Source organism: Planktotalea sp. (assembly GCF_050633725.1).
Classification (GTDB): domain Bacteria; phylum Pseudomonadota; class Alphaproteobacteria; order Rhodobacterales; family Rhodobacteraceae; genus Planktotalea.
Genome location: NZ_JBOEHB010000018.1, coordinates 1 through 55,322 on the forward strand (window position 1 = coordinate 1; position 55,322 = coordinate 55,322).

Below are 55,322 nucleotides of genomic sequence, written 5' to 3' on the forward strand. Positions count from 1 at the left end.
TCGTTCCATGCGATACGCATGCCTTTACCGCCGCCACCAGCGGAGGCTTTGATCATCACAGGATAGCCAATCTCGTTCGAGATTTTGACCGCTTCATCCGCGTCCTCGATCAGGCCCATGTAGCCCGGAACCGTGGAAACCTTGGCATCCTGAGCGATCTTCTTGGAGGTGATCTTGTCCCCCATCTTTTCAATCGCACCAACTGGGGGGCCAACAAAGGCCACGCCAGCGTCTGCCAAAGCCTCAGCGAACTTGGAGTTCTCGGACAAAAAGCCATAGCCCGGGTGAACCGCCTGCGCGCCGCTTTGCTTAATCGCGTCCATGACCTTATCGATGACGATATACGATTGGTTTGCCGGGGGCGGTCCGATGTGGATCGCCTCGTCGGCCATTTCCACATGAAGCGCGTTCTTGTCGGCGTCAGAATAGATAGCAACAGTTGAGATGCCCATCTTCTTTGCCGTCTTAATCACGCGGCACGCGATCTCGCCGCGATTGGCAATCAGGATCTTATTGAACATGTGGAGGTCCTTTTCGTATTACGTAGCAACGCAAAACGCCGCTTTGCCCAATGGGGCAAAACGGCGTTCGCGTAAGTGTGTTATCGCAGCGAAACGCTGCGCGAATTGCTTGTTAGTTGGCTGTCGCAGCCGCGCCAGTGATCGCACCAAGAATAGCGCCAGCGGCGACGTCTGAATTGCTTCCACCAATTGCTTTACCTGCAAGCGCGCCGATAGCTGCACCAGCAGCAACGCCTTGAACTTGAGGGTTTGGTTGGGACACGCAGCCTGCGAGACTCGCGGACAAAACGATCGCTGAAGCAAATTTTGCGAATTTAGACATTCTATCTCTCTTTCGAAGTTATGTTTCGATGCCGCAGAAATGAAAAAAGGCGGCAGCAAATGCAGCGTAGCATCAGACTGCCGCCAAGGGGAAGGGTTACGGAAAGCTACGTTCCAAGATTCACCTGAAACAAGGTGCAACTTCACTGCATGAACGATGCAAAGAAACCGACGAGAGGCAAAGCCTTGTCTCGCGCGCGGCATCAAACAGGCTTGATCCTGCCGAAGTTCCAATACCTTGCGCGAAATCATGCCGACGCGCTCCAGTCCGTTGCATCCGGGAAAGACAGCTCGGCCGCACGCGGATCAAGGATCAACATCGCCTCATAATCCGCAGGGTCAAAGGGATCGCTATAGGGCAGCACTTCGCGCCCGAAGAGCCAATTCAGGCGCCCTGCATCTAAATTGCCACGCTCAAAGGGCTCTGCACCAAAATTTTCCCACAGAGCAGCGATAAAGCCAGCGTCAGCGCGTCGATCAGCGGGCCTGCGATCCGCATTGCGTTCACGGCGCTCAATCGGCGTTGCCCCTTTAGGGTTCGCGCGGCGAAGTGTAAATTGGAAATCTGTTCCGGGAAGACGGCCAGGAAAGCCGCGATGTTTTAGCATATACGCTAGTGCCATGACGCACCCCCGAATTGGTGCGACAGGTCTTGGGTCGAGGCAGGCGCGAACGCCTGCCCCGCAGCTAAGTTACTTGTACTTACCTGTGTATGTCGGCTCAACAGAGATTGGCGCTGGGTCAACAACGACAAACTCTTCAACCGGTGCTTTACGTGCGCAAGCGGACGCTGCGAAGGCAACGCCGAGTACGGCAAGCAATTTGATGCTTTTGGACATGTTAATCTCCTGTCACAATTGCGTTTCAAGTCCACAGGAGAACCCTGCAGCCCTGTCCCTCTCGAGGTATAGGTCCATTGGGTGAACCTGCCGCCCACTCTATGCGAGCGGGTCTCAAAAAGATATGCACAGGCGCGCAAGTCGGCGCGTTGTGACTCAGAAGCCTCAATCACGCCATTGGATGAGCTTCGCTGCGCAACATATTGTGGTTCCATCAAAACATCTCCAACATGCAGGTCTCGTTCTGGACGCTAAATGCTTCAAAAACTTGCTGAACGTCCGTATCCGCCACACCAAATTCAATCGGTTGCGCTGACAATGACACAACGATCTGGTTTGGGCGCGGTGCATCTTTGAGAAGTTCTTTTAGGCCAAACTCGGAGCATAGCGCTTCCAGATCATCTCCAATTGCCTCAAACGACGGGCGTGTTAAGGGGCTGGCCAGATCAGGCGCGACAAAGCGGAGCCGAACGATATTCGCCTCAAGGTCAACGCGCTTTTCAAGGAAGGTCACTGTTTGACCAGACGGCACAGCGACGGACAACTGCGCCAAGGCCAAACCGCTAAAACACAAAGTGCAGGCAAGCACGGAACCGATCGCTTTTGCGGCCCGAGCGAGCAGGTTTTGTATGCAAGCGTTCATGACTGCCCCTTCGCGGCGCAAGCGATCCAACGCCGCCTTAAGCCAGCGTCGTTCAACAATGCGCCAATCCTACCTTCAAGACCTGACGTGACTAAGCCCAGAACACGGCCGCCAGCTGTCACTTTCATAGTGCCTTCTGACTTTTCGACCTGAACAACCGGAGAAAACCCGCGCAGGTTTTGCAAGGCCCGCCACATATCCTGGCGGATCATATGCGCAAGCCGCGCTGCATTCCCATCAGGAAACTCCGCCGAGGCAGAAACATCAAAGCGCACAGGCAAGTGGCGCGCAACAGTCGTGCGCGCGCCCTCACGTAGTGTATGCCAGTTACTCTGGGTCATGCTTTGATGGCCTTACCTTGCAGTTTGCCGATTTACAGCGGAATGTTGTCGTGCTTTTTCCACGGGTTCTTCAACTGCTTGCCACGCAGCGATGCGAAGGCACGGCTCACGCGTTTACGTGTGCTTTGCGGTTGGATCACTTCGTCGATAAAACCACGCTCTGCTGCAACAAACGGGTTCGCAAAGCGATCCTCGTAATCTGCGGTATGCTGCGCAATTTTCTCAGCATCACCGAGATCAGCGCGGTGGATAATCTCTGTCGCACCTTTCGCGCCCATCACAGCGATCTCGGCGGTTGGCCATGCGTAGTTGAAATCACCGCGCAGGTGCTTGGACGCCATAACGTCATAGGCGCCACCGTACGCTTTACGCGTAATCACAGTGACCTTTGGAACCGTCGCTTCACCATAAGCAAAGAGCAGCTTTGCACCGTGCTTGATCACGCCGCCATATTCCTGAGACGTGCCTGGCAGGAAGCCGGGAACATCAACAAGTGTCAGGATTGGAATTTCAAACGCATCGCAGAAACGCACAAAACGCGCCGCTTTGCGCGAGCTGTCGATATCAAGGCAGCCCGCTAGAACCATTGGCTGGTTTGCCACAACGCCGACTGTCTGACCTTCGAGGCGGATAAAGCAGGTGATGATGTTCTTGGCGAAATCCTCTTGGATCTCGTAGTAGTCACCTTCGTCCGCGATCTTGGTGATCAGCTCTTTCATGTCGTAGGGCGCATTTGCGTTGTCTGGGATCAATGTATCCAATGACTGCTCGATACGACCCGGCTCATCAAAGAATGGACGCACAGGCGGCTTTTCACGGTTATTGAGCGGCAGGAAGTCCACGAGCCGGCGCACTTCCGCAAGCGCTTCAACATCATTTTCAAACGCACCATCCGCAACGGATGATTTTTTGGTATGCGTAGATGCACCGCCAAGCTCTTCGGCTGTGACGACTTCGTTTGTAACTGTTTTTACAACGTCAGGGCCAGTCACGAACATATAGGACGTGTCTTTCACCATGAAGATAAAGTCGGTCATCGCAGGCGAGTAAACCGCGCCGCCCGCGCATGGCCCCATGATCACAGAAATCTGCGGGATTACACCGGACGCCATAATGTTGCGCTGGAAAATCTCGGCATATCCTGCGAGCGCGTCGACACCCTCTTGAATACGCGCACCGCCTGAGTCGTTCAGACCAATGATGGGCGCGCCGTTCTGGATTGCCATGTCTTGGATCTTACAAATCTTCATTGCGTGCGTTGCAGAAACAGAGCCGCCAAGAACCGTGAAGTCCTGAGAGAAGACATAGACCATACGACCATTGATCGTACCCCAGCCTGTAATGACACCATCGCCTGCAGGCTTGTTGTCTTCCATGCCAAAGTCGGTGCAGCGGTGGGCGACGAACATATCGAATTCTTCAAAGCTACCTTCATCAAGCAACAGTTCAATCCGCTCGCGCGCGGTCAGCTTGCCGCGTGCGTGCTGACTGTCGATGCGTCGTTGTCCACCACCAAGCCGAGCATCCGCGCGGCGGTCTGAGAGTTCTTGCAGAATATCTTTCATCGCATGTCCCTTCTTGCGCCCTTTTGAGCGCGTACTGATAAGCACGCACACATTGCGCCTGATCTACTTCTTGTCTTAGCTGCCCTGCGATAGCCTGCCGCGATGCAGAAAAAAAGCTATTTGTCGCAAATTTGCAAATCTCGAGTGAAACTCGACCTGCTAATAGCAAATTTGCAAATTCAACATCGAACGCGCAAAGCACCCCAAGCGCCGCAACGTCGTAAAGAAGTCGCTGTTCCCGCGCCACTTCGCAAGGTAGATCAGTATAATGAACAACGGTTATTCTGCGCGGTTCCTCGATCGGTCCACGCCACCCCATATCATTACGCTCATTCTACTCGCCGGCATTGCCGCGTTAGCAATGAATGTATTCCTGCCTTCACTGCCGAATATGGCGGCTTACTTCGAGACCGAATATTGGGTCTTGCAGATGTCTGTCGCAGCCTACTTCGCGGTGAACGCTATTTTGCAGATCATCGTCGGGCCAATTTCCGACAACCTCGGGCGCCGCCCTGTGATCCTTTGGGGACTTGCGCTTTTCACTTTGGCGTCGCTGGGCTGCATTTACGCCCCCAATGCCACCATCTTTCTTGTTTTCCGCATGTGCCAAGCCATCATTGTGACCGCGATGGTATTGAGTCGCGCAATCGTGCGCGATGTGATTCCCGCCGAACAAGCTGCCTCGATGATTGGGTATGTGACAATGGGCATGGCCGTGGTGCCAATGCTCGGTCCGATCGTGGGCGGGGTGTTGGAAGAGGCATTTAATTGGAAAGCATCGTTCTGGTTGATGGTTGCCTCTGGCAGCGGTTTATTCTGGATTTGCTTTTACGACCTTGGTGAAACCAAACGCGCAACCGGCGAGACCCTCAAACAACAATTCGCGCACTACCCCGAGCTATTCGCCTCCCCCCGCTTCTGGGGCTATTCTCTGGCGTCGGGCCTGTCGTCAGGTGCTTTCTTTTCCTATCTCGGCGGTGCCCCCTACATCGGAACAGAAATTTTCAATCTTTCGCCAGCCTCTCTTGGCTTCTACTTTGGAGCCCCTGCTTTGGGATATTTCCTAGGCAACTTCTTCTCTGGTCGCTACTCGGCACGCGTCGGCTTGAATCGCATGGTTTTGATTGGTGCCCTGACGACCAGCATCGCAACGCTCATCCCATTGATTGTCTTTGGCCTTGGATTTGGCAGCGTGACTAGCTTTTTTGGCTTTATGACCTTTGTTGGCATTGGCAATGGGTTAACCATCCCCAATGCTACCTCTGGCATGCTCTCGGTGCGACCCCATCTTGCTGGAACTGCCTCTGGCCTCGGCGGCGCAATCATGATCGGATTAGGTGCGCTACTCTCAGCGCTCGCGGGCCTTGCTGTCGCTGGCGGCACAAGCGCAATGCCTGTTCTTTTCCTAATGGCAGTAACATCAATCGGAGGATTTGCCGCGGCGCTCGTCGTAATTTGGCGCGCCAAGCAGATCGGCGCATAAACCTTGCCGAACAGGCTTTGCAAAGCTATCCTTTTCGAAATGCAAAGCTGCAAAGAGATGCGACATGGCCCTTCAAAAGATCTACGCTGGCTCCAAACTGCGTGAGCTGCGCACGCAGGTTGCGCTGACGCAAAAAGACTTTTCCAGCAAGCTCGGCGTTTCGTTGCCCTACCTAAACCAGATGGAGAACAACAAACGGCCGCTCTCGACGACCGTCGTTCTCGCTCTAGCACAGGAATTCGGGTTCGACGTAACCGAGCTCAGCTCTGGCGATGCCGAGCGCTTGGTCACAGATATGCGCGAAGCCCTTGCCGATCCCGTGCTGGATGCAATTGAACCACCTCTTGCAGATTTGCGCCTGACTGCATCAAACGCCCCTGCCCTTGCGCGCGCGTTTCTAGAACTGCACCGCGCCTATCGCCAAACGCACGAACGCCTTGCCTCTCTTGACGAAGCTTTGGGCCGCGAAGACGGTCAACTACAACCAAGTCCATGGGAAGATGTGCGTGACTTCTTTCATTACTGCGACAATTACATCGACGCCGTAGATCGTGCAGCCGAGAACTTCGCCTCCAAAGGCCCGCGTGATGCGACAATTCGCGAACGCGTCCTCGCCAGCTTCCGCCAACATGGCATCGAGCTGCGCTTTGCCCCTGTGGATGCGCTACGCCGCTATGACCCCGAAGCGCGCAGATTGACCATTTCCTCCTATGCCGCGCCCGCGACCCAAAGCTTCCAAATGCTTATGCAGTTGGCCCTGATCACTCAGGAAAAGCTACTCGAAGCGACGTTAGACCTAGCGCGCTTCCAAACCGTCGAAGCGCGCGCGATCGCCAAGATTGGTCTAGCCAATTACTACGCGGGCGCTGCACTGATGCCCTACAGTCCGTTCTTGGAAGCGGCTCGCGAAACGCGTCACGATCTTGAACGCCTCGCCATCCTTTTTGGCGCATCCGTCGAGCAAGTCGCGCACCGCCTTTCGACGCTGCAACGCCCAGCAGCCAAGGGAATTCCCTTTTTCTTTGTCAGGGTCGATCAAGCCGGTTCCATCACCAAGCGCCATAGCGCGACGCGCCTGCAGTTTGCCCGCTTTGGCGGGGCCTGTCCTTTGTGGAATGTCCACCGCGCCTTTGAAACGCCCGGTCGATTTGTTCGCCAGCTCGCAGAAACACCCGACGGTGTGCGCTACATTTCGCTCGCGCGGGATGTATTGAAACCTGGCGGCTCGTTCGGGGCACCTGTGCGCCGCTTTGCAATTGCATTGGGCTGCGAAGTGACCCATGCCAGCCAGCTCGTCTATGCAGACAGCCTCGATGTATCGAACGCCTCAGCCTACGAACCCATCGGGATTTCATGCCGCATTTGCGAGCGCACCAATTGCCATCAACGCTCTGTCCCGCCGCTTGAGCGACGTTTGCGCGTCGACTGCAACACGCGCGGCGTTTTGCCTTACGAAGTCGGATAGCTTTGCTAGAGCGCGGCCACCCGACTTTGCAAAGGTCATTAGTCGTTCAGCATTGCGGCAATTTCGTCCTTCAGACGCGAACGCGTCTTGCGCAACTCAACTTCGGCCAATTGCTCCATTGGCTCAATATTCGTTTCGGCGCGGTGCACTGCGCGGTTCACGTCATGATAACTCTCAAACAGCTTGGCAAAATGCGCATTTGAAACCTTCAAGGCGCTCATCTTTTCAACATGCTGTGGGAATTCCTCGGCAAGTTCGTGCGGCGTGTTGGACATGGTATTCTTCCTCTGCATTTAGTGTCGCATTCACCATGATCCACTTTTGAAAAGCCAACTTTGATCCGCATCAATTGTTGCTTTTATCTGCGCGCTTTTCTCCACCCCGCAGCGCGCGCTTCATGCTCGGTGCAAAACCAACGTTCATCTTTAGCGAGGTTGATTCCCGTACGCTCATAATCGCGTTGGCCGGGGACATGAAAAATCTTCCCGCTCTTTGTGATATTGCCCTTGATCGCGCAATTCTTATCGATTGGAATTCTACCTTTTGCCCTTGTTTTGCGAAATTGCGCAGGGTCTTGAACGCGCGAGGCGTGCAAGCCTCGATCATTCACGGCGGCGCCTTTTTCATCCAGATCATAGGCCATGGAATATTTGCGATAGGCAAAGGCAAGCCCGCGCGACACCAACTGCTGACCAACATCGCGCCCAGCGATTTCGCACCGCGCAACAATACGGCCATAGCGATCTTGATCAACCTCGCGACAGATCGCGCGTTTCCCATCATACATCACGGCCACGCTGGACGTCACCCAAGCCCCGCAGGCCCAGCGCGTCCCTTGCTCTGTTTCACAGGTTTGGTCGGTTTCTGGCGCATCAATTCCATGAACACGCACCCGAACGCCAGCGACATCAAATGTGTCGCCATCAATAACACGGACTCGCCCCATAACATCAGCAAGGACAGTCGTGCTGCTCAGGCATAAACAAACAAGTAAACAAACTCTTAACATATCCCAGATATGAGAGCAGATCGCGCCACTTTCAATCGGTTTTGTTAACGAAGGTTAACGCGCCCCTTCTTTGGTCCCTAAATATCTCGGGGAGCGCGAGGGGCTGGCCNNCGCGCAAGCATTTCGCCGCCCAAAATATGATCTGCGGCTTTCTCCCCCACCATGATCGACGGGCCGTTCAGATTGCCATTGGTAATCCGTGGGAATATCGAACTGTCAGCAACGCGAAGGCCCTGCACGCCAATTACACGGCAACTCGGATCAACCACCGCCATCGGATCATCCACATGCCCCATTTTGCAGGTTCCGCAAGGATGATACGCGCTCTCTGCATGTTCTGCGATAAACGCATCCAGCTCTGCATCACTTTGTACATCCTTGCCCGGTTGAATTTCGTGCTTCACATATGGCGCGAATGCGTCTTGCGCGAAAACCTCGCGGGTCAAGCGTATGCAGGTGCGAAAGTCTTCCCAATCTTCAGGTTTTTCCATGTAGTTGAACATGATTTTGGGTGCGTCACTCGGATCGGCACTGCTTAAACTGACAGAGCCTCGAGAGCCGCTTCGCATCGGGCCAACATGCGCCTNNACCCCAGCGTGACGCTGCCCCGGCTTTGTGACCGCATCGGGCCGACATGGGCCTGAAACCCATGCCCTTCTGCCGCGGCTTGCCCGTCATAACGCACCGCGATTGGGAGGAAGTGATACTGAATGTCGGGATATTCAACTCCCGCTTTCGATCGAACAAATGCAGCGCTTTCAAACTGATTAGACGCGCCAAGCCCAGTCTTGGAAATCAACCATTGCGCGCCGATGAGTGCCTTTGAGACCAGATTCCAGTATCGATACAGGGTAATCGGTTTCGCCGCCGCCATTTGAATGTAGAGCTCAAGATGGTCTTGCAGGTTTTGCCCCACGCCCGGGCGATCTGCGATCACTTCTATCCCATGCTCGGCCAAATGTTCTGCAGGGCCGATGCCCGATAACATCAATAGTTTGGGCGAATTGATAGAACTGGCGGCAACAATGACTTCGCGTGTTGCGCTGACAACTTTGCCGCCGCTCAATGCAACGCCGACCGCGCGGCCACCTTGGATCACAACCCGCTCCGCCAAAGCGCTCACAACCTTGCAGTTGCCGTTCTTCAAAGCCGGCCGCAAGTAAGCATTGGCAGCCGACCAGCGTCGCCCCCTGTAGACCGTTTGCTCCATCGGGCCAAAGCCCTCTTGCTTTTCTCCGTTGTAGTCGTCCGTTGTCTCATAGCCTGCCTGACGACCCGCCTCTACGAACGCTTTGAACAAGGGATTGCGCCGTGGGCCGCGAGAGACATGCAGTGGCCCTTTGCGCCCGCGCCACGATTTGTCGCCGCCGTGCCCGCCGCTGCGCCAATTCTCCATACGTTTGAAATAGGGCAGCACATCAGCATAGGACCACCCCTCTGCGCCGCTTTCGGCCCAGTGGTCATAATCCTTCGCGTGCCCCCGCACATAGACCATCCCATTGATTGAGGACGAACCACCCAGCACCTTGCCGCGCGGCGTTGCGAGTTTACGATTGTTCAGATGCGGTTCGGGTTCAGATCGAAAGCCCCAATCATAGCGCGACATATTCATCGGATAGCTGAGCGCGGCTGGCATCTGGATGAAGGGACCCACGTCCGTACCGCCGAACTCAATCACGATAACCGAATGCCCCGCTTCGCTAAGTCGGTAGGCCATAGCGCAGCCTGCCGATCCCGCTCCAATTATGACATAGTCAGCCTGCATCAGAACGGTGCATCCACTGCGCCCATGCGCACGTAGACCGATTTCATTTGACTATAATGTTCGATTGCCGCTTTGGAGTTTTCCCGCCCCACGCCTGAGAGTTTAGAGCCGCCAAAGGGTGCTTCGACTGGGGCGTCGTTGTAGGAATTGATGAAGCATGAGCCCGCCTCGATCTGCGCAATAACGCGATGGCCACGCGTAAGATCGCTGGTGAAGACGCCTGCGGAGAGACCAAATTCGGTTTCATTGGCGCGGGTGATTGCCTCTTCCTCAGTATCGAAATCAAAGACAGCCATGACGGGGCCAAAAATCTCTTCACGCGCAATGGTCATCTCGTCTGTGACATCCGCAAAGACTGTCGGCTCAAGGTAGAAACCGTCACGCGGCAAGGCGTTGCCACCACAGACAAGACGCGCGCCTTCGGCTTTGCCTTTCTCGATGTAGCCTTGCACGATCTTCATCTGGTTTTCCGAGACCATCGGCCCAAAATTGGTCGCCTCGTCCAGTGGATCACCAATTTGCGCTTCCTGAAGGCGCTCATGCAGACGCGTTAGGAAAGCTTCTTTTATGCCTTTCTGAACGAAAACCCGAGTGCCGTTTGAGCAGACCTGCCCCGAGCTGTAGAAATTCGCCAAGATCGCGCCACCAACTGCATCCTCTAGTGAGGCATCGTCAAAGATGATCAGCGGGGACTTACCGCCGAGTTCCATCGTGACGTGTTTGATACCCTCCGCAGCAGCGGCATAGACTTTGCGACCCGTTGGCACGGAGCCTGTCAGCGAAACCTTATCAACACGTGGATCAGTAACGAGCGGCGCGCCGACTTTGCCGGTGCCTTGGATCACGTTATATAGACCCGCTGGCAAACCCGCCTCATGCAGGATTTCCGCGACCTTGAGCGCGCAAAGCGGCGTGGTTTCGGAAGGCTTGAACACCATCGCGTTGCCACACGCCAGCGCAGGCGCGCCTTTCCAGCAAGCGATTTGTGTCGGGTAGTTCCACGCGCCGATGCCAACGCAAAGGCCAAGCGCTTCGCGGCGGGTGTAGACCCAGTCCTCGCCCAGTTGGATATGCTCGCCTGTGAGAGAGCCAGCAAGCCCGCCGAAATACTCAAGCGCATCCGCACCAGAGGTCGCGTCCACATAGAGCGTCTCGGACAGCGGTTTGCCTGTATCATAAGTCTCAAGAACCGACAGATCGTGATTGCGCTCGCGGATCATATCCGCCGCGCGGCGCAAAATGCGGCCACGTTCGGTGCCAGATAACGCGGCCCAAGCCTTTTGCGCGGCTTTGGCCGAGGTGATCGCTTGCTCGACAATCGAGGGCGTGGCTTCGTGCACAACGGCGATTTGCTCGCCAGTTGCAGGGTAAATCACAGGGATTTCTGCGCCGCTTGTGTCTTCGACATATTGGCCGTTGATAAAATGACTGGCGGTGGGCTGTGTTGGATAGGGCATGGTGCCTCCGGCGGGAGTTTATTCGGGAAAATGAAGGGGTTATTCGCCTCTTGGGAAGCGTTGACTTTCCTCGAGGATGTTCAGGTCCATGTGATTGCGCATGTAGCGTTCGGACGCTTTTTGCAGAGGCTGGTAGTCCCATGGGAAGTAATCGCCATTGCGCAGCGCCTCATAGACAACCCAGCGGCGCGCTTGGGATTGGCGGACGTCTGCGTCGAAACGGTCAAGATCCCAGCGTTTCTCTGACTTGGCGCGCAGAGTTTGCAAGGTACCTTGGTGTTCGGGCCTGTCTGCAAGGTTGTGCAACTCATGCGGATCAGCGTCCAGATCAAACAGCTGATCGGGATCAAGCGTGCAGCGGGTGTATTTCCATTTGCCATAGCGCAGGCACACAAGCGGCGCATAGCTGGCCTCTGCCGCGTATTCCATCGCGACAGGCGCGGTGCGCGGGGTCCCTTGGCCCATCGGTTTGAGAGACATACCTTCTGTCCACGGCATGACTTCATCCATGCTAACCCCTGCCAGATCGCAAAGCGTGGGGCATACGTCGATATTGCTGACAGGTGTTTCAACGAGGCCCGTCTCCATGTCAGGGGCGCAGATCATCAAAGGCACACGCGCGGAGCCCTCATAGAAGGACATTTTAAACCACAATCCGCGCTCGCCCAGCATATCACCGTGATCTGCAACAAAGAGGATGATCGCCTCTTGGCGGGTGCTCTCCAGCGCTTCCATCACCTCGCCGACTTTGTCATCGAGGTAGGAGATATTGGCGAAATAAGCGCGGCGCGAACGCTGGATATCCTCGTCGGAAATGTTGAAATTGTCGCGATCATTGGCGTCCAAAATGCGTTTGGAATGGGCATCCTGATCCTCATAGGGGATCGGGCCGATCTCTGGCATCAGATGTTCGCAATCTTCATAGAGGTCCCAATATTTGCGCCGCGCAACATAGGGGTCGTGCGGATGGGTAAAGCTCACGGTCATGCACCACGGGCGATCATCTTTGCCGCGCGAATAGTCATAGATTTTGCGCGTCGCGTGATAGGCGACCTCGTCGTCGTATTCCATCTGGTTGGTGATTTCAGCCACGCCAGAACCGGTGACGGAGCCCATGTTGTGATACCACCAATCGATGCGCTCACCCGGTTTGCGGTAATCAGGTGTCCAGCCAAAATCTGGCGGGTAGATGTCTGTAGTCAGACGCTCTTCAAACCCATGTAGTTGATCTGGCCCGACAAAATGCATCTTGCCAGAGAGGCACGTCTGATAGCCCGCGCGGCGCAGGTGATGTGCGTAGGTGGGAATGGAGGAAGGAAATTCGGCAGCGTTATCGTAAACGCCCGTCGTAGAGGGCAATTGCCCCGACATATAAGCAGCACGGCCCGGCGCGCAGAGCGGGCTGGCCGTATAGGCATTCTTGAAACGCGTGGAGCGCGCGGCAAGCTTTTTGATGTTCGGCGCGTGCAGCCAATCGGCAGGACCATCAGGGAAGAAAGTGCCGTTCAGCTGATCCACCATAAAAATTAGAATGTTTGGCTTACTCATCACGCAGCCCTTTCAAGTTCGATCGACAGATAGTCCAATACCTGCCGTGTTGAATTGGATTGGTCTGTAGCCAATTTGACCAAACTCTGTCGCAAATAGACCCCGTCAATCAGCGCTGCGATGCGCGACGCAACTTCTGGGGCGCGCCTGCCTAACAACGGACGCAGCGCATGAACGAGATTCGAGCGCAGCCGCGCTTGATAGATCGCAAGCAGGCGCTTGGCCTCAGGCACGTGCTGGGCCAGCACATAAAAGTTGAGCCATGCTGCGATAACATCAGCGCGAAAGTTCGAGCTAGAAAAAGACGCGCGCACGATTGCTTCCACCCGCTCGTGTGAGGTCGTTGCCTTGCTCAGCGCAGCGCGCACTTCATCGCCATAAACCGTCAAGGTATGCCGCATAGCCGCGATAAAAATTTGCTCTTTACCGCCGAAGTAGTGATGCGCCAAAGCCGACGACATGCCTGCACGTTTGGCGATGGCCCCAACCGTGACATCAAGCGATCCGCGCTCGCCGATCTCATGAATCGTCGCGGTCACCAGCGCTGCGCGGCGGATCGGTTCCATCCCAAGTTTAGGCATCAAATTTCCTCAACGATTAGCGCTGGAAACGATAGCGAGTTTTTGATTGACTCGTCAATCAAGAAAAACCTCCCCAACAATCAGCTCATTTGGCAATGGCCGACGCCTTGGCTTCAACGCCCAAGGCTTGAGACGTGTTAACAACCTGTGAATCTTGAAGTGTGGTCTGAATTGTGCACCCTAAACCGCTAATAACGCGCAAAAATTCGCAAATGTTGAGTGCATGTCTTAACGAATTTCTGATGAAGCAAGCAAATCAGCCCAGCGAACACCCCAGAAAAGAGCGGCGTTTCAAATGCTTATGCGCTGCGGATCACGCGATACTTTTAAAAGTGTTAATTTGCAGTTATCGCGTGCGGGGTGAGCCCAGCGCAGCCCAAAAAAGTCAACCTCACCAGCATCATAACACCTGCAGCTTGGCCAAAACCTGAAGACTGACGATATCGTCAAACCTTTGTTTCGTATGAAACGGGCGTTACCGTCCCACGCTTAAGCACAGCCTCGCGCCACGTAATGAATGTGACGGAGCCAAGGATCACGAATCCACCGAGGATCACCCAAAAATCGACAGCTTCACCAAATGCAAAATACCCCAAAGACACCGCCCATAGAAGTTGAAGAAACGTCACCGGTTGCGTCACCGTCAAAGGCGCGCTGGCAAAGGCCAAGGTCATTGTGAAATGCCCCGCAGTTGCAAAGCAAGCCACAGCAAAGAGCAGAGCCACCTCCCCCCATGTCGGCGGTATCCAAACTGCATAGGCCATAGGAGTCAATCCAATCGCCACTGTGATCGAGAGCATCGCAACGACCATCGATGCTGGCACTGCATCCGCCAGCATTTTGGCGGTCAAATACGAGACGCAAAACACCAAAGCGACGACCATCATTGCTAAATGCCCCATACTAAGTTCACGAAAGCCGGGTCGCAAAATGATCATTGCGCCGAGCAACGCGCAAAGCACGGCAAGGATGCGTCGAAAAGCGAGCGTTTCACCCAAGAAAAGCGCGGCTGCTACGGTGACATAAACGGGCGTTAGATAGTTCATCGCGGTGACTTCTGCGATGGAAATTTGCGTCATGGCGTAGAACCAAAGCGTCACACCAAATGTGTGGAAAAACCCGCGAAGCGCAAAAAGTTTCCAAATCCGCGCTGTAAACCTTGTGCGTTTTAAGGTGCCAAGCATCGGCAGTAAGAACACCAGACCAAGCGCATAGCGCAAAAAGGCAGCTTCAGCTGCGGGAATGCGCGGGCCGTTTAGTTTGACCAATGCCGTAACCGCAACAAAGCAGAGCCCCGTCACGATCATCCAGAATACACCTAAAAGCGGGCGCTGCGCGTTTTGCTCCATAAAACTGACAGATCACTCCCCCGTTTGAAGTGCAAGCTTAGAGCAACAAAGACAAAGCAATAAGCCACATGGTGATCGCGATGAGGGCATCTAACACGCGCCAAGCCGTCGGTTTTGCAAAAACTGGCGCGAGCAAGCGTGCGCCATAGCCGAGGCAGAAAAAGAAGGTAAAGCTGCCAAGCGCCGCGCCGAAACCAAAACCCAAACGAGAGTCATATTGCGCAGAGATCGAGCCGATCAAAACAACGGTATCAAGATAAACATGCGGGTTCAGAAAGGTTATCGCCAGCAACGTAAGCAGTGTCGCTTTCAGCGACGGGCTGCTTTGCGCCTCACTATCAAGCACTTGCCCACCGCGCCATGCAGATATCGCGTTTTGCAAACCATAAATGATCAAGAAAATCGCGCCGCCATAGCGCATCGCAGTTTCAAACCAAGGAACAGCATGTGCAAGCGCACCAAACCCTGCAACACCTGCGATGATTAGCAAAGCATCCGACAATGCGCAGGTAAGGACGATCGGTAAAACATGCTCTCTTCGAAGGCCATGCTTTAACACAAACGCGTTTTGTGCTCCGATTGCTAAAATAAGAGAGATGCTCAAAGCAAAACCAGGTAATATTGATGACATATAGATGGCCTCTCGCGCACAGACTTTCGAACACTCCTGCATTTATTCCTAAAAAGACTCAAGATCATTCGATTGGCTTATGCGTGTGTCGCGTGCGCCTAAGTGCGGTGTTAATCTGGCTCTCGGCTTGCTGCGCTAAATCACTTGGGCTAAGCGAGTTTAAAAGAGCCCCGACCCGCATCGCATGCAAAGGCGCAACATCATGAACACACCATCGACATCCGCAAAAAGAGGCGTCCTCTATATCGCTTGGGGTGCCAAACATGTTGATGTTGCACGGCGCTCAGCGGCAAGTGTTAAAGCCTCGAACCCATCACTTGGCACAGCCATTTGGTGCGCCGCTGATGATGACACATCTGGATTTGATCAGGCATTCAGTATTCCCGAAGGGTTGGCCCGTCCAAAAGTTGATCTGCTGACCGAAACGCCGTTCGAAGAAACGCTCTATCTCGACAACGACACGATCGTTCGTGAAGATTTAGCCAGTTTGTTTGACCTGCTGGGCAAGTTCGAAATTTGCGGAGCGCACGTGCAGCTTTGGCATCGGCCTCGACATAACAAACAGTGGCGCACAGAGGTGCCAAGCGCTTTTCCCGAAATCAATTGCGGCGTGTTGCTGTATCGATCTTGCGAGCGGGTCAATGCCTTTTTCAACGATTGGAGCAAAGCCTTTGTTGAAGCGGGTTTCCCCGTCGATCAAGTCACATTCCGCGAACTTCTCTGGGACTCCGACATCAAGTTTTATGTGTTTCCGAACCAATACAATAAGCGCATTTTTGAGGCATCCGAACTGATCTACTCGGATCAACCGCGAGCAAAAATTTTGCACCTTGAGCTATTGCGCCCACAAAAAAACCCGATCATGCGATGGCTCGCAGATCGGGTTCGGTAGTCTTTGCAGAGACTTGATCGCGCTTTAAGAAAGCTGCTCCATAACCTCATCCGAGGCTTCGAAATTTGCGGTTACGCGCTGAATGTCGTCGTCATCTTCAAGCGCGTCGATCAGTTTCATAAGTTTGGTCATCCCCTCCAGATCCATCTCCGTTGAGATGTTCGGCTGCCAAACAAGTTTTGCGCTCTCGCTTTCACCAAGCGCAGCTTCCAGAGCCGTTGAAACTTCGTTCAGATCACTGTCCTCACAGGTGATCAAGTGGCCCTCTTCAGAGCTTTCACAATCCTCAGCGCCAGCTTCAATCGCAGCTTCCATAACTGTGTCGTCATCGCCAACGCTTGCCGGATAGGTGATCTGGCCCTTGCGATCGAACATAAACCCGACAGAGCCCGTTTCTCCCAGATTTCCGCCATTCTTGGTAAATGTCGAGCGCACAGTCGAGGCCGTGCGATTGCGATTGTCGGTCATCGCTTCGACGATAATCGCGACGCCATTGGGACCATAACCTTCATAGCGAATTTCTTCGTAATCATCGCCTTCGCCGCCAATCGCCTTCTTGATCGCACGATCAATGTTGTCCTTTGGCATCGACTGAGACTTTGCTTCTTTCACCGCAAGGCGCAGGCGCGGGTTTTTATCCGGATCAGGATCACCCATTTTTGCAGCGACCGTGATTTCCTTTGAGAATTTGGAAAACAATTTTGAGCGCAGCTTATCTTGGCGCCCTTTGCGGTGCTGAATATTTGCCCATTTTGAATGGCCTGCCATTGGGGTGCTCTCCGATAGTGATGCATGTTTAAACGCCGTTCTAACGGCCCAAGGAGCGCTTCGCAAGCAGACCTCATCGCCCGCCGGTCGAGACCCTGCGCAAAGGTTTTGTCCGTAATTACTGGCGATTTACTGAAGCAGGCGCTTTTGCACTTCTGGATCGGGCAGCGCGCAAAGATCCGCATGTCCGAACCATTTGTATCGGTTGCGCGCTAAAACCCTGTAGAGCCAATCCTGAGCAAAGCGCGGCAAAATGCGAAACACGATCAACCCGTTGGATAATCCACCCAATTGCGTCCCTGCACTAATCATACCATCCATTGATGTTCTCGCGCGGCCATTTTCGAGATAAAGCCACGACGTCGGATCATCTGCATCTATCTCAAAGTGAAAGAGCAAGGCTTTTCCAAGCGGCGATTGCAGGGGGATAATGCGAAACTGCTCGCCCTTGTCCGCGCGTGCAAGCCAACGCGCAGACTTCGCGCAAATTCCACAATTAGCGTCCATCACTGTCAGATGCCCGGTATCCGCAAACTTTGGCACCGCCACATCAGCGCGCCAAGAATACAGCGGATAATCGGCGAGGTTCACATGTTTCATGTCAAAATCAAAAGCCTGCAACGTTTAAGCTGGAATGAGCAAACCCTACAAAAGCTCCCCTCCCAATGCGGTTGCATCTTTGCAGGAATTGCGATGAAGCTAAACCCAACATGAAAGGCCGCCCATGACCCAAGACCAGATCATCATTTTTTCCTTGTTCGGTGCCGTTTTCGCCATGCTTCTTTGGGGGCGGTTTCGCTACGATTTGGTGGCGTTTTCAGCGCTTATGATTGGGGTGCTCTTGGGCGTCGTAGACACCAAGGACGCATTTAGCGGCTTTGGTCACCCCGCGACATTGGTGGTCGCGTTGGTTTTGGTCGTCTCAGCAGGTCTAGTGCGCTCTGGTGCTGTGTTTTTGATCACGCGAACGCTGGTGGATAGTTCGCGCTCGCTTGGCGGGCATATCGCATTGATGGGCGGCATCGGCGGTGTGCTTTCGGCCTTTATGAACAATGTCGCAGCACTGGCCTTGCTGATGCCTGTTGATATTCAAACAGCGCGAAAAGCAGGACGCTCGCCCGGGCTTTCGCTTATGCCTCTTAGCTTTGCGACCATTCTTGGCGGTATGGTCACGCTGATCGGTACGCCGCCAAACATCATCATCGCGGCAATCCGCGAAGAGCAACTTGGCGCGCCTTTCAAGATGTTTGACTTTGCCCCCGTTGGTGGTGTGGCGGCAATTGCAGGACTGGCGTTTGTTGCCTTGATCGGTTGGCGTTTCATCCCAGCACGCAACGATGAAAGCACGGCAAGCAATGACCTATCTGCCTATATCGCCGAGCTGACAGTGCCCAGTGAAAGCAAATTAATAGGCAAACGCCTATCCGAATTAGAAACCGACGCAGAAAAAGCCGACGTTGGCTTATTGGGCCTCATTCGAGATGGCAAGCGACGCTATGGCGGCGCGCGCAACTCAGTGCTGCAAGGCGGCGACACATTGGTTCTCGAAGCGTCACCCGACGCTTTAGACGAATTTCGCGCCGCGCTGAGCCTCGCCTTTTCTGATGTAAAACGCGAAGAACATCTGAAAGCCGACGGCGACGGTCTGGATGTGATCGAAGTTGTGGTGACCGAAACAGCGCGCATTGCTGGCAAAACAGCACAAGCCCTTGGCCTAGCATGGCGCCAACGCACCGTTTTGATGGGAATTTCTCGGGAAGGGAAATCTATTCGCGATCACGTTCGCCGCACTGAAGTGCGCGCAGGCGACATCCTTTTGCTATTGGTGCCCAAAGATCGCGGCCCGGATGTAACAGAGTGGCTGGGATGCCTACCTTTGGCTGAACGCGGATTGGCGGTCACGCAAGACAGCAAGGTCTGGATGGCAATCGGAATGTTCGCAGCTGCGGTTGCCGCAGCGAGTTTTGGGCTAGTCTACCTTCCCATCGCATTGGGCTGTGTGGTCGTGGCCTATGTCTTGGCCAAAATCGTCCCCCTGTCCGAGCTTTACACCCATATCGAATGGCCCGTCGTTGTATTGCTTGGCTCAATGATCCCGCTAGGCGCGGCATTGCAACAAGCTGGTGGAACTGAATTGATCGCTGGCGCATTGGTTGGACTGACAGAAGGCATGCCGGCTTGGGCAATCCTAACGGTCCTCATGGTCGTAACAATGACGCTTTCGGATGTTTTGAATAACACAGCAACGACGATTGTCGCAGCGCCCGTAGGCATTCAAATGGCCCATTCGCTGAACGTATCGCCAGACCCGTTCCTCATGGCCGTCGCGATTGCAGCCTCTTCCGCGTTCCTCACGCCGATTGGGCACAAGAACAACACTTTGATCCTTGGCCCCGGAGGGTACCAGTTTGGTGATTATTGGAAGATCGGCCTGCCGCTAGAGATCATCGTCGTCGCCGTCTCGATCCCTGCGATTTTGGTGTTCTGGCCGCTCTAATCCCGCTCGATTGCGCTTAGCTTTGGGCGTGCAGCTGAATGAGCGCAGCCGCTTCATGCGCCTTCAGGCTCACACGTGCGCTCTCAAGCTGTTCAATGTTTTCGAGCGCAGGGAACAATTCAAGAAACTCGTCGCGCGCATCCTCATCAAGCGCAGCGATGTTGCGCGGCGATGGATGATAGCTTTCAGACCAGCAACCTGCACCTCGGATAATCTCATGATCATCAAACAGAACATGAATATAAGTGATTTCATCGCAAGGTGCTGGTCGAATTGAAGCATCGTTAATTAGCATTTTGGCCGCTACGAGAACTTCGTTTTCGCCAAAAAGAACCTCGGTTGGCCAACCGACCAGTAGCATTCTATGCTGGGGCGACACCCGCAGATCACACGAATTTCCCAGCGCACCTTCGCGGATCAGGATTGGCGCAAAGCGTCCGCGTCCATCGACGGTTTTACTGCCAATCCAACGCACTTCCTGAAACCCGTTGTCCCGCGTCATCACCAAGTCGCCGATCTGGAGATCTTCGATTGCGACCTCACCTTTCGTTGTCGAAATTTCGGTTCCACTAGCGAAGCAAACGACATTTGTATTGTCGAAGGTCAAATCCGTTGCAGCGATGCCCTCAAATTCGATCCCGCCACCCATTGCGGTATTGTCAGAGAAGTCTCCAACCGACTGATTTAGAACGCCATCGTCCAGAAAATCAGCGCGCATTTCCGAAATGTCCGTGTAGAAATCACTCAGATCGACAAAATCGTTGTTGCTTTGATCACCGTCGGTGATCGCCCCGCTGTTTCCAGCGTTGAAATCGCTGATCGTGTCGTTCCCGTCACCTGCGGCAAAGGTGAACGTGTCATCTCCGGTTCCACCCGTTAGGCTATCTGCGCCTGTGCCGCCGATCAGCGTGTCATCACCGCCATTGCCTTCGATCGTGTCATCCCCAGCGCCGCCGTCAATGCTGTCGTCACCTTCAACACCAAAAGGAACGCCTGTCACCGAGTAATCGGGATCAGGTGGCATACCAATCATCGGCGAGGTTAACAGGTTCTGCGTCGCGCCGCCTGTATCTGGACCGTTCACCGTGGCTGAAAGCGTATCGCCGCCTAGGTTTTCCCAATAACGAATTTGGATGGTATAGATCTCGTTGGGATCAAGAATTGCGTCACCAAAGCGCGAGGTGGTACCTTGGTGAAAGTCGTTGTTCAGATAGTCGAGCGTGCCGCCTGTCTGATTGGCAAACTGAACCGGATTGCCGCTGCTATCAAACAATTGCAGGGTCGAACCGTCATCAGAAGCGGTAGTAAAGCGATAGGTGCCGCCTGCGACAGTGTTCAATGTGCTGGTGTAAATGACCCCGAAATCTTCTGGATTGCCTGATGTCCCGCGAACTGTATTGGTGAGCCCGCCTTCATTGAAATCCGTAACATATCCTGAGCCAGTACGCGTACTTCCCGCAGTCTCGATATCGAAAGCTTGCCCTGCCGAGCTGCCAAAATTGCGATCATAGGTTTCGAAGTGCCATGCCCCCTCAACGGGGCCGTCGCCTGCCAGAACATCATTGCCAGCGCCACCAGAAATCGTATCGTCACCCAAAGCTCCCGTCAGCGTGTCTTCTGTCGCTGTTCCGTTAACCGTTTGATCGTCCTGCGTTCCAGGATTGGTGTTTGTATTCGTGGCCATAACATCAGCACCTCGTTAAACTTCACGTCAGTTTAATCGAAAATTGAGGTTACTTAGAGGCACAACAATGCCAGAGTCGCCGAATACTGCCCAATTCAGCGGGGAAAATATGCGCCTTGCGCTCATTTGCTGGAAACATGCGCATCAGATGTATGGTTGCTGATTTTTGAGGCCTAGAGTGCTTTGTGGAAAGAGAAGCCGATTCTTAGATCTGACCTACCCTACTCCCATTCCATTTCTTCAAAAACACGTTGCGCATTGCGACCTGCAAGCGCGTCGAATTGAGCAAGATGCGCAAATGCAGATTGATCGACTTTTACCGCATCAATGATATCGCCACCCTCTTCGATATGAGCGCCGATCTGTTCGCGAAGACTCACCAAATAGTCGTACGTATCAGCCTTTGCGACGGCAAGCGTTGTTGCTGGTCCATGTCCTGGAACAAGGTACTCGGGTTCAAGCGCGGCCATAGCATCAAAGGCCTCAATCCACTCAGACGAGCTCGAGAAATCCATGATTCCTAGAACGCGGCCAACATAAACGATATCGCCAGTGAAAACGGTTTTACTGGCGGCCAGCCAAACGAAACTATCTCCGGGCGTATGGGCCGCGAAAGGGTTGTGAATGCTAATCACCGTCTCTCCCAATGTCAGCTCGTAGCTGCCATCAAAGGTGATATCGGGCACACTCGGCTCAGTGCCCTTCAACCCGTCGTCGCCAATTAATTGAGAGAGGACCGTCAGTTGCATCGACGCGCGATCCTGGTGATCCGCGTGGGCGTTTTGCGAGGCGATAACCTGCGCCCCCTTTGCCTGCCAATACCCGTTGCCCAGCCAGCGATGATCTTGACCACCCGTGTTGATAACGAATTTTACAGGCTGATCTGTCAGAGTTGAAATCACCGCATCAATCGCCGCCGCTCCGTTATAGCTGCCTCCGGGATCGACCAGAACAGCACCTTGGGTTGTTTCGATTAATCCAAAAGTCGCATTGTTACCCAAGTTCTCAGCGTTGCGATTTTCCGCTGGTCCTTCCAACGCCCAGACATTCGGCGCGATGCTTTGCACTTTGAGCATCTCGGCGCTCAAGCTGCCGACAAGGCCAACAGAGATCGCAAAACTTGTAAGGAAAACTCGAATCATGGCCATTCTTTCATTCAATTTCAGGAATATGACTACCAGCCACCCCGCTAAAAGCAAACGCCGCATGCGACATGATGGGAGCGCACATGGCTTGCGAAGCGCGTGGATCATGGTAAGCCACGCCTATGAGAACACTCTTTTTAGGCGATGTGATGGGCCGCGCGGGGCGCCGTGCTATCACCGAACAGCTTCCTAAGTTGCGCGAAGAATTGCGTGCGGATTTTGTCGTCGTAAACGGCGAAAACGCATCAAACGGCATGGGTTTGAACGCAGAACACGCAAAAGCAATTTTCGCGGCAGGTGCGGATTGTGTGACGCTGGGGGATCACGCGTTTGATCAACGCGACATGCTGCAACACATTGAAAAAGATGCGCGAATCCTGCGACCCCTGAACTTCGCCAAGACTGCGCCCGGGCGCGGCCACAAGCTTTTTACGGCGCAAGGTGGACAAAAAGTACTGGTGCTTCAGGTGCTTGGCCAAGTCTTTATGAAACGCGCGTTTGATGACCCCTTCTCAGCCGTGGACGCGGTTCTACGCGCCCATCCTTTAGGCGGGCTTGCCCAGATGATCCTCGTGGATGTGCATTGCGAAGCAACCTCGGAAAAGATGGGTATGGGCCATTTTTGTGATGGGCGCGCCTCAATTGTGGTTGGCACGCACACCCACGTGCCCACGGCCGATGCGCAAATTCTGCCGGGCGGTACAGCCTTTCAAAGCGATGCAGGCATGTGCGGCGATTACAATTCCGTCATCGGCATGGAAAAAGAAGAACCGATGCGCCGTTTTGTAACTGGTATGACCAAATCGCGCTTCACACCCGCAAACGGCGAAGCGACGCTTTCGGGGCTGTTCGTCGTAACCGATGATCGCACAGGAAAAGCCAAATCCGTCGACATGATCCGACGCGGTGGACGCTTGCAACAAAGCACGCCATGAACGGAATTATCCTTCATTTCAACATATTGATTTTGATGAAATAGACTTTCACACTGCCTTTGCTCAGCCACCGCGATTTGGTCAAGACGAGCATTGATTATATCGGGGCTGTTTTTAGGTCAGCCACGGGGTAAGTTGTCCCCGACTGAAGGAAGAATATGACCCTTATAGAACTCACAGAAACCCAAAGCGCGATTGCTGCGCTTTTGACTGTCTTGGGCATGTTTATCCTGTTCATTCGCGAAAGCTATCCAACCGAAGTGGTTGCCATCGCTGGCGTTGCCTTTTTATTGGTGTTGGGCGTTCTGCCCTATGAAAATGCACTAACCGTTCTGTCCAACCCGGCGCCTTGGACAATTGCTGCGATGTTTATCGTTATGGGTGCGCTTGTCCGCACTGGCGCGTTGGAAGCCTTTACCAAAGTTGCAGACAAACAGGCCAAAACCCGTCCAGCGCTTGCCATTGCGATGTTGCTCGCGTTTGTGATTATCGCCTCTGCTGTTGTTTCAAACACCCCAGTTGTGGTCGTGATGATTCCGGTTTTTGTGCAGCTTAGTCAGACACTTGGAACAAAAGCGTCGAAACTTCTGATCCCGCTTAGCTATGCTGCGATCCTCGGAGGCACGCTCACTCTGATCGGCACATCGACGAACCTGCTTGTAGATGGTGTCGCCCGAGCCAATGGCATGGCGGCGTTTTCAATTTTCGAGGTTACGCCGCTGGGGATCGTGTTGGTGGCTTGGGGCATGCTTTACCTGCGCTTTATCGGGCCTTACTTGCTTCCCGAGCGTGACAGCATGGCCAATCTGTTATCCGACAAAAGCCAAATGAAGTTCTTTACCGAAGCGGTAATTCCCCCGGAAAGCAACTTGATTGGCCGAGAAGTGATGGGCGTTCAACTGTTCAAACGCGAAGGGGTCCGTTTGATCGACGTCGTGCGCGGTGACTTATCCTTGCGACGCAATCTCAAAGAGGTCACCTTGCAAGTGGGTGATCGCGTGGTTCTGCGCAGCCGCATTTCTGAATTGCTAAGCTTGCAAACCAACAAAGAGCTGAAACGGATTGATCAGGTTTCCGCAGTCGAAACCCACACTGTTGAAGTGCTGATCACACCCGGTTGCAAAATGGTAGGGCGCTCGCTTGGCGCGCTTCGTTTGCGCCGTCGCTTTGGCGTCTATCCACTCGCGCTTCATCGCCGCAATCAAAACATCAGCGGCCAGCTTGATGGCGTCGTTGTGCGCGTTGGAGATACGCTTTTGCTCGAAGGCTCACCCGCAGATATTCAGCGGCTTGCTTCCGAAATGGACCTTGTTGATGTCTCTACCCCGTCTGATCGCGCTTATCGGCGCAGCCATGCCCCGATCGCCCTGCTGGCCTTGGTTGGCATCGTCGCTCTGGCCGGCTTTGGCCTTGCGCCGATCTTCTACCTTTCGATCATCGCCGTTGCGATTGTGCTCATTTCGCGTTGCATTGATGCAGATGAAGCCTTTTCCTTTGTTGACGGACGCTTGCTGACGTTGATCTTCGCGATGTTGGCGATAGGCGCGGCGCTCGAAAGTTCAGGCGCAGTAAAGCTCATCGTTGAGGCGCTTGCTCCTTACGTTGCTGCATTGCCGCCGTTCTTGATCGTTTGGGCGATCTATCTGCTGACTTCCGTTCTAACAGAACTTGTGTCGAACAACGCTGTTGCTGTTGTCGTTACACCCATTGCAATTGGTCTTGCCGACGCAATGGGCATTGATGCGCGCCCTTTGGTCGTTGCAGTAATGGTCGCCGCGTCAGCGAGCTTTGCAACGCCGATTGGATATCAAACCAATATGCTGGTTTACGGCCCTGGTGGTTATAAGTTCACCGACTTTATGAAAGTCGGCATTCCTCTCAATCTCAGCATTGGCTTGATTGCATCCGCCTTGATCCCACTGCTTTGGCCTTTGTGAGTCGCTGCGCCTTTCAGGCCTAGCAGCAACAAACGCCCCTACGCCGGTGTAATGATGCCCGTTTCGGTCACGATCATATCAAGAGGTTGATCCGTCGGCTCTAGCGGAAGCGCGTCCGCTTCTTGCGCCGCAAAAGCAAAGCCGATTGCCAAGGTTGCACGGCGCGCGCGCAAGCGCTCTAGGGTTCGATCATAAAAACCACCGCCATATCCCAAACGCCCCCCCTTTCGATCAAACGCAACCAAAGGCACGATCACGATTTCGGGCTCGATCCAGTTACCCGAGGCTGGAATGAACGCACCGAACGTGCCTTCAATCATGTCGCACTCTGGCGTCCAGTCCCGAAAATCCAGCGGCGTTGCTTTTGCCTTTATTACCGGCATCCCAACGGGCCCATGCGCGCTGGCCTCCGCTAAGGCTGGCAAGGGATCAATCTCCGTTCGCATAGGCGCATACCCTGCAATAGGCACGCCTCTGTAACCCGCGAGAACTTCGCTCAGATAGCTGGCTTGCGCCTTGTGTGCATTGGCAAATGCTGCCTCGCGACGCGAGAAAGCCGCCGCTCTGGCGGCCGCTTTTGTTTCGATCAGATCATTCATAATAGCACCATCGCAGCGAGGCCGAGGAAGGCAAAGAAGCCAACAACGTCGGTTACTGTTGTCACAAATGCCCCCGAAGCAAGCGCAGGGTCGATGCCAAATTTCTCGAGGGCAACAGGAATAGCGGTGCCAGCTAATCCCGCGACAACCATATTTATGACCATTGCCACCGCAATCACATATCCCAGCGCCGGAGAGCCGAACCAGACAAGCCCGACAACGCCCATAACAGTTGCAAAGACAACACCGTTGATAAGGCCCACAAGGACTTCGCGGCGAATGACGCGCCACATATTAGAGCCGGTTAAGTCTTTTGTCGCAATCGCCCGCACCGCAACGGTAAGCGATTGCGTCCCCGCATTACCGCCCATCGACGCGACGATTGGCATCAGAACAGCAAGCGCAACGATCTGCGAAATTGCCGCTTCGAATTGCGCGATCACCAAGCTAGCGGCAATCGCCGTCAGCAGGTTCACCGCGAGCCATGGCAGTCGCTGACGGGTGGTATTGATAACACGATCCGAAAGCGAGCCCTCGCCAACACCCGCGAGGCGCAAAATGTCTTCCTCATGCTCTTCATCCAGCACGATCATCGCATCGTCGATGGTGATCACACCCACAAGGCGTTCATCCTCATCCACCACAGGCGCGGAAATGAGGTGGTATTGGTTGAAAGCATAGGCGACCTCGCCCTCATCCTGCATAGCAGGGATGACTTGAAACACGTCCTCGATGATTTCCCAAAGCAACACGTCACGGCGCGATCCCATAAGTTTGCCGAGCGTGACATTGCCGACAGGTTTGTGACGCGGGTCCACCAAAGTCACATGATAGAACTGTTCGGGAAGCTCGTCTTGTGCGCGCAAAAAATCAATCGCTTCTCCGACGGTCCAATGCTCGGGCGCTGTGACCACTTCGCTCTGCATCAAACGGCCAGCAGAATTTTCGGGATAGGTCAGAGATTGCTCAACCGCGACACGGTCGTTGTCTTCCAGAACATCTAGAATGACGTCCTGTTTCTCCTCATCCATGTCCTCGATCAAATCGACGACATCATCGCTTTCAAGCTCGCGCACAGCATCCGCGAGAACCTCAGGTCGCAGCGTCGCGATCACCTCGTCGCGAATGCTTTCATCCAGCTCTGACAGTATCTCGCCGTCAAACTCACGATCATATAAGTGCACCAAACGGCGCCGCTCGCTACTGCTGATCTGCTCAAGAAGATCCGCGATATCCGCCGCATGAAGCGGATCCATGCGCGCCGTTAGCTGCGCCTGATCTCCGCGCTCAACAGCGAGTAGAATTGCCGAAACGTCAGAGCGCTCCAACTCGTAGCTGCCCTCTTCTGCTTCGATGCGCAGGTCGGGATTTTGATCTATTTCGCTCATAGAATCGGCCTTTGTGTTGCGGCTGAGGCGATTTAAGCCGATCTTATTCAAAGCGCTGCACAAGCGACAGAGGCAGAAGCGAAAATCCTGTCCGAAGCACGCGATAGTTTGATAAAGAGGCAGTATGAGCCAGACACATATTCTTTCCGGTGATCTACTGACTTTTGTAGATGATCCATTCAATGCGCCGCCTGAAGAGGCTGTGCAAATTCTAACGGATAGCGCCCTATTGATCGAGGGCGGTGTTATTACAGCACGAGGCCCGCGCGAGGCGTTGGTGAGCCAGCATCCCAATGCAAAGCACCATCCGCATCCCGGCAAGTTGATCTGCCCCGGCTTTATCGACGCCCACGCACATTACCCCCAAACCGCGATGATCGCGTCTTGGGGCAAGCGGCTGATCGACTGGCTCAACACCTATACGTTTCCAGAGGAAATGCGCTTTTCCGACCCCACTTATGCTGCGGACATCGCCGCGCGGTATCTGGACCTCACCGCAGCGCATGGCACAACCACAATGGCGAGTTTTTGCACGATTCACACAGCTTCCGTCGAAGCGCTGTTCTCAGAAGCAAGCGCGCGCGGTCAAAGGATCGTCGCAGGCAAAACCTGCATGGACCGAAACGCCCCAGAAGACCTGCTAGATACAGCACAAACCGCATATGACGACAGCAAAGCAATGCTCGAGAAATGGCATAATCAGGCGCGTCTTTCGTATGCCATCACACCGCGGTTTTCTCCGACGTCAACGCCCGAGCAACTAGAAGCCATGGGCGCGCTCTGGTCCGAGCACCCCGATTGTCTGATGCAAACGCATCTTAGCGAGCAGGTCGATGAACTCGAGTGGGTTAGCGCACTCTTTCCGAGCGCGCGTGATTACTTGGAGACGTATGAAAACTTCGGATTGCTCGGCGAGCGCGGTCTTTACGGGCATGCGATTTACCTCAAGCCACGCGAGATCGACAGGTTAAGCGAGGTTGGCGCAGCGCTGGTGCATTGCCCAACGTCAAACACGTTCATTGGTTCGGGCCTATTTGATATGGCAGATCTCAAAGCGCGTGGCTTATCCGTAGGGCTTGCAACCGACACAGGCGGTGGGTCAAGCTTTTCAATGCTGCGCACCATGGCCGCTGCCTATGAAATCGCTCAGTTGAAAGGCGCGGTCTTACATGCGGCGCAGCTATTGTGGCTCGCAACGCAAGGCTCTGCCAAGGCATTGCACCTAAACGATAAGATCGGATCTCTCGATATCGGGATGGAGGCAGATATTGCTGTGATTGATCTCGCGTCGACCTCGGCAATTTCCCAGCGATATGCCAATGCGCGCAATCAATGGGATCAAGTGTTTCCAACGATCATGATGGGAGACGATCGCGCAATTGCCGAAGTCTGGATCGGCGGCGTTCGCCAATCCATTTCGTAGGGTGCGTGGTTTCACGCACCTTTCCGGGCGCTTAGCAGCCAGGCTTGGCCAGAACCATCACCCACATGTCACCCGATTGCGCCATGCCAAAATGCATTGCGTGGGGACTAAGCATATTCTTGCGATGCCCTTCTGACTGTTGCCAACCGGCCAAAGCCTTCAACGCGCCCTTTTGGCCCTGCGCGATGTTCTCGGCAACAAAACAAAAACCGTACCCAACACGCTTAACACGATCCCCAACGCTCGAGCCGTCTTTGCCCGTATGACTGAAATACCCTTGCGCTACCATGTCATCACCATGAGCCTGCGCGGCGCGGGCAAGGCGAGCATCCGCGACAAGAGGAGCTTTCCCGTTTGCGACGCGAAAGGCATTTAGCTCTGGCGCGATGCTTGCGCTCAAACCGCCCGCGGGCTGGGCAATCGCCGCCGCGCCTCTAGGTGTCACACTCTTGCCAGAGCGGATACAACCCGCGCTGAGCGCTACAACACTTAGGCATAGGATCAATCGCAACATCAGTTCATTCCCGTCATAAATTGCTTCACGCTTCGGACAATACCTGCGCCATTTGGTTTTGTCGCGCAATCGTTTTGGGCAGATCAATCGAAGTGATATGGCCAGACGAAACAACACGTCGCCCCTCAATAAATAAATCGCGCACCTGCGTTGGACCTGCGAGCAGCAGTGCGGCTGGATCCCAATTGCCAGCCGCTTCAATCCTGCTCATGTCCCAGATTGCCAGATCCGCGCGCTTGCCGACGGCAATCTGCCCGCAATCGCTCCGCCCAAGCACCTCTGCGCCGCCGCGCGTGGCGATGCGCAGCCCTTCGCGCGCGCTCATCGCATCTGCCCCAAGGTTCACCCGTTGCAACAACATCGATTGGCGCGCTTCTAGGACCAAGTTGCCTGCGTCGTTTGACGCAGAGCCATCGACACCAAGGCCCACTTTCACACCTGCATCGCGCATTGCGCGTACAGGCGCGATGCCTGATCCAAGGCGGCAATTCGAGCAAGGACAATGCGCCACCCCCGTTCCAGAGCGCGCAAAGAGATCAATCTCTTGCCCGTCAAGTTTGACACAATGCGCATGCCAGACATCGTCACCCGTCCAACCAAGGTCTTCAGCGTATTGCCCGGGCCGGCAGCCGAATTTCTCGAGCGAATAGGCAATATCTTCGTCATTCTCGGCCAAATGGGTATGTAGCATGACCCCTTTGTCACGCGCGAGCAGAGCCGCGTCGCGCATCAAATCACGGCTTACCGAGAAGGGCGAACAGGGCGCAACGCCCACGCGGCACATGGATCCTTCGGCGGCATCGTGATGCGCGTCGATGACGCGAACGCAATCTTCAAGGATCGCACTTTCCTGCTCGACCAAGCTGTCAGGTGGCAACCCCCCGTCACTTTCCCCGATTGACATTGAGCCGCGTGTCGGATGAAAGCGCATGCCAATTTCGGCCGCCGCAGCGATAGTATCATCCAGCCTCGCGCCATTGGGAAAGAGGTAGAGATGATCCGAGGTCAGCGTACATCCCGACAGCATCAACTCTGCCAGACCAATTTGTGCGGAAACAAACATTTCTTCGGGGCCAAAGCGCGACCAAATCGGATAGAGCGTTTGCAGCCAGCCAAAGAGCAGCGCATCCTGCCCCCCCGGCACCGCCCGCGTAAGCGATTGATAAAGATGGTGATGCGTATTCACGAGGCCCGGGGTGATCAGACAGCCCTGCGCGTCAAGCGTTTCATCCGATGTCTCAAGCCCCTGCCCGACTTGCGCAATGACGCCGCCTTTAATTCGGATATCACAATCGGGCAGTTCCGAGCCCACGTCATCCATTGTCAAAATCAGACGCGCATTGCGGATTAGCATTTCTTTTTGTTTGGCCAAAATGGGCCTCCCTCTACGTGCAAACACGCTTTTTTCGGGATCATGGCCAGTGGCCCAACAGCTGCGACAGAAAAAAGCGAAGGACTCGCAGCTTGCTTAGAATAACGTTTAGGACACAGCCCCGCTGCCCCGCAATGAATTTTGTAAAAGTGTCATCGCTTTTGCGTGAAGCTCAGGCGTTGCAGCTGCAAGAGAACGTCCGCCTTCGTGGACTTTTCCGCCTTCCCAGTTGGTCACGATGCCCCCTGCCGCCTCGATCACGCCGATTGGCGCTGCGATGTCATAAGCATTCAGACCCGCTTCGATCACAAGGTCAATTTGGCCTGCGGCGAGCAATCCATAAGCATAGCAATCACAGCCAAACCGCGTGAGTTTCACCTCGTTCATCACCGCTTCAAACGCCGCGCGATCCTGAGCCGTTCCAACCTCTGGAAACGTACTAAACAACACCGCCTCGCCCAGATCGCAGGTTCCGCGAACAGCCAAAGGCGCACTGCCTTGCGGGCCAATCACTTCTGCGCGGCCGAATCCACCGCAAAACCGCTCTTTGATATAGGGCTGATCAATGACACCCAGACGGGGGCCACTTACGTCGTTCAAAGAGATCAAAACGCCCCAAGTCGGCGTGCCGCTGATAAAGCCGCGTGTTCCATCTATGGGATCAAGAACCCACGTCAGCCCGCTATCACCTTGGGAAGAGCCAAATTCCTCACCAAGTATCCCATCGAGTGGACGGCGCGCAGCCAAAACGTCGCGCATTGCCTGCTCTGCCGCTTTATCGGCAATGGTCACAGGGTCAAAACCGCTTTGATCTTTATTTTCTGCACTTAGGCCGCTTGCGCGAAAGTGCGGTAGGATCACAGCGCGCGCGGCGTCTGCCATTTCCTCAGCAACAGACCAGATTTCGGCCTGAAACGCGGGGTCATCTATGTTGTTCATGGGATCCTACGTGGTTGGCGACGTGCGAAATAACACGTAGCGCCAACCTATTGTAGAGTACAGTTGCGTTCAAGCAACGTCGCTTAGGACGCGCGCCAAATCAAATAGTCGGCGGCGTTGTTCTTCTGGAATCGAGTAGTAAGAACGCACAAGATCAAGTGCTTCTTTGTCATTCAGAATATCAGATGGAACAGCCTTTTGCTGCTCCTGCATCGGAGCTTCGTCGCCTTGCTCCATTCCAGCAAAGAAGAAACTCACATCGGCTTCCAAAGCCTCTGCGATATCCCAGAGCCGCGACGCGCTTACTCGGTTTGCACCGGTTTCGTATTTTTGGATCTGTTGAAACTTGATCCCGACCTGCTCGGCCAATTGTTGTTGTGTTACGCCAACAAGCCAACGACGATGTCGAATCCGCTTACCAACGTGCACGTCCACTGGATGTGCCATGACGTTCCTTCCTAGGATTGATGCGACTTGCTCTGAGTGGCAGAACAACTAAATCAACATCCCTCGTTACCTACCAAAATTGACGCGACAACGAAGTGCGGCAACTTTTACGAAAATGCCAATTCAGAGCAAGTATGGATTTACCTACCACACTAAAGTCCCACGAACGGGACACGCAGAATAGGAGAGCAATCGACATAAATTCCCCCTAAAGTTGATGCGGCATATTTCGGGGTGGAACTTTAGCGTAATATTCTGCAAAATCAGATAAATACGGGAAAACGAGGAACTTTCATGCGAGCTTTTCAAGTCAGCGAAATCGGAACACCAGCCGCTCTGGTTGAACTTGACGCAACGGAACCCGCAGAGGGAGAGGTTCGAATCAAGATTTCAACCTGTGGGCTGAATTTCGCCGATCTTCTTATGCAGAAGGGGCAATACCAAGATACGCCCCCCGCTCCTTTTACGCTCGGCATGGAAGTGGCTGGCACAATTGACGCTCTGGGAGCCAATGTTGAGGGGCCCGAAATTGGCACGCGCGTTGCAGTTTTCGGAGGCCAAGGTGGGCTTGCCGAGTTTGGCTGTTACGATGCACGTATCGCGCTCCCGATCCCGAGCAATATGAGTATGGAAGAGGCGGCGGCGTTCCAAATCGCTTATGGGACCAGTCATTTAGCTTTGGACTACCGCGCCCAGCTGAAGCCAGGGGAGACACTGTTGGTCTTGGGCGCTGCGGGCGGTGTGGGCTTGACGGCGGTCGAGATCGGAAAATTGATGGGCGCAACCGTGATTGCCGTAGCGCGCGGCGAGGACAAGTTGGAGATCGCCCGCCAAGCAGGGGCGGATCATTTGATCGAAGCAGGTGTCGAAGATCTACGCGCCGAACTCTTAGCACTTGGCGGCGTGGATGTTGTGTATGACCCGGTTGGGGGTGATCTGTTTAAAGCCGCTTTTCGCGCATGCAAACCCGAAGCACGTATTTTGGCCATTGGTTTTGCCAGCGGGGAAGTTCCGAAAATTCAAGCGAACCACATGCTGGTGAAAAATGTCTCGCTCATTGGCTTTTACTGGGGCGGCTATCTGAAATTCAAACCCGAGGCTATCGCCGAGTCTATGCAGCATTTGTTTGCTTGGTTTGAACAGGGCAAACTACATCCGCACATCAGCGAAGTGTTTCCGTTGGAGCGCGCGGCAGAAGGGATTGAATTGTTGAGAGCGCGTAAATCAACGGGCAAAGTCGTAATCAAAATCGCTGACGAATAGCCGTTGGTGTTGGCTCTGGCCCCTTCGGGAGCCAAAGCCACGTATTCTAACAGCTTTGGCAGCCCATTTTGCGCGTCGGCTTGACTGGACGATACCCTTCTTTCACCACGCGGATCATCCCTCCTTGGACATCCACAACAGGGAAATCTACCAGCGCAGCGATTTTCCGGCTCGCTCGCGATGTGCGATTGCCAGAACGGCAAATCAAAGCAAGGCGCTGACCCTCCTCAAGCTTCGGAGCAACAGCTTTCAAAAAACTCTCGGCCGAGGTGAAGGTTTGCAAAACCGCGCCCTCTACAACGCCCGAGTCTTTCCATTCTTGGGGCTGTCGAATATCGACCAAAAGAATCCCCGCATCAGAGGCGAGATCAGCTCCGGACAGCGTTTCAAGCGTGAGGTTCTTCGCGTCCGCGCGTCCTGTAAAGCCCATTGCACCTGCGCCAGCAGCTAGAATTGCTGCACCAGCGGCCAAAAAGAGACGTTTTTGCATTAACCCGCCTCCTGCACTTTACGCCATGCGTTTAGTCCGCCTGCTATGAATTTTGCATTGGCATAGCCCATGCCTTTCAAACTCGCGGCAGACAAAGCGCCGCGATTGTTCGCATTGCAATAGCACAAAATCAGTGTGTCCAGCGCGGGAACGATGCCTTCGATATTCATCTCCAGCTTACCCCGGCTCAAATTTACAGATCCAGGAATATGCCCCTTTGCGTGCTCGTCCGGATCGCGAATATCCAGCGCAATAGCGCCGTTTGCCATTAACTCCGCTACATCCTTGGGAGAGGCTTCTTGCACTTTCGCACGCGCTTGGTCGGCGAGTTCTTGGAATTTACTCGTATAGTCCATTTAAGGCTCCAATTTTTGTTGCCCTCGACATATTCAATAAACTAAATATGTAAACCCAGTTGAATGCAAAACATCGGCGAATTCTCGTAATGACCCAGTGTCGCTGCGTCACACGTCTATGAACATCTGCAAATAGTCCGAAACTCTCTGCTAAGAACCGTGCGCCAAGACGTTTAGCAGCTTTCCGGCAGGATCACGAAGATAGAAGCGCCGCACGCCCCAAGGCTCATCGCAAATGCCATATTCAATGGCATATCCCAATTCTTGCGCACGCCTGTGAACCGCATCCACATCATCAACCTCAATCGAAAGATCAGGAACCAATGTCCCTGATCCGCCTTCACTCGCGATACTGATTTGAACTGGCGCGTCAAAGCCGCTCGCCAATGTCGAAATCCAGCCAAAATCCATCACCACGTCCAGATCAAAAAGCGCGGTATAAAACGCTCTCACCTTTTCAACGTCTTGCGCGCCGATATTGGCCACGATCCGCTTGATCGCCACTTAACCAACCTCACGCAATTGAACTGGCGCGCCAATACGGCTTCCCGATTGCAAATCGCTATAGCCCTGTCGCAACAACTCCGCCAATGCAGACACGATCTGCGATTGGGCCTGCTCAGCGCCGTACATATTGATCAAGGACTCAGGCAATTCTGGCAACGTATTGCCATGCTGAATTGGCACCATATGCGGAGGTTCGGTTCCCTCGATTACAACGCAAACCGCCAGATCAGCGCCGATCGTGGCTTCAATTGTACGATCCGAATCTGTCTCGGTTGCCATCTCCCAAGCAATGCCTTCACGATCGAGTACCTTTTGAACAACAGGTCGGAACATACAGTGACGGCTGAAACCCAACTTCAATGGTCGTTGCCGCCAAACTGTACCGTTCTCTGCACCTGTCCAACTTAGGCGAGCGCGACTAAGGGTTTCGCCCTGTGGCATCAAACCTTCTTCAGTGGTGAGGATCAGATCGTATTCACCGCGCGCCAGCCCTTCTTGCAATTGCCGCGAAAACGAAGCGCGTAAGTTCACCTGCACCCGCGGGAATTGCGCGCGAAATTGCTGTAAAACTTTGGAGACCACTGGATAAACAATATCATGCGGCACCCCGAGCGAGACCTCGCCCTCAAAGCCCTTATCCGTCAGCTTGACCATAATCTCATCATTAAGCGCCACCATCTTTCGCGCGTAAGTCAGCAGTTGCTCCCCCTCGGGGCTGAGAACAACTTGTCGTCCTGAGCGCTCCAGCAGCTTGAGATCAAGGCTTTCCTCAAGCCGCTTGATCTGCATCGAAACCGCAGATTGCGTGAGGTTTAACAGGCCCGCCGCGCGTGTAACGCCGCCAGTTTCGGCAATGGCCGTGAAGGAACGCAGGGCGGTAAGATCAAGATTTCTCATATATCATTATCCGTGATGTGTGGCTTCAAAACTATTCGTTTTTAATATGAAGCACGGAATGGCACATACATCAACAGAAAGAATGCGAAACGACAAACCCATCACCAAATGAAAGGTTAAGACAATGACACAGTCTATTGCACAAGTCTCTTCCCACGCAGTTTGCGCCGCACCTAGCCGCCCTGGCATTGCCGCACAGATGTTCCACTTTTTCAGTGTTGCGCGCTCACGCCGCGCCCTTGCCCAACTCAGCACAGAACAGCTTTGCGACATCGGTCTAAGTGAAACAGACGCACAGCGCGAAGCATCACGTTCATTCTGGGACGCCCCGACAACATGGACAAAGTAAGCAAATTCGAATTCGGAGCGAGTTTAACAAAAACAATAAGGTTTTCTTGAACTTCGCTCCGAAAACACTTGAATTTGTGCGACGGCCTCACGATATTCCCATCAAGACCGCCAAAAAGGTGGATCACGAAACAATGGAGAGTATTCATGGCTGAATATGGTACAATTCGCAGCGGCGTAGGAACGGCGGCCGCGAATATCGACGCGGGCCTTCGCGCCCATATGAACAAAGTCTACGGCACAATGTCCGTAGGTATGTTCATCACATTTCTTGCAGCTTGGGCGATCGCGGGCCTTGCGGTTACAACGGACCCATCCGCAGCAGTCGCGCAAATTGGCGCTGACAAGTACCTGACATCGCTCGGCTCCGCGCTTTATCTCTCCCCGCTTAAGTGGGTTGTGATGTTTGCGCCCCTCGCCTTTGTCTTTGGCATGAGCGCGGGCATGAACCGCATGTCTGCTGCAACAGCGCAAACTGTGTTCTACATTTTCGCAGCCGTCATGGGCGTGTCGATCTCTTCGATCTTCTTGGTCTTCACAGGCTATTCGATCATGCAGATCTTCCTGATCACATCTATTGCCTTCGCGGGCCTATCCCTCTGGGGTTACACAACGCAGAAAGACATCTCCGGCTGGGGTAGCTTCCTGATCATGGGTGTTATTGGCCTTGTTGTTGCGTCTATCGTCAACATTTTCCTCGGCTCCCCTGCGATCATGTTTGCGATTTCTGCGATTGGTGTTCTGATCTTTGCTGGTCTTACAGCTTATGACACTCAGCGCATCAAGACAGAGTATGTAGCCCACGCACACCACGGTGACAGCGAATGGCTAGGTAAGTCCGCTATCATGGGCGCGCTGAGCCTGTATCTGAACTTCATCAACATGTTCATGATGCTGCTTCAGCTCTTCGGCTCCCGCGAGTAAATGAGCGACAACATAGCTAAGTGTTAATGAACCGGCCCTATTGGGGCCGGTTTTGTTTTGGTTAGAGGGAAGCCGCGTATAAGATTCCCCCTCGATGCGCCTTATAGTTTTACGCGGCGGACCCTATTTCTGTCATAGTGTAGTCTAATTAAAGTTTTAGTGTGATTTATGGCAGTTTTAGTTGGAAGCGGATTTCATCTTACGACAGCGTTGGGCGTTGCTGGTGCAGCAGCCCAAGGCACGGTGCTATCCGGGAGCGACCTTGGCCAACCAATAGACATTCAAACGGATGGCGCACTTGCAGGCGGCGTGAACGCCATGCACGCCGGTGACAGCTTTATAGTCGATACCGACGAAGACGGTGATTTCACCGACGAAGCCGCCACAACGCAAACTGATAACGATCGTTACACAGGGTCGACCGTCACCTATGCAGACGGGTCAACATCAACTGTCACATTAGAACTCATCACTTTATCCGACGGCACGCAGGCCATTTTGGTTAACGGCGGCGGTGCAAATTCTATCAATGCGGCATCGGATCAAATCCAATCCATCACGCTTGGCACTTTTAGCACGACGTTCAACAACCGCTATAATCAGTCGAATTTCAACAATACAATTACAAATTCCGTCGTTTGTTTTTGCGCAAAAACAATGGTTCAAACACCAAACGGAGAACGCCCGATCGGCTCTCTCAAAGCGGGGGATGAAGTTGTGACCGCCAATGCCGGTTCACAAAAAGTGCTTTGGGTCGGCAAGCGAAAACTATCTACAGCGCAGCTTGTTGCCGCCCCACATTTGAAACCGGTTCGCATTCGCGCGGGCGCGTTGGGTGAAAACCTGCCAAAGTCTGATCTCCTTGTCTCGCCGCAACATCGCATTCTAATTGCCTCCAAGATTGCCGAGCGCATGTTCGGGCAAAAGGAGATATTTGTACCAGCGATCAAACTCCTGGACGCTGAAGGGATAGAGCAGTTCGCATCGCTTGCCCCGATAACCTATGTTCATGTCCTTTTTGATAAACATCAGGTCATCTTTGCAAATGGCACCCCCGCTGAGAGCCTCCACACTGGCCCTCAAGCGTTACGCTCTTTGTTGCCAAACGCTCGCAAAGAACTCTTCGAAATATTCCCCGAGCTAAGCGCAGGCTCGCATTTTCCGACACTTGCGCGCCCTGCGGTTCAAAAACAAGCTCAGGTAACTAAGCTACTGGCAAGGCATCACAAAAACCGCAAACACTTGGTCCTATTGGACAGTTGATATTTGGCTACAGGCTTTGCGCCCCAGTCCTTACACCCAAGTCGAATTATTAAGCAACGTGCCCTCACGCTCGCTGGTGTGACGCGTGGGAACAAGCATCAAAGTTGCTCGAATCTTCAAACCGTCACATGCTGGTTTCATTCTTCGACTGTGCTGCGGTCGTAACTGCTCGACCCATTTCAAATTAGTAAGGACGTTCCCATGACTCTTTCAATGAACCGCCGTCACTTTCTTGCAGGCACGGCTGGTTTCGTCGCCATGCATCCGTTTTCGCTGTCGGCCGCCAACAACCAAGCCCATTTACGCCTGATGGAAACCACCGACCTACACGTGCATGTCTTCCCCTACGATTATTACGCCGACAAACCGCGTGACACGGTTGGCCTGTCGCGCACAGCCTCGATCATTCAAGGCGTGCGCGCGGAATCGACGAACTCGCTGCTGCTCGACAATGGCGACTTTCTGCAAGGCAACCCAATGGGCGATTACATTGCCTATGAGCGCGGCATGAAAGAGGGTGACAGCCACCCCGTGATCAACGCGATGAATGCGCTGGGCTTTGATGCCTCGACGCTGGGCAATCACGAATTCAATTACGGTGTTTCCTTCCTGATGAAGTCCCTCGCGGGCGCGGACTTCCCTGTCGTCTCAGCCAATGTCGTAAAAGAGATGGGCGTTGCGCCGACGGCAGATCAGACGCTGGTGAAACCCTATGTCATCCTTGAGCGCGAGATCACCGATGGCGGCGGCGCAAAGCATCCGATCAAGATCGGTCTCATCGGATTTGTGCCTCCTCAGATTATGAACTGGGATCGCAAGCATCTGGAAGGCAACGTGCAAACCCGCGATATCGTGGAAACAGCGCAAGACTACGTGCCGCAAATGAAAGAGGAAGGCGCAGACATTATCATTGCGCTTTGCCATTCTGGGATCGGTTCTGCCAATCACGAGGACGGGATGGAAAACGCTGCTGTCCCGCTGGCGCGCATCGATGGCATTGATGCGATTCTAACGGGTCACAGCCACCTCGTCTTCCCTTCCTCCAAATACGCTGACTTCGCGGGCGTAGACACTGCCGCTGGTACCATCGGCGGCAAGCCAGGTGTTATGGGCGGTTTCTGGGGCAGCCATATGGGGCTGATTGACCTTCTGATCGAACGAGACGGAAATGGCTGGCGCGTTCTTTCACACACCTCCGAGGCGCGCCCGATTTCCAAACGCAATGAGGATCGCAGCTATACCGCGCTTGCCGAGGACTATACCCCTGTTCTGGACGCCGCGCGCGCTGAACATGAGGCAACGCTAAAGTATGTGCGCACGGCCGTAGGCAAGACCGACGCGCCGCTGCACAGCTATTTCGCGCTCGTTGCAGATGATCCATCCGTGCAGATCGTGTCCAACGCGCAGATGTGGTACATCAAGGAACAGATGGTCGGCACCTCATATGAAGGCCTGCCCGTCCTCTCTGCCGCCGCGCCATTCAAGGCTGGCGGTCGCGGTGGCCCTGAGTATTACACCGACGTGCCAGCGGGCGATGTGGCGATCAAGAACGTCTCGGACCTCTACCTCTACCCCAACACAGTGCGCGCGGTGAAGGTGACGGGACAGCAAGTCAAAGATTGGCTGGAACGCTCGGCGGGCATGTTCAATCAAGTTGAAGCAGGCGCGCAGGATGCTCCGCTGCTGAACCCTAGTTTCCCAAGCTACAATTTTGATGTCATGGACGGGGTCACCTATCAGATTGACCTCTCTCAGCCGTCCAAGTTCGACAAAGACGGCGCTGAGGTGAACCCAGACGCGAGCCGCATCACCAACCTAATGTTCAACGGCGCGCCGCTTGATATGGCAGCGGAATTCATTGTCGCGACGAACAACTACCGCGCCTCTGGCGGTGGTAGCTTCCCAGGTGCAAAGGGGGACACAGTGGTCTTTGAAGGCCCCGACACCAACCGCGATGTCATCGTGCGCTACTTGGTGGATCAAGGCACAGTGAACCCGAAAGCCGACGCCAACTGGTCCTTCGCGCCTTTGGCCGATACCACAGTGATCTTCGAAACCGGCCCCGCGGGCGCGGGTTATGCCGACAGCGTGGAGGGCGTAGACATCGCGCCAGATGGCATGTCCGAGACCGGCTTCGCGACGTTCCGTATCAAACTGTAAGTTCCTATGTTGCCAACCGTCCCCTTCGGGTCGGTTGGCTAAACCTCACAACTGCGCTTTGCGGGACAAAGCCGACATTGGTTCCGAGTACGTAAATGACTGCTCAAATCAACGTGCGCGGGCCGGCCCCTCAGGCATGCGGTTCACTAGCGCCTCGATGTGCAACATCACATCCTTTGACAAAGGTCCAAATGATACAGCACCGGCGTTTTCGATTGCTTGCTCTTCCGTTCGCGCGCCGGGAACAGGAATGTTCCATTCTGACTTTGCCAATAGCCAGCACAACGCGCCTTGCGCCAATGAACGGCCATCCGTTTGTAGCAGTTCGCGGATCGCCGCAAGGTTGCGCAAATGCGCCTCGGCTGGTTTCGCGTCCTGAAAATAATCGCGCTTAGCATTGTTGACCGAACGCACATCTGTTTCGGGCATAACTGTTGAACTATCGTATTTCCCCGTGAGCAAACCCATTGCTAAGGGCGAGCGCAACAAGGCAATCATCTTGTTCTCGGCGACCGTCTTTTGAATGCTCGGGACGTCCAAGAAGATGTTCATCGCATGTTCAATACCAATGAACCCGTCGAGATCTGCCATCGCCGCTGCACTTTCTGGGAAGTCAGTGCTCCACCCATAGGAACACAGCTTGCCTGCTTGCCGCGCAACTTCCATCTGTTCAAAGATCGGACGCGCTTTCGCAATGGGCAAAGCATTTAGGTGCAGCAACATCACATCCACATGATCACGGTTCAATCGCCGCAAACTACGTTCTATCGCGGGAATGACCTCATGCGCTTCGGTTTCATCATGAAGAACCTGACGTGCATCCTCATCAATCGCAGTGCCCAGCTTGGATACGATGATGGCATCGGGATGATCGTGCAATGTCTCGCCCAACAGCCGTTCTGAATGGCCCGCGCCATAGACTGCTGCCGTGTCAAAAATCCGCAGACCCGCATCAAGCGTCGCACGAATGGCCCGCTTGGACTCAGCATCATCTACATTTGGAAACCCGTGGGGCGTTGATCCAGCATAAAACTGTCCGCCGATGGCCCAACACCCCATTCCCATCGGGATTACATCTTGTCCAAGTAGTTTCATCGTTCAAGTTCCTTTTGTTCCCTCCCAGGATTAAACAAACAATCTTTCTTTTCTACGCAAAGAAACGCAAAGTACTTTTCATGAGTGAAATGAAGGCTGATTGGAATGACTTGAAATTCTTTCTGTCTGTCGCACGGCACAATGGTCTGTCAGGTGCTGCGCGACAAACAGGGATGAGCCCCGCCACGTTGGGACGGCGTATGCAGGCGCTTGAGCGCGCCACTGGCATTGAGATTTTTTACAGGCATGCGCGCGGCTATGATTTGACCGAGCAGGGAGAAGCGCTGTTCGCACGCGTGTCCGCGCTGGACGCCGAAGTCAGGCCTTTGTTTTCTGATAACGTCGGCGGCCGGAAAACTTTGGTTAAACTCTCGGGCGGGCATTGGACGTTGCACGCCTTGGCCGCGCATGTGCCAAACATCAGCAAAGCAGCGCCAGATGCGATCCTGCGCCTCATTTCGGCGACGGACCAGATGAAAATCAATCACCGCGAAGCCGTTATCGGCATCAGGAACCAGAGACCCGAAAAAATTGGGCTGGCCTGTCGACGGGTCGGGACGGTTTCTTTCGCCGGCTATGCAACCAACGCTGAAATCAAAGGGTGGATCAGGCTTGCGTCCAAGGCCCCTTCCGCACAGTGGCTTGCCGCTAAAGACGACGCGAAAATCGTAATCGAAGTAAACGCACCAAGATTGGCGCTGGACTTAGCGCTGCAGGGTATCGGACGCATTGTGTTGCCGTGTTTTATTGGTGATCTGATGCCGAAACTTGTGAAGGTACATCCCAAAATCATGGAACTAAATCACGAACAATGGTTGGTCAGCCATGATGAAGATCGGTTCATTCCAGCGGTTCGCCAGGTTCTTGATCAGACGTACAGCGCTCTGAGTTCGATACTCGAAGCGTCGACATGAAAATCTGCAAGGGTTGAAATCTTCGTAGGATACACTCTTGGTACCAGTCATTTGAAACAAGTGCAGCATCACGCAAAATGGGCTCTAAGCCGCCGTCCACCCGCTCAAACCGCAAAACAAAAAGCCGCCCCAAATGGAGCGGCTTTTTCAATCTCGCAAAAGCGAAAATCAAGCTTACTTGATTTTGCCTTCTTTGTACTCAACGTGCTTGCGTACAACTGGGTCGTACTTACGGATGACCATTTTCTCGGTCATTGTGCGCGCGTTTTTCTTTGTGACGTAGAAGTGGCCTGTACCCGCAGTGGAGTTCAGGCGGATCTTGATGGTGGTTGGCTTCGCCATTGGTCATCTCCTGCGGCTGGGCAGTGCATATCGCATGCAGGCCCCGTGAATTCTTGTGAGACTGCGTTTTACGGATCGCCTGCCCCGAGTCAACCGCAAAAAGACTCTATCCAAGGGAATAGCCCACCGATAAACGGCACTAAGAGCTTAAAACAAGGTAAACCCGTAATATGCCCCGCAATGCCGCCATTTTCGCTGTGCTTCTCGCTGCAATTTTGTGGGGCACAACAGGGACATTCCAAAGCTATCTGCCAGCGAGTCGCGAGCCTTTGGTTGTCGGCGCCGTGCGGCTTTGGATTGGCGCGCTCTCCTTGCTCGCGCTTGCGATGTTGAACCCTGTAGCGCGACGTGCGTTTAAAGATGTGATGGGCCTTCCTCTGCTTCTCGCGGGCGGGTTCATTGGCCTTTACAACCTGCTTTTCTTCGCGGCCGTTTTGAAGACAGGCGTTGGCATCGGCACGGCGATCACAATCGGATCCGCCCCGATTTGGGTTGCGATCTATGACACGGCCTATCTTCGCATCCGCCCCAGCGGGCGAAAGCTGGTGGGCCAAGCGATGTCGATCTTCGGAGCCTGTTTGCTGGTGGTCTCCGGTCAATCAGAAGGCGTCGAAGTGACGGGCATTCTGCTCGCCCTTGGTGCAGGTCTCTCTTATGCGATCTACTCGCTTGCCAGCTCTGCCATGAGCGGCAAAGCCCCCTCGGCAACCATCGCAGCAAGTACCTTTTCGTTGGCCGCGCTGATCACGACACCTGTGTTCTTCTTTGTGCCTTGGACCTGGGCGCTGAAGGGCACCGCACCTGCGACGCTGCTGCTCTTGGGCCTGCTCTCAACGGGCGTCGCCTATGCGCTTTATACATGGGGACTGCGTGTCGTTGCGGCCTCTACCGCGGTCACGCTCGCGCTTGCAGAGCCGCTAACCGCATGGGTGCTCGCCACATTCATCGTGGGCGAGCCTGTGACCGCCCTCAAGATCGCAGGCGCTGTGCTGCTGCTCATCGGTCTCTATGTGGTCTCGACTGAAAAGCGTGCGGAAAGCCTATAAGCCGGATTTTGTCCAATGCACCGCTCTCGTGGTGCAAATAGATGACCATTCATCTCAGCGCTAGATTACCCCAGCGCCTCTAGCTGCCAACCCGGATGCCTCAGGCTAAAGCGTCCCTGCGAGGATATCGGTTACCCGATCACGCCCACGCGGCATCCCTATTTGGCATTGCTCCCGGTGGGGCTTGCCTTGCCGGTTCGGTTACCCGTCCCGCGGTGCGCTCTTACCGCACCGTTTCACCCTTACCCGCGTCGAAACGAAGGCGGTTTCTTCTCTGTGGCGCTATCCCTCAGGTTACCCTGGCCGGGCGTTACCCGGCACCGTTGCTTCATGGAGTCCGGACTTTCCTCTCAGACAAGCTACGATAAGTAGCGAAGTCGAACGTGCAACAAACAAGCTGCCAAAGGCAGCGCCGTTGAGTGCACGCGCAAAATTGTCCAAGCAGCCATCCAGCCTTCCGCACGCAGGAGTGCCACTAGCTGGCAGTCCCCCATGGGTCAACCGCGAATCGCGCGGCGAGCGATGCTGCCTCTGTGCGATCCTCAAATGTTTCAAGCCCTGTGCGCATTGGCGCAAAGCGTTGACGAAAGGCGTCCAAACACGCCTCTAGCCCGAAATGTTCAACCCCATAGCCCAGCGCGCTTAGACTTTCGCGCAAAGGCGCATCCGCTGCGCCCTGTTCAGGCCAGATCGCAAAACCACCTAGCGCCAAACGACGCCAGTCAAAGCGCCGCCCCGGGTCGGATTTCCTAAGCGGCGCGAGATCGGAATGCGCAATGACGTGGTGCAGCGGTATGTCCCAACGGGTCTGAATTGCAGACAGAAGTTTCTCTAGCGCATCCATCAAAGGCGCGGAGAAGGGCGAAAACCCGTCATTATCCAGCTCAATCCCGATCGAGCGCGAATTGATATCCTCGCAGCCAGCCCAGCGCCCTGCCCCTGCGTGCCAAGCGCGTTCGCTTTCCTCAACCATCTGCGTCACAGTGCCATCGCGGGCGATCAAATAGTGAGCGGAGACTTCGTTTTCGGGATTGCAAAGCGTGCAAATCGCATCTTCTGCGCTTTGCATAGCGGTGTAGTGGATTACCACCATATCGGGAGCAGCAATGCCGCTGCGACGCGGCCCACAATTAGGTGACGGGCGCTGCTCGATTTGCGCGCCCATCAGGTTATCAGCCATTCACAGCATTGCGGAACGGCGCAGGATCCCATGCACAGGCGAAACCATCGCCATCAGGGTCCATGCCTTTGCGATCATTCACAGGGCCGCCCCCAGCCAGAAACGCCTGTTGCGCCTGATCTTGAGAAGCAAAACCAGCGCAATTCTTCTGATACTTCTTCGCCGCGTTAAAGCCACTGCGCTTGTAGACCCGCTGCCCCTTTGCATTCTTCGCAGATAAGGCAAAGGCAACGATATTCGGGCCAGCATTGCCTTGACGCGTTGGCAAAGCGGTTGGCTGAATGACCTGATACTGCTGTTGGTTCTGCGCGCGTTTGGCGGCGTCTCCTTCGATAGAACGCTGGCCAGAGACCGCGGTAAAATCGTTCTCGGCGCTGATACCACCTGCGCGCAAGACTGGCGCTGCGTTCGCTGGGCTGGCCTGCACGGCGCCGCTCGCAGCGCTCGCAGTTGCATTGGCTTGCGCAATGCCAGACGCCGCTGCTGGCGCGAGCGTTTCCGAACTTACGGCTTGTGGCGCAGGCAAAGTGCCACCTTGCAGCGCCGCATCACGCGCGGCCTGCTGCTGTTGGTACTCATTGTAATCGCCAAAGCCGACCCCAGCCCCGCTATCGGGGATTTCAGGGCTACAAGCCGCCATTGCGCCCAGCGCCGTTACCGCCAAAATAATGCGTTTCATCTTAGAACTGCCTCGTTATCTTTTGGCCGCTTTACCACCATTTGGACGGTTTTGCTACAAAACCGGCCGCTTGCTCCAGTGCATAGGCGGTATTTAGCAAATCGCCCTCTTCCCAAGGCTTGCCAATCAGTTGCAGACCAAGGGGCAAACCCTTGCTGTCCACGCCCGCAGGAACCGCGATGCCGGGAAGGCCTGCAAGGTTCACAGTCACAGTGAAAACGTCATTCAGATACATCTGAACTGGATCAGCCTCTGTCATTTCGCCAAGGCCAAAGGCCGAGCTTGGCGTTGCAGGCGTCAGGATCGCATCCACGCCAGCGGCGAAGACATCCTCAAAATCTTTCTTGATCAACGCACGAACGCGGCGGGCGCGGTTGTAGTAGGCGTCATAGAACCCGGCGCTCAGCACGTATGTGCCGATCATGACACGGCGCTGAACCTCATGGCCAAAGCCCTGCGCGCGGGTCTTTTCATACATCTCTGTGATACCGTCACCCGCCTCTAGCGTGGCGCGCTGGCCATAGCGCACACCATCATAGCGCGCGAGGTTTGAAGACGCTTCCGCTGGCGCAATCACATAATAAGCAGGCAGCGCGTATTTCGTGTGCGGCAGCGAGATATCAACAATCTTCGCGCCTGCATCTTTCAGCATCGCTGTGCCGTCTGCCCAAAGCGTTTCGATCTCGGTGGGAATACCCTCCATGTGATATTCCTTTGGAATACCAATGGTTTTGCCCTTGATGTCGCCGGTCAGCATCGCCTCAAAATTTGGCACTGGCAGGTTGGCACTGGTGCTGTCTTTGGCGTCAAAGGAACACATGGTTTCCAGCATGATCGCCGCATCGCGCACGTCTTTGGTCATCGGACCCGCTTGATCGAGCGAGGAGGCAAAGGCCACAACACCCCACCGCGAGCAACGCCCGTATGTCGGCTTGATCCCCGTGATACCCGTAAAGGCCGCAGGCTGGCGGATCGAGCCGCCTGTGTCCGTGCCCGTCGCCGCGAGGCAAAGATCAGCCGCAACCGCAGAAGCGGAACCACCGGAGGAACCGCCTGGCGTCAGCGCCGTATCATCATTGCCGCGACGCCATGGGTTTACTGCGTTGCCATAAACGGAGGTCTCGTTGGACGAGCCCATGGCGAATTCGTCCATGTTGAGCTTGCCCAGCATCACCGCGCCTGCATCAAACAGGTTTTGGCTGACCGTGCTTTCATACTCAGGCTTGAACCCGTTCAAAATGGCAGAGGCCGCTTGGGACGGAACACCCTTGGTGCAGAAGAGATCCTTAATGCCAATCGGCAAACCGCACATGTCAGGCGCATCACCCGCGCCAATGCGTGCATCAGCGGCTTTCGCCTGCTCCAGCGCCAGCTCTGGCGTGTGATGCACAAATGCGTTCAATGCGCCTGCGCCTTCGATTTCCTTGAGGAAGGTCTCGGTCAACTCGACGGAGGTTGTTTCACCCTTGCGCAGCGCATCGCGCGCGCCTGCCAGCGTCATTTTTGTAAGATCAGACATTATTCAACCACCTTCGGAACCGCAAAAAAGCCTTCACGCGCATCGGGCGCATTGGCGAGCACTTTTTCCTGCTGATCGCCGTCGGTGACTGCATCTTCGCGACGATAAAGCTTTTGCGGCGTCACAGATGTCATCGGCTCAACGCCGTCCACATCGACTTCGTTCAGCTGCTCGATAAAACCAAGGATATTGCTGAATTCTTCTGCCAAAGCAGGCAGTGCTTCAGGCTCAACCTTAATGCGGGCCAATTTGGCAACGCGCGCGGCGGTTTCTACATCAATGGACATCGGGCAAGTCTCCGGCTTTAGCTGTTGGATCAGCGTTTAGCGCCCACGCGCGCGGCTCGCAAGGGTGCTCTGGTTTTCTGCTTGTTTGACCTCATCGTGCAATCGCCTTTTGCCATTTTTTCAATCGCAGCTAGGGTGGTCACACGCACAACACATGGGAGCACGCACATGAAAATTATTCCCCTCGGACATTCTGGCTTTCGCATCGAGATCGAAGATCAGGTTCTCCTGATCGACCCTTGGCTCACGGACTGCCCTGCCTTCCCCGAAGAGCGGCGCGCCGAAGCCATTGCTGGCGCGACCCACGTGTTGATCTCGCACGGTCATTTCGATCACTGCGCCGATGGGTTTGACGTCGCCAAAGAACTCGATATCCCTGCTGTCGGCATCTACGATCACATGGGCTTTATGGAAGGTAAGATGGGCATCAAGACCGTCGGCTTTAACAAAGGCGGCACTGTTATGCTGGGCAAAGTTGCCGTCACCATGGTTACAGCCTCCCACTCCAGCACCTACAACACAGAAGACGGGCCAATGTATGCAGGCACCGAGAGCGGCTTTATGATCACGGGCGAAGGCAAGACCATCTACTTCAGCGGCGATACGGATGTCATGATGGACATGGAGCTCTTTGAAGACCTGCATCACCCCGACATCGGCATCCTCTGCGCAGGCGGACACTTTACCATGGACATGAAGCGCGCGGCTTATGCGGCCAAGCGGTTCTTCAATTTCGATACGGTCATCCCTTGCCACTATAATACATTTGATTTCTTGCGGCAGGACGTTGCGCCAATGGTTAAAGCGATCCCCGAAGCAACCGTGATAGAGCCAGAGGTGCTTGTCCCGATTGAAATCTAATCAGGGGAATGATGCGCTAGCCTAGCATCTTGCCACACCAAAGCACGGCGAAACGCAATCTTGCTCGATCCTTTAGCGGGTATCTCTGCGCTTGAAATCGCCGTGTTTCTTCGTTTTCCGCTTTTCCCTTGGCATCGCGCAAAAGCTGATATCAAATCATTTTCAGAAAAGCTCTGAATTACTGACGAACTCGAGGCATCAATCCAATGACGCTGAACAGACGCTCCTTTCTGGCAACAAGTGCCGCAGCCAGCGCCACGCTTTCGATGCCAGCTATCCTCAAGGCCCAGCCACGCGAGTTTGTGCTGGGCGCGTCGCTGCCAATGACGGGCCCACAGCGCCCGCTCGGCCAAGCGGTCGTGCCAGCATTCAAGATCGCCCAGACCCTGTTTAATGAAGAAGGCGGAATTACAGGGACGCCGATCCGCTTCGCTCTGGAAGATTCTCGCTCGATCCCGCAGATCACACGCGCCAATTTTCTCAATGCTTTAGCAAACGAAGGACGTGCTTTACTCGGGTTTTTCGCCGATTCAACCAGCGCAATGAAACTTATCACCCCTGAGCTAACAGGCGAACGTGCGCGCATCATGGGCTCGCTTTCCTTCTCATCTGCCTTGGCAGACCCCCAAAACGCCCCTTATCAATTCGTGGCTGGACCGACCTACGACGATCAGATCGAAACGTTGCTCAAGCAGATCAAATCCAGAGGCGGAACGCAGATTGCAATCCTTTACGCGCAAACCGAATGTGGTCGCGATCCCCTTGCTTTTAGCCGCGCAAGCGCTGCGCAGCACGGTTTGCAGATCGCTTTGGAAGCCGCCTGTCTACCGCGCGGTGGGAACCTCGCAGCGCAAATATCTCAACTAAAGAAAGCAGGGGTAGAGCACTGCATCTTGCACGGGTTTGCCGCAGATGGCTTGCGCCAGCTTGCAGATGCGCAGGGCGAAATTGATCCGTCGATGCAGTTCTACAGCACCTTCTCGGGCATGCAGCCAAGCGGCGCAGTTCACGCTATTGCGCAAGCAGCCACGTTTCAAGGCACCATGCCTTACCGACATTTTGAAGACGCCCCCCGCAACTCGCGCTTTCAGCGATATGCGGCGCACACGGCTGATCTTCCCATTTCGGCGTTACAAGCACTGTGCAGCCTAGAACTTATGATCGAGGCGATGCGCCGAACGGCAAACGCGGGACTGGAGCTTAGGGCAGACACAATCGCACAAACCCTTGCCGGCATTACCAACTGGGACAGCAGTGGCTTTTTCGACCAGCCAGTATCTGTAAAAAACAACAGGATCGCCACGGGTCGCATCTACGCGTTTTCAGCAGAACAAAACCGTTTTGTGCCAAGCACGGACTGGATCAGCACTTAAGCCGCAAGCGCCAACTTTCAAAAAAAGCGTCCGCCTGCCCTGTAGAAATACGAAACCCCCGCCGTCACTCACTTCGGCAGGGGTTTCCAGGAACCGCTGGGGAGATCAGCGGAGGGGTAAATTATTCTGCAGCAGTCGCAGAGGGATTGTTGGGATGTGTGGTCCAATTGGCATATTCACTCTCGACCACTCGGTCTGTGCGCGGATCTATTGATCCCGCCGCCATCGGTTCCATCGTAATACAGCCTTCGATCGGGCAAACATTAACACATAGGTTACAAGCCACGCATTCGTCGTCAATCACGCTGAACACGCGGTCCTCGGACATCGCAATCGCCTGATGCGATGTATCTTCACAGGCCGCAAAACAACGCCCGCAAGAGATGCACAGATCCTCATCAATCTTCGCTTTCGCAATGTAGTTGAGGTTCAGGTATTGCCAGTCCGTTGTGTTTGGCACGGCCATTCCGACAAACTCGGATGTGTCTTTGTAGCCTTTTTCATCCATCCATTGGCTGAGACCCGAAATCATCTCTTGCACGACCTTGAAACCGTAGGTCATCGCAGCGGTGCAAACCTGCACATTCCCACATCCGAGAGCCATGAACTCGGCCGCATCCCGCCACGTTGTGACACCGCCGATGCCCGAAATCGGCAAACCCTTGGTTGCGTCTGCGCGCGCAATTTCGCTGACCATGCTCATCGCAATCGGTTTGACCGCGGGGCCGCAATAACCCCCATGCGTACCCTTCCCATCAATCGAAGGTTCGGGGCTCATTGTGTCCAGATTGACCGACGTGATCGAATTGATCGTGTTGATCAACGACACCGCATCGGCCCCTCCCGCTTTTGCTGCCGCCGCAGGTTTACGCACATCTGTGATGTTCGGGGTCAGTTTTACGATGACGGGTTTTGAATAGTACTGTTTGCACCAACGCGTCACCATTTCGATGTATTCAGGCACTTGCCCTACCGCAGCGCCCATGCCGCGCTCTGACATGCCATGAGGGCAACCGAAGTTCAGCTCGATCCCGTCTGCGCCTGTGTCTTCGACAAGCGGCAGAATTGCCTTCCACGCCTCTTCTTCGCAAGGCACCATGAGCGAGACGATGACCGCGCGATCTGGGTAATCTGCTTTGACGCGTTTGATCTCTTCAAGGTTGGTATACAGGTCGCGATCTGTAATCAGCTCAATGTTATTGAGCCCCAAGAGCCTACGATCTGCGCCATAAATCGCACCATATCGCGGGCCGTTCACATTAACGACAGGCGGCCCTTCAGAACCAAGGGTCTTCCAGACAACCCCGCCCCAGCCCGCCTCAAACGCGCGGCGTACGTTGTATTCTTTGTCCGTTGGCGGCGCAGAAGCGAGCCAGAAAGGATTGGGACTCGTGATGCCTAGAAAATTCGTTGTGAGATCAGCCATTAGCTTGCTCCTCCCATCAGCGTTGCATGAATGTCCATTGCCGCGTCGCGCCCTTCGGCCACCGCAGTCACCGTCAGATCATCCCCACCTGAGGCGCAATCGCCGCCAGCCCAAATGCCCGCAACAGAGGTTTGGCCCGCGCCTGTTACTTTGATCTTGCCGCGTTCTACATCGGGTAGGTCGTCGCCCACCAAGGTCTGACCGATTGCACTAAATACTTGATCAGCTGCCAGGCGCACTGTTTGCCCCGTCGGCTTAAGGTCATCGTCAGTATATTCGAACTCAATCTCTTGCACCGCGCCATTACCATGCAGCGCAATGGGCGAGGCATTGGTGATAATCCGCACGCCTTTCGAAGCGGCCAAATCTTGCTCAAACACGCTCGCATTCATTCGCTCTCGCGAACGTCGATAAACCAGCGTCACGTTCAGCGCGCCCAGCAACTTCGCTTGAACAGCGGCATCCACCGCCGTCATGCCGCCGCCAATCACCACAACGTCACGGCCTATCGGGATACTGCCCAAATCAGACGCTTGTCGCAGATCAGCAATAAAGCCAACCGCATCATCCACACCCTCTTTGTCGCTTCCCTCAAGCCCGAGCCCGTTCACACCGCCAAGCCCCATGCCAAGGAACGTCGCATCGTAATCGCTGCTTAGCCCCGCCAGTGTTACATCGCGGCCAAGCTGCACGCCGTGCTTGATTTCGATGCCTCCGATCTGGAGCAGCCACTCGACCTCGCGCGCAGCGAAATCTTCGGTACTTTTGTAGGCGGCGATGCCAAATTCATTCAAACCACCAGATTTCGAACGCGCATCGAAAACAGTTACTGCATGACCCAGCATTGCTGCACGGTGCGCACAGGCCAAGCCAGCTGGCCCCGCGCCAACTACTGCAATGCGTTTTCCTGTGTCGGGCGCGCGCTCAAACGGATGAACACCTTTCTCCATGACGGTATCCGTCGCATAGCGCTGCAATTGACCGATGAGAACTGGTTTGCCCTCTGCCGCCTCGCGCACGCAAGCCTCTTCGCAAAGCGTTTCCGTCGGGCAAACCCGCGCGCACATACCGCCAAGGATGTTTTGCTCGAAAATGGTTTGCGCAGCCGCTTCTGGCGTTCCTGTTGCGATCTGACGAATGAACAAGGGAATATCAATATCCGTCGGGCAAGCGATCGTACAAGGCGCATCATAACAGAAATAACACCTGTCTGCAGCGACAAGGGCCTCATGCGCGTCAAGCGGCGCGTGTAGATCGGCGAAGTTTTCGCTGTAAGCATCCGCACTCAACCGTGCGGTCTTTATTCCAGTCGCTAGCGTATCAGCTGGCATGGATCTCTCCTGTCAAACAGTGATCTTTCGATCAGGTTTGCAGGGATTTAAAATTTTATCAACTGGTAAAATTTGATTTGCTTACAATTTGCGCACTTCCTTTGACTTGCTGCGACGCGCTTAGGCGTTTAACCAGAAGAAAAGGCCCAAACATGAAGAAACAAGATATGAACCGCGATTGGATCGCCACCGCGCAGACCTTGTCGTCTGCGCTTCCGTATTTGCAGCGCTATGATGATGCGACCGTTGTGATCAAACTTGGCGGTCATGCGATGGGCAGCGACGAAGGCATGGAAAGCTTTGCGCGCGACGTGGTGTTGATGCAGCAAGTCGGTGTCAATCCGGTGATTGTGCACGGCGGCGGGCCGATGATTAACGCGATGCTGGAGCGGCTCGACATCAAGTCCGAATTCGTAAACGGCAAACGCGTAACAGACGCGGCAACAGTCGAAGTTGTCGAGATGGTGCTTTCGGGCCGCGTTAACAAACGCATCGTGCAAGCCATCAACGCAATGGGCGGCAAGGCGGTTGGCCTCTCCGGCAAAGACGCGAATCTGATGGTTTGCGATCAGACCGATCCTGATCTGGGCTTTGTGGGAACACCCGTTGAAATGAACCCCAATTTCTTGCGTGCGCTTGCGCGTGAAAATATCATCCCAGTGATTGCCCCGCTAGGAACAGGGCGCAATGGCGAAACCTTCAACGTGAACGGAGACACGGCTGCAGGCGCAATTGCGGCCAGCCTCGATGCTGATCGCTTGCTTCTTCTAACGGATGTCGCAGGCGTTAAGGATGGCACTGGCGAAGTGGTGACCGAACTCACCGCTGCGCAAATCCGCGAGATGACGAAAGATGGCACAATCGCTGGCGGTATGATTCCGAAAACGGAAACGGCGCTAGATGCGATCGACGGCGGCGTGCGCGCGGTAGTGATTTTGGACGGACGTGCGCCAAATGCATGCCTTCTCGAGCTCTACACAGAACATGGTGCCGGCTCACTGATCCGCAATTGACCAAGGCAACTCTCTTGATCGAACACGCATAGCGTGTAACCTGATAGGACAAATTTTCTAACAGGAGCGTATCCATGTCTGAAGATGAGACCAATTCAGCAAAAACTGTTTCCCAACTCGTTATGAGTTTTATTAGCGTTCTGAGACGACCCTTTGAAATCGGCATGACAGGCGCAGCTCTTGTCGGAGTTTTGTACCTAGCTGACAGAAACGAAATTCTGCCTCAAACCTTTAAAGGCGGTGGAGTTGAGGTAAATTTCCAAGCCAAAGTTGTTCAAACCGCAGCAGAGAGCGAGCAAGGCCTGATCGCATTACGCGCAAATGTTGAAGCATTAGAAAGCGAACTGTCAGAACTCAAACTTGCCCTCAGCAATTCAAACGATCAGCAAATTGCGACAGCTCTCGAATCCTCAGAGCCCATAAAAACCACGCTGAAAAGCGATCCCGACGGCGCAAGCAAAGATAGCCTTCTTGTCGAAAAGAACCAACTCATTCAAACAAAAGGGTATATGTGGCTCGGCACCTACGACCCAAGTGTTGAGGGGTGGATCGACGCATCGGTCAGAACACTGGACGGCAATCTTCTGAAACCACCGACAGAGCTCTCGAATGAACTCCTTGAGGTGTCGACAACAGTAAATGTTCGCGACGAATTTCCACCTGATAACAAGATATACTTTCGAGCCGTGCGCGCTTTAGGCGTTGCTGAAACTGGGACACGCGTTACCTTGCTTGCAGCGCCGCGCGTATATTCGCGCGGTGATGTTCAGCAAATCTGGGCACGCGTGGATATAGAGATAAGCCCCTATATTGGCATTGCCTCAGCGGATTAAAGGATCTTCATTTGCTTGATCAAATTAGGCTGGCAGCACATGCCGCGCATCTAGAGATCTTCGGCGTTTTACATGAAGGCGAAGGCACCATTGTCCTACTTGGGCCTCATGAACCGGGATTTTGGGCAACTGTTAAAGGCGCTCCTGAATTCCTTGATGAAGCAGCGGACCCGCTGGATCGTTGGTCCAAACGCGTGATTACTGCGATAGCATCGAAATTTGAACTCGAATGTAGCTTTCCATCCGACGGCCCGCCCTATCCTGCGTTCATCTCATGGGCGCTTGCAAGCAAGCGCGCATGGGTCTCGCCTGTGGGCATGCTGGTGCACGAAAACGCGGGGCTTTTCGTTTCCTATCGCGGCGCGCTTCACTTGCCTTTTCGAGCAGATCTACCGCCGCCCACACCCCTAACGCCTTGCCAAACATGCTCTGCCCCGTGTCAATCCGCATGCCCAGTCAACGCCCTGAGCGAAACCCATTACGATGTCGCCGCATGCAAAGAGCACATAAGGGGTAAAGATTCCCAATCCTGTCAAACGCTTGGCTGCGCGGCGCGCCGCGCTTGCCCTGTTTCACTGGGATATAACCGCGCACCCGAACAATCTGCTTTTCACATGCGCGCGTTTTTGCGAGACTAAAGTATGAGAAAGACTCTAATAGTCATGCGCCACGCCAAATCCAGCTGGGACATTCCCGGTTCTGATATCGAGCGCCCTCTCAACGCGCGCGGCCATAGCTCGGCCAAAGCTCTTGGCGATTGGTTGCGGTCAAAATCGCTGGCACCGGACGAAGTGTTTTGCTCAGCCGCCACCCGCGCGCAAGAAACAGGGGCTGGGCTGAAACTGAGCATTCCCTTAAGCTCAATCCGCACGCTTTACATGGCGCCGTCCGACAATCTGCTTTCTCAAATGCAAGGGGCGAGCGGTGATACCGTCCTCGTCATCGCCCATAACCCGGGCATCGGTGACTTTGCGCAAAGGCTTGCAAAAACAGCGCCCGATCACCCAAGGTTTTCCGATTATCCCACGGGGGCCACGACGGTCTTTCGATGCGAAATCGAGAATTGGGCAGAGCTCAAATTCGGCGCAGCGATCGTCAGCGATTTTGTCATCCCGCGCGAGCTTTAACACTTCTTTGGTCTCAAAATATCTCGGGGG

Annotated in this window: 55 protein-coding genes, 1 other RNA gene and 3 pseudogenes; 20 read left to right on the forward strand and 39 right to left on the reverse strand. The window is 54.5% G+C overall.

The genetic code is table 11. The features are described 5' to 3' along the window. From ACRBCU_RS14220 to ACRBCU_RS14250, 7 genes are all read right to left on the reverse strand, one after another. Positions 1-521 (reverse strand): biotin carboxylase N-terminal domain-containing protein (locus tag ACRBCU_RS14220; RefSeq protein WP_431366057.1); only part of this gene is annotated, 521 nt, incomplete at its 3' end. A gap of 112 nt (positions 522-633) precedes the next feature. Next, positions 634-843 carry a hypothetical protein gene (locus ACRBCU_RS14225; protein ID WP_431366058.1) on the reverse strand — a complete coding sequence of 70 codons (210 nt, stop codon included), beginning with the start codon at positions 841-843 and terminating at the stop codon, positions 634-636. A 247-nt stretch (positions 844-1,090) separates the two neighbouring features. Continuing rightward, a complete protein-coding gene (locus tag ACRBCU_RS14230) occupies positions 1,091-1,450 on the reverse strand; it encodes a hypothetical protein (RefSeq protein WP_431366158.1) in 360 nt (119 codons plus the stop codon). Between the two features lie 84 nt (positions 1,451-1,534). Further along, positions 1,535-1,681 (reverse strand): hypothetical protein, encoded by a 147-nt coding sequence (locus ACRBCU_RS14235; protein ID WP_431366059.1) that lies wholly within the window; start codon positions 1,679-1,681, stop codon positions 1,535-1,537. A gap of 214 nt (positions 1,682-1,895) precedes the next feature. Next, entirely contained in the window at positions 1,896-2,324 is a 429-nt protein-coding gene (locus ACRBCU_RS14240) for a DUF6497 family protein (RefSeq protein ID WP_431366060.1), read from the reverse strand. Then, complete coding sequence (locus tag ACRBCU_RS14245) at positions 2,321-2,665, reverse strand: hypothetical protein (protein ID WP_431366061.1); 345 nt, start codon at positions 2,663-2,665, stop codon at positions 2,321-2,323. The genes ACRBCU_RS14240 and ACRBCU_RS14245 overlap by 4 nt, the downstream gene beginning before the upstream one ends. Positions 2,666-2,697: 32 nt before the next feature. After that, positions 2,698-4,230 (reverse strand): acyl-CoA carboxylase subunit beta, encoded by a 1,533-nt coding sequence (locus tag ACRBCU_RS14250; RefSeq protein ID WP_431366062.1) that lies wholly within the window; start codon positions 4,228-4,230, stop codon positions 2,698-2,700. Between the two features lie 268 nt (positions 4,231-4,498). Between ACRBCU_RS14250 and ACRBCU_RS14255 the strand changes: the two genes are divergently transcribed. Beyond that, positions 4,499-5,713: a multidrug effflux MFS transporter gene (locus ACRBCU_RS14255; protein WP_431366063.1), complete on the forward strand. Its 1,215-nt coding sequence runs from the start codon at positions 4,499-4,501 to the stop codon at positions 5,711-5,713. Between the two features lie 64 nt (positions 5,714-5,777). Continuing rightward, on the forward strand, positions 5,778-7,178 hold the full coding sequence (locus ACRBCU_RS14260) for a helix-turn-helix domain-containing protein (RefSeq protein ID WP_431366064.1): 1,401 nt from the start codon (positions 5,778-5,780) through the stop codon (positions 7,176-7,178). 38 nt (positions 7,179-7,216) lie between these two features. Here the strand turns inward: ACRBCU_RS14260 and ACRBCU_RS14265 are convergent, their stop codons facing one another. The 9 genes and pseudogenes from ACRBCU_RS14265 to ACRBCU_RS14305 form a co-directional block, all read right to left on the reverse strand. Continuing rightward, complete coding sequence (locus ACRBCU_RS14265) at positions 7,217-7,453, reverse strand: YdcH family protein (RefSeq protein ID WP_431366065.1); 237 nt, start codon at positions 7,451-7,453, stop codon at positions 7,217-7,219. Between the two features lie 83 nt (positions 7,454-7,536). Next, positions 7,537-8,124, reverse strand: a complete 588-nt coding sequence (locus tag ACRBCU_RS14270) for a thermonuclease family protein (protein WP_431366066.1) — start codon at positions 8,122-8,124, stop codon at positions 7,537-7,539. Between the two features lie 174 nt (positions 8,125-8,298). After that, positions 8,299-8,773: pseudogene (locus ACRBCU_RS14275) on the reverse strand (GMC oxidoreductase); the annotation flags it as partial. A gap of 2 nt (positions 8,774-8,775) precedes the next feature. Next, positions 8,776-9,952, reverse strand: a pseudogene (locus ACRBCU_RS14280) (choline dehydrogenase); the annotation flags it as partial. Continuing rightward, positions 9,952-11,409 (reverse strand): betaine-aldehyde dehydrogenase, encoded by a 1,458-nt coding sequence (gene betB / locus ACRBCU_RS14285; protein WP_431366067.1) that lies wholly within the window; start codon positions 11,407-11,409, stop codon positions 9,952-9,954. The gene betB and the pseudogene ACRBCU_RS14280, both read right to left, overlap by 1 nt. Before the next feature lie 39 nt (positions 11,410-11,448). Next, positions 11,449-12,957 carry a choline-sulfatase gene (gene betC / locus ACRBCU_RS14290; protein ID WP_431366068.1) on the reverse strand — a complete coding sequence of 503 codons (1,509 nt, stop codon included), beginning with the start codon at positions 12,955-12,957 and terminating at the stop codon, positions 11,449-11,451. Continuing rightward, complete coding sequence (betI, locus tag ACRBCU_RS14295; protein ID WP_431366069.1) at positions 12,957-13,538, reverse strand: choline-binding transcriptional repressor BetI; 582 nt, start codon at positions 13,536-13,538, stop codon at positions 12,957-12,959. Before betI ends, betC begins: the two co-directional genes overlap by 1 nt. A gap of 446 nt (positions 13,539-13,984) precedes the next feature. Further along, a complete protein-coding gene (locus ACRBCU_RS14300; protein WP_431366070.1) occupies positions 13,985-14,887 on the reverse strand; it encodes a DMT family transporter in 903 nt (300 codons plus the stop codon). Positions 14,888-14,924: 37 nt separating this feature from the next. Continuing rightward, positions 14,925-15,518 (reverse strand): LysE/ArgO family amino acid transporter, encoded by a 594-nt coding sequence (locus tag ACRBCU_RS14305; protein ID WP_431366071.1) that lies wholly within the window; start codon positions 15,516-15,518, stop codon positions 14,925-14,927. A 202-nt stretch (positions 15,519-15,720) separates the two neighbouring features. Here ACRBCU_RS14305 and ACRBCU_RS14310 point away from each other — a divergent pair, with 202 nt between their 5' ends. Then, positions 15,721-16,410 (forward strand): hypothetical protein, encoded by a 690-nt coding sequence (locus tag ACRBCU_RS14310; RefSeq protein ID WP_431366072.1) that lies wholly within the window; start codon positions 15,721-15,723, stop codon positions 16,408-16,410. A gap of 24 nt (positions 16,411-16,434) precedes the next feature. Here ACRBCU_RS14310 and ACRBCU_RS14315 read toward each other — a convergent pair whose 3' ends face one another. Next, complete coding sequence (locus tag ACRBCU_RS14315) at positions 16,435-17,178, reverse strand: YebC/PmpR family DNA-binding transcriptional regulator (RefSeq protein WP_431366073.1); 744 nt, start codon at positions 17,176-17,178, stop codon at positions 16,435-16,437. 129 nt (positions 17,179-17,307) lie between these two features. Beyond that, positions 17,308-17,778, reverse strand: a complete 471-nt coding sequence (locus tag ACRBCU_RS14320) for a thiol-disulfide oxidoreductase DCC family protein (protein ID WP_431366074.1) — start codon at positions 17,776-17,778, stop codon at positions 17,308-17,310. 124 nt (positions 17,779-17,902) lie between these two features. Between ACRBCU_RS14320 and ACRBCU_RS14325 the strand changes: the two genes are divergently transcribed. Next, complete coding sequence (locus tag ACRBCU_RS14325; RefSeq protein ID WP_431366075.1) at positions 17,903-19,675, forward strand: SLC13 family permease; 1,773 nt, start codon at positions 17,903-17,905, stop codon at positions 19,673-19,675. A gap of 16 nt (positions 19,676-19,691) precedes the next feature. Here the strand turns inward: ACRBCU_RS14325 and ACRBCU_RS14330 are convergent, their stop codons facing one another. Both ACRBCU_RS14330 and ACRBCU_RS14335 read right to left on the reverse strand, forming a co-directional pair. Beyond that, entirely contained in the window at positions 19,692-21,359 is a 1,668-nt protein-coding gene (locus ACRBCU_RS14330) for a Hint domain-containing protein (RefSeq protein ID WP_431366076.1), read from the reverse strand. 221 nt (positions 21,360-21,580) lie between these two features. Continuing rightward, entirely contained in the window at positions 21,581-22,501 is a 921-nt protein-coding gene (locus ACRBCU_RS14335) for an MBL fold metallo-hydrolase (protein WP_431366077.1), read from the reverse strand. 125 nt (positions 22,502-22,626) lie between these two features. Between ACRBCU_RS14335 and ACRBCU_RS14340 the strand changes: the two genes are divergently transcribed. Both ACRBCU_RS14340 and ACRBCU_RS14345 read left to right on the forward strand, forming a co-directional pair. After that, entirely contained in the window at positions 22,627-23,439 is an 813-nt protein-coding gene (locus ACRBCU_RS14340; RefSeq protein ID WP_431366078.1) for a TIGR00282 family metallophosphoesterase, read from the forward strand. Positions 23,440-23,597: 158 nt separating this feature from the next. Next, a complete protein-coding gene (locus tag ACRBCU_RS14345) occupies positions 23,598-25,376 on the forward strand; it encodes an SLC13 family permease (protein ID WP_431366079.1) in 1,779 nt (592 codons plus the stop codon). Positions 25,377-25,414: 38 nt separating this feature from the next. On the opposite strand, the gene ACRBCU_RS14350 is transcribed toward ACRBCU_RS14345, so the two are convergent. Together ACRBCU_RS14350 and mgtE are read right to left on the reverse strand one after the other, a co-directional pair. Beyond that, positions 25,415-25,975, reverse strand: a complete 561-nt coding sequence (locus tag ACRBCU_RS14350) for a 5-formyltetrahydrofolate cyclo-ligase (protein WP_431366080.1) — start codon at positions 25,973-25,975, stop codon at positions 25,415-25,417. Then, on the reverse strand, positions 25,972-27,363 hold the full coding sequence (mgtE, locus tag ACRBCU_RS14355; protein WP_431366081.1) for a magnesium transporter: 1,392 nt from the start codon (positions 27,361-27,363) through the stop codon (positions 25,972-25,974). The genes ACRBCU_RS14350 and mgtE overlap by 4 nt, the downstream gene beginning before the upstream one ends. Positions 27,364-27,487: 124 nt before the next feature. Between mgtE and guaD the strand changes: the two genes are divergently transcribed. Further along, positions 27,488-28,786, forward strand: coding sequence for a guanine deaminase (guaD, locus tag ACRBCU_RS14360; RefSeq protein ID WP_431366082.1), 1,299 nt, complete (start codon positions 27,488-27,490; stop codon positions 28,784-28,786). A gap of 31 nt (positions 28,787-28,817) precedes the next feature. On the opposite strand, the gene ACRBCU_RS14365 is transcribed toward guaD, so the two are convergent. The 4 genes from ACRBCU_RS14365 to ACRBCU_RS14380 form a co-directional block, all read right to left on the reverse strand. Next, positions 28,818-29,300, reverse strand: coding sequence for a CAP domain-containing protein (locus tag ACRBCU_RS14365; protein WP_431366083.1), 483 nt, complete (start codon positions 29,298-29,300; stop codon positions 28,818-28,820). Between the two features lie 25 nt (positions 29,301-29,325). Further along, positions 29,326-30,654: an 8-oxoguanine deaminase gene (locus ACRBCU_RS14370; protein ID WP_431366159.1), complete on the reverse strand. Its 1,329-nt coding sequence runs from the start codon at positions 30,652-30,654 to the stop codon at positions 29,326-29,328. A gap of 126 nt (positions 30,655-30,780) precedes the next feature. Further along, positions 30,781-31,611 (reverse strand): histidinol-phosphatase, encoded by an 831-nt coding sequence (gene hisN / locus ACRBCU_RS14375; RefSeq protein ID WP_431366084.1) that lies wholly within the window; start codon positions 31,609-31,611, stop codon positions 30,781-30,783. A gap of 69 nt (positions 31,612-31,680) precedes the next feature. Next, positions 31,681-32,058, reverse strand: a complete 378-nt coding sequence (locus ACRBCU_RS14380) for a helix-turn-helix domain-containing protein (RefSeq protein ID WP_431366085.1) — start codon at positions 32,056-32,058, stop codon at positions 31,681-31,683. Between the two features lie 294 nt (positions 32,059-32,352). Between ACRBCU_RS14380 and ACRBCU_RS14385 the strand changes: the two genes are divergently transcribed. Then, positions 32,353-33,321, forward strand: coding sequence for an NADPH:quinone oxidoreductase family protein (locus tag ACRBCU_RS14385; protein WP_431366086.1), 969 nt, complete (start codon positions 32,353-32,355; stop codon positions 33,319-33,321). Positions 33,322-33,367: 46 nt separating this feature from the next. On the opposite strand, the gene ACRBCU_RS14390 is transcribed toward ACRBCU_RS14385, so the two are convergent. The 4 genes from ACRBCU_RS14390 to ACRBCU_RS14405 form a co-directional block, all read right to left on the reverse strand. Further along, the gene (locus ACRBCU_RS14390; protein ID WP_431366087.1) at positions 33,368-33,811 is read right to left on the reverse strand and encodes a rhodanese-like domain-containing protein; all 444 of its coding nucleotides are present in this window, start codon (positions 33,809-33,811) and stop codon (positions 33,368-33,370) included. Further along, positions 33,811-34,167 carry a rhodanese-like domain-containing protein gene (locus ACRBCU_RS14395; protein ID WP_431366088.1) on the reverse strand — a complete coding sequence of 119 codons (357 nt, stop codon included), beginning with the start codon at positions 34,165-34,167 and terminating at the stop codon, positions 33,811-33,813. Before ACRBCU_RS14395 ends, ACRBCU_RS14390 begins: the two co-directional genes overlap by 1 nt. 150 nt (positions 34,168-34,317) lie before the next feature. Further along, positions 34,318-34,671 carry a VOC family protein gene (locus tag ACRBCU_RS14400; RefSeq protein WP_431366089.1) on the reverse strand — a complete coding sequence of 118 codons (354 nt, stop codon included), beginning with the start codon at positions 34,669-34,671 and terminating at the stop codon, positions 34,318-34,320. Then, a complete protein-coding gene (locus ACRBCU_RS14405) occupies positions 34,672-35,571 on the reverse strand; it encodes a LysR family transcriptional regulator (protein WP_431366090.1) in 900 nt (299 codons plus the stop codon). A gap of 124 nt (positions 35,572-35,695) precedes the next feature. On the opposite strand from ACRBCU_RS14405, the gene ACRBCU_RS14410 reads away from it, so the two are divergent. From ACRBCU_RS14410 to ACRBCU_RS14425, 4 genes are all read left to right on the forward strand, one after another. Then, on the forward strand, positions 35,696-35,920 hold the full coding sequence (locus tag ACRBCU_RS14410; protein WP_431366091.1) for a DUF1127 domain-containing protein: 225 nt from the start codon (positions 35,696-35,698) through the stop codon (positions 35,918-35,920). A 146-nt stretch (positions 35,921-36,066) separates the two neighbouring features. Continuing rightward, positions 36,067-36,843, forward strand: a complete 777-nt coding sequence (locus tag ACRBCU_RS14415; RefSeq protein WP_431366092.1) for a Bax inhibitor-1/YccA family protein — start codon at positions 36,067-36,069, stop codon at positions 36,841-36,843. Between the two features lie 168 nt (positions 36,844-37,011). Then, positions 37,012-38,106, forward strand: coding sequence for a Hint domain-containing protein (locus ACRBCU_RS14420; RefSeq protein ID WP_431366093.1), 1,095 nt, complete (start codon positions 37,012-37,014; stop codon positions 38,104-38,106). 201 nt (positions 38,107-38,307) lie between these two features. Further along, positions 38,308-40,266, forward strand: coding sequence for a bifunctional 2',3'-cyclic-nucleotide 2'-phosphodiesterase/3'-nucleotidase (locus ACRBCU_RS14425; RefSeq protein WP_431366094.1), 1,959 nt, complete (start codon positions 38,308-38,310; stop codon positions 40,264-40,266). Between the two features lie 108 nt (positions 40,267-40,374). Here ACRBCU_RS14425 and ACRBCU_RS14430 read toward each other — a convergent pair whose 3' ends face one another. Beyond that, entirely contained in the window at positions 40,375-41,361 is a 987-nt protein-coding gene (locus ACRBCU_RS14430; RefSeq protein WP_431366095.1) for an aldo/keto reductase, read from the reverse strand. Between the two features lie 80 nt (positions 41,362-41,441). On the opposite strand from ACRBCU_RS14430, the gene ACRBCU_RS14435 reads away from it, so the two are divergent. Further along, on the forward strand, positions 41,442-42,275 hold the full coding sequence (locus ACRBCU_RS14435; RefSeq protein WP_431366096.1) for a LysR family transcriptional regulator: 834 nt from the start codon (positions 41,442-41,444) through the stop codon (positions 42,273-42,275). Between the two features lie 174 nt (positions 42,276-42,449). Here ACRBCU_RS14435 and rpmG read toward each other — a convergent pair whose 3' ends face one another. Then, complete coding sequence (rpmG, locus tag ACRBCU_RS14440; protein WP_008206879.1) at positions 42,450-42,617, reverse strand: 50S ribosomal protein L33; 168 nt, start codon at positions 42,615-42,617, stop codon at positions 42,450-42,452. 170 nt (positions 42,618-42,787) lie between these two features. Between rpmG and ACRBCU_RS14445 the strand changes: the two are divergent. Then, positions 42,788-43,579, forward strand: a pseudogene (locus ACRBCU_RS14445) (DMT family transporter); the annotation flags it as partial. Positions 43,580-43,644: 65 nt separating this feature from the next. On the opposite strand, the gene rnpB reads toward ACRBCU_RS14445, so the two are convergent. The 5 genes from rnpB to gatC all read right to left on the reverse strand — a co-directional run bounded on the left by rnpB (position 43,645) and on the right by gatC (position 47,328). Then, an RNA gene (rnpB, locus tag ACRBCU_RS14450) (RNase P RNA component class A) lies at positions 43,645-44,068 on the reverse strand. 70 nt (positions 44,069-44,138) lie between these two features. Then, on the reverse strand, positions 44,139-44,756 hold the full coding sequence (locus ACRBCU_RS14455; RefSeq protein WP_431366160.1) for an N-acetylmuramoyl-L-alanine amidase: 618 nt from the start codon (positions 44,754-44,756) through the stop codon (positions 44,139-44,141). Between the two features lie 79 nt (positions 44,757-44,835). Beyond that, positions 44,836-45,522: a hypothetical protein gene (locus ACRBCU_RS14460; protein WP_431366097.1), complete on the reverse strand. Its 687-nt coding sequence runs from the start codon at positions 45,520-45,522 to the stop codon at positions 44,836-44,838. A 31-nt stretch (positions 45,523-45,553) separates the two neighbouring features. Then, complete coding sequence (gene gatA / locus ACRBCU_RS14465) at positions 45,554-47,041, reverse strand: Asp-tRNA(Asn)/Glu-tRNA(Gln) amidotransferase subunit GatA (protein ID WP_431366098.1); 1,488 nt, start codon at positions 47,039-47,041, stop codon at positions 45,554-45,556. Continuing rightward, on the reverse strand, positions 47,041-47,328 hold the full coding sequence (gatC, locus tag ACRBCU_RS14470; RefSeq protein ID WP_431366099.1) for an Asp-tRNA(Asn)/Glu-tRNA(Gln) amidotransferase subunit GatC: 288 nt from the start codon (positions 47,326-47,328) through the stop codon (positions 47,041-47,043). The genes gatA and gatC overlap by 1 nt, the downstream gene beginning before the upstream one ends. Positions 47,329-47,496: 168 nt before the next feature. Between gatC and ACRBCU_RS14475 the strand changes: the two genes are divergently transcribed. Both ACRBCU_RS14475 and ACRBCU_RS14480 read left to right on the forward strand, forming a co-directional pair. Further along, positions 47,497-48,189: a metal-dependent hydrolase gene (locus ACRBCU_RS14475; protein WP_431366100.1), complete on the forward strand. Its 693-nt coding sequence runs from the start codon at positions 47,497-47,499 to the stop codon at positions 48,187-48,189. Between the two features lie 206 nt (positions 48,190-48,395). Further along, positions 48,396-49,562 carry an ABC transporter substrate-binding protein gene (locus ACRBCU_RS14480; protein ID WP_431366101.1) on the forward strand — a complete coding sequence of 389 codons (1,167 nt, stop codon included), beginning with the start codon at positions 48,396-48,398 and terminating at the stop codon, positions 49,560-49,562. Between the two features lie 121 nt (positions 49,563-49,683). Here the strand turns inward: ACRBCU_RS14480 and preA are convergent, their stop codons facing one another. Further along, entirely contained in the window at positions 49,684-50,988 is a 1,305-nt protein-coding gene (gene preA, locus ACRBCU_RS14485) for an NAD-dependent dihydropyrimidine dehydrogenase subunit PreA (protein ID WP_431366102.1), read from the reverse strand. After that, a complete protein-coding gene (locus ACRBCU_RS14490) occupies positions 50,988-52,319 on the reverse strand; it encodes an NAD(P)-dependent oxidoreductase (protein ID WP_431366103.1) in 1,332 nt (443 codons plus the stop codon). Before ACRBCU_RS14490 ends, preA begins: the two co-directional genes overlap by 1 nt. A 152-nt stretch (positions 52,320-52,471) precedes the next feature. Here ACRBCU_RS14490 and argB point away from each other — a divergent pair, with 152 nt between their 5' ends. The 4 genes from argB to ACRBCU_RS14510 all read left to right on the forward strand — a co-directional run bounded on the left by argB (position 52,472) and on the right by ACRBCU_RS14510 (position 55,292). Next, positions 52,472-53,332, forward strand: coding sequence for an acetylglutamate kinase (argB, locus tag ACRBCU_RS14495; RefSeq protein WP_431366104.1), 861 nt, complete (start codon positions 52,472-52,474; stop codon positions 53,330-53,332). Between the two features lie 74 nt (positions 53,333-53,406). Continuing rightward, the gene (locus ACRBCU_RS14500) at positions 53,407-54,165 is read left to right on the forward strand and encodes a hypothetical protein (protein ID WP_431366105.1); all 759 of its coding nucleotides are present in this window, start codon (positions 53,407-53,409) and stop codon (positions 54,163-54,165) included. An 11-nt stretch (positions 54,166-54,176) separates the two neighbouring features. Then, entirely contained in the window at positions 54,177-54,803 is a 627-nt protein-coding gene (locus ACRBCU_RS14505; protein WP_431366106.1) for a ferredoxin, read from the forward strand. A 3-nt stretch (positions 54,804-54,806) separates the two neighbouring features. Further along, positions 54,807-55,292 (forward strand): SixA phosphatase family protein, encoded by a 486-nt coding sequence (locus tag ACRBCU_RS14510; RefSeq protein ID WP_431366107.1) that lies wholly within the window; start codon positions 54,807-54,809, stop codon positions 55,290-55,292. Positions 55,293-55,322: the final 30 nt, after the last annotated feature.

What these genes read in the sequence shown, in the direction of transcription:
- ACRBCU_RS14225 (WP_431366058.1), bottom strand. Translation starts at nt 843, where the DNA reads ATGTCTAAATTCGCAAAATTTGCTTCAGCGATCGTTTTGTCCGCGAGT.
- ACRBCU_RS14230 (WP_431366158.1), bottom strand. Translation starts at nt 1,450, where the DNA reads ATGCTAAAACATCGCGGCTTTCCTGGCCGTCTTCCCGGAACAGATTTC.
- ACRBCU_RS14235 (WP_431366059.1), bottom strand. Translation starts at nt 1,681, where the DNA reads ATGTCCAAAAGCATCAAATTGCTTGCCGTACTCGGCGTTGCCTTCGCA.
- ACRBCU_RS14240 (WP_431366060.1), bottom strand. Translation starts at nt 2,324, where the DNA reads ATGAACGCTTGCATACAAAACCTGCTCGCTCGGGCCGCAAAAGCGATC.
- ACRBCU_RS14245 (WP_431366061.1), bottom strand. Translation starts at nt 2,665, where the DNA reads ATGACCCAGAGTAACTGGCATACACTACGTGAGGGCGCGCGCACGACT.
- ACRBCU_RS14250 (WP_431366062.1), bottom strand. Translation starts at nt 4,230, where the DNA reads ATGAAAGATATTCTGCAAGAACTCTCAGACCGCCGCGCGGATGCTCGG.
- ACRBCU_RS14255 (WP_431366063.1), top strand. Translation starts at nt 4,499, where the DNA reads ATGAACAACGGTTATTCTGCGCGGTTCCTCGATCGGTCCACGCCACCC.
- ACRBCU_RS14260 (WP_431366064.1), top strand. Translation starts at nt 5,778, where the DNA reads ATGGCCCTTCAAAAGATCTACGCTGGCTCCAAACTGCGTGAGCTGCGC.
- ACRBCU_RS14265 (WP_431366065.1), bottom strand. Translation starts at nt 7,453, where the DNA reads ATGTCCAACACGCCGCACGAACTTGCCGAGGAATTCCCACAGCATGTT.
- ACRBCU_RS14270 (WP_431366066.1), bottom strand. Translation starts at nt 8,124, where the DNA reads ATGGGGCGAGTCCGTGTTATTGATGGCGACACATTTGATGTCGCTGGC.
- betB (WP_431366067.1), bottom strand. Translation starts at nt 11,409, where the DNA reads ATGCCCTATCCAACACAGCCCACCGCCAGTCATTTTATCAACGGCCAA.
- betC (WP_431366068.1), bottom strand. Translation starts at nt 12,957, where the DNA reads ATGAGTAAGCCAAACATTCTAATTTTTATGGTGGATCAGCTGAACGGC.
- betI (WP_431366069.1), bottom strand. Translation starts at nt 13,538, where the DNA reads ATGCCTAAACTTGGGATGGAACCGATCCGCCGCGCAGCGCTGGTGACC.
- ACRBCU_RS14300 (WP_431366070.1), bottom strand. Translation starts at nt 14,887, where the DNA reads ATGGAGCAAAACGCGCAGCGCCCGCTTTTAGGTGTATTCTGGATGATC.
- ACRBCU_RS14305 (WP_431366071.1), bottom strand. Translation starts at nt 15,518, where the DNA reads ATGTCATCAATATTACCTGGTTTTGCTTTGAGCATCTCTCTTATTTTA.
- ACRBCU_RS14310 (WP_431366072.1), top strand. Translation starts at nt 15,721, where the DNA reads ATGAACACACCATCGACATCCGCAAAAAGAGGCGTCCTCTATATCGCT.
- ACRBCU_RS14315 (WP_431366073.1), bottom strand. Translation starts at nt 17,178, where the DNA reads ATGGCAGGCCATTCAAAATGGGCAAATATTCAGCACCGCAAAGGGCGC.
- ACRBCU_RS14320 (WP_431366074.1), bottom strand. Translation starts at nt 17,778, where the DNA reads ATGAAACATGTGAACCTCGCCGATTATCCGCTGTATTCTTGGCGCGCT.
- ACRBCU_RS14325 (WP_431366075.1), top strand. Translation starts at nt 17,903, where the DNA reads ATGACCCAAGACCAGATCATCATTTTTTCCTTGTTCGGTGCCGTTTTC.
- ACRBCU_RS14330 (WP_431366076.1), bottom strand. Translation starts at nt 21,359, where the DNA reads ATGGCCACGAATACAAACACCAATCCTGGAACGCAGGACGATCAAACG.
- ACRBCU_RS14335 (WP_431366077.1), bottom strand. Translation starts at nt 22,501, where the DNA reads ATGATTCGAGTTTTCCTTACAAGTTTTGCGATCTCTGTTGGCCTTGTC.
- ACRBCU_RS14340 (WP_431366078.1), top strand. Translation starts at nt 22,627, where the DNA reads ATGAGAACACTCTTTTTAGGCGATGTGATGGGCCGCGCGGGGCGCCGT.
- ACRBCU_RS14345 (WP_431366079.1), top strand. Translation starts at nt 23,598, where the DNA reads ATGACCCTTATAGAACTCACAGAAACCCAAAGCGCGATTGCTGCGCTT.
- ACRBCU_RS14350 (WP_431366080.1), bottom strand. Translation starts at nt 25,975, where the DNA reads ATGAATGATCTGATCGAAACAAAAGCGGCCGCCAGAGCGGCGGCTTTC.
- mgtE (WP_431366081.1), bottom strand. Translation starts at nt 27,363, where the DNA reads ATGAGCGAAATAGATCAAAATCCCGACCTGCGCATCGAAGCAGAAGAG.
- guaD (WP_431366082.1), top strand. Translation starts at nt 27,488, where the DNA reads ATGAGCCAGACACATATTCTTTCCGGTGATCTACTGACTTTTGTAGAT.
- ACRBCU_RS14365 (WP_431366083.1), bottom strand. Translation starts at nt 29,300, where the DNA reads ATGTTGCGATTGATCCTATGCCTAAGTGTTGTAGCGCTCAGCGCGGGT.
- ACRBCU_RS14370 (WP_431366159.1), bottom strand. Translation starts at nt 30,654, where the DNA reads ATGCTAATCCGCAATGCGCGTCTGATTTTGACAATGGATGACGTGGGC.
- hisN (WP_431366084.1), bottom strand. Translation starts at nt 31,611, where the DNA reads ATGAACAACATAGATGACCCCGCGTTTCAGGCCGAAATCTGGTCTGTT.
- ACRBCU_RS14380 (WP_431366085.1), bottom strand. Translation starts at nt 32,058, where the DNA reads ATGGCACATCCAGTGGACGTGCACGTTGGTAAGCGGATTCGACATCGT.
- ACRBCU_RS14385 (WP_431366086.1), top strand. Translation starts at nt 32,353, where the DNA reads ATGCGAGCTTTTCAAGTCAGCGAAATCGGAACACCAGCCGCTCTGGTT.
- ACRBCU_RS14390 (WP_431366087.1), bottom strand. Translation starts at nt 33,811, where the DNA reads ATGCAAAAACGTCTCTTTTTGGCCGCTGGTGCAGCAATTCTAGCTGCT.
- ACRBCU_RS14395 (WP_431366088.1), bottom strand. Translation starts at nt 34,167, where the DNA reads ATGGACTATACGAGTAAATTCCAAGAACTCGCCGACCAAGCGCGTGCG.
- ACRBCU_RS14405 (WP_431366090.1), bottom strand. Translation starts at nt 35,571, where the DNA reads ATGAGAAATCTTGATCTTACCGCCCTGCGTTCCTTCACGGCCATTGCC.
- ACRBCU_RS14410 (WP_431366091.1), top strand. Translation starts at nt 35,696, where the DNA reads ATGACACAGTCTATTGCACAAGTCTCTTCCCACGCAGTTTGCGCCGCA.
- ACRBCU_RS14415 (WP_431366092.1), top strand. Translation starts at nt 36,067, where the DNA reads ATGGCTGAATATGGTACAATTCGCAGCGGCGTAGGAACGGCGGCCGCG.
- ACRBCU_RS14420 (WP_431366093.1), top strand. Translation starts at nt 37,012, where the DNA reads ATGGCAGTTTTAGTTGGAAGCGGATTTCATCTTACGACAGCGTTGGGC.
- ACRBCU_RS14425 (WP_431366094.1), top strand. Translation starts at nt 38,308, where the DNA reads ATGACTCTTTCAATGAACCGCCGTCACTTTCTTGCAGGCACGGCTGGT.
- ACRBCU_RS14430 (WP_431366095.1), bottom strand. Translation starts at nt 41,361, where the DNA reads ATGAAACTACTTGGACAAGATGTAATCCCGATGGGAATGGGGTGTTGG.
- ACRBCU_RS14435 (WP_431366096.1), top strand. Translation starts at nt 41,442, where the DNA reads ATGAGTGAAATGAAGGCTGATTGGAATGACTTGAAATTCTTTCTGTCT.
- rpmG (WP_008206879.1), bottom strand. Translation starts at nt 42,617, where the DNA reads ATGGCGAAGCCAACCACCATCAAGATCCGCCTGAACTCCACTGCGGGT.
- ACRBCU_RS14455 (WP_431366160.1), bottom strand. Translation starts at nt 44,756, where the DNA reads ATGGTGGTAATCCACTACACCGCTATGCAAAGCGCAGAAGATGCGATT.
- ACRBCU_RS14460 (WP_431366097.1), bottom strand. Translation starts at nt 45,522, where the DNA reads ATGAAACGCATTATTTTGGCGGTAACGGCGCTGGGCGCAATGGCGGCT.
- gatA (WP_431366098.1), bottom strand. Translation starts at nt 47,041, where the DNA reads ATGTCTGATCTTACAAAAATGACGCTGGCAGGCGCGCGCGATGCGCTG.
- gatC (WP_431366099.1), bottom strand. Translation starts at nt 47,328, where the DNA reads ATGTCCATTGATGTAGAAACCGCCGCGCGCGTTGCCAAATTGGCCCGC.
- ACRBCU_RS14475 (WP_431366100.1), top strand. Translation starts at nt 47,497, where the DNA reads ATGAAAATTATTCCCCTCGGACATTCTGGCTTTCGCATCGAGATCGAA.
- ACRBCU_RS14480 (WP_431366101.1), top strand. Translation starts at nt 48,396, where the DNA reads ATGACGCTGAACAGACGCTCCTTTCTGGCAACAAGTGCCGCAGCCAGC.
- preA (WP_431366102.1), bottom strand. Translation starts at nt 50,988, where the DNA reads ATGGCTGATCTCACAACGAATTTTCTAGGCATCACGAGTCCCAATCCT.
- ACRBCU_RS14490 (WP_431366103.1), bottom strand. Translation starts at nt 52,319, where the DNA reads ATGCCAGCTGATACGCTAGCGACTGGAATAAAGACCGCACGGTTGAGT.
- argB (WP_431366104.1), top strand. Translation starts at nt 52,472, where the DNA reads ATGAAGAAACAAGATATGAACCGCGATTGGATCGCCACCGCGCAGACC.
- ACRBCU_RS14500 (WP_431366105.1), top strand. Translation starts at nt 53,407, where the DNA reads ATGTCTGAAGATGAGACCAATTCAGCAAAAACTGTTTCCCAACTCGTT.
- ACRBCU_RS14510 (WP_431366107.1), top strand. Translation starts at nt 54,807, where the DNA reads ATGAGAAAGACTCTAATAGTCATGCGCCACGCCAAATCCAGCTGGGAC.